The sequence below is a fragment of the Kocuria subflava genome, from assembly GCF_012163155.1.
GTDB lineage: Bacteria > Actinomycetota > Actinomycetes > Actinomycetales > Micrococcaceae > Kocuria > Kocuria subflava.
Window position 1 is genome coordinate 1 of sequence record NZ_JAAVUN010000018.1, and the last position, 57671, is coordinate 57671.

The following is a 57671-nucleotide window of genomic DNA, read 5'->3' on the forward strand; positions in this document are numbered from 1 at the left end:
CGGCACCGCCAGCGAGATCCTCACCGCCACCGGCACCGAATGGCCAACACACTAAATTGGCACGACTCGGGTCCTACCAGGACCTGCCGCGCAAGTCATGCACCTAGTTTTTACCGGCGGAACAGGTCAGCCTTTAGGAAATGGGTGGAGAATTGTAGCCAAGAAAAGGGACTTCTATGTTGAACCATTAGGTGATTCAACTTCATCCCCATTTCATATTTCTGCACACGGACCTCAGGGGAGGCACATTAACCATCGATTCCACATAAGGGTCGACGAAGCCAATTTTCACCAGAGGGGACTGATCTACAATCACAGCATCCCCAAAGGGGGCGCTGAATTTACGGGCAAGAAAATAGCCGACGATGCTTATCACATACTGAGGCTGCGGTGGACCTGGCATTTAGGTCGCCCACGATACGTCCGACACTATTCTCCTGATTATCCGTTGACGCAAACACTGGATGCTGATCAAGCCTACAAAATGGACAAGCCCCTGGAGGTAAACGAGGTGTGGGATGTCGATTTGATCGCGTCGTACCACCGTCCATACATGCCCCACATGGGAGCATTTTGGCCAGATGCTTCAAGAACTGCACCCCCAGCAAGATTCGGACCCATCCTTAACGCAGCGGGGATGTATCTAACTGGCACCTCCTACAGGCGAACAGAAACTCGTTTCAAAACTCCCCGTAGAGTGAACCCGCCCCTACCTCGGAAAGGTCAGACGCCTAACAGGATTCTAGTTGGAGGTAGCGACCACGAAGGGCTGTATTGGCTAAATCAAACGATCACGTCGTTAGACATTATAACCGGGGATAAGGACTACGTATATGCTGAATGGCCAGCCTATTCAACCGCTGAGATCTGATTGCGTCCACACCCGTCACATTGGCATCGTTACCCAAGAATTCTGGACCTTTCGCACTCAGAGCTTGTCACTGAGCCTCAGAGCAACGGCTCCCAAATGAATCCACCGCTGCCGGAGAGAAGTCCATCCCACACCGGACGACTCCGGACAGGCTGAACGATTGGTCTCATGTCAGTACGCACCCCCTAAGCCCGCCCGCTCTCCGACAGGTCCGGGTTCTCCTCCATCGGCACGAACACGCAGAACGGGTGGCCTGACGGGTCCGCGTAGATGTAGATCTGCTCATCAGGGTCATCGGTCTCGGTGGCCAAGACCTCAGCGCCCAAACCAACGGCCTTCCGGTGAAAGGCTTCCAATTCCTCACCGGATGACACCACAAAATCCAGGTGCGCCTGCTGTGGTCGCTTGGGATCAGGCCACTGGGCGCGCTCCAGGTGATCCACGCGCTCGAATGACAACCGAACACCCGCAGCCCCCTGCAGTGTGCACCAATCTGTTGCATCATCACTGGTCAGGTCGGTCAGATACTCCCACCCGAAAAGCTGGTGGTAGAACTCGGCCAGCCCTTTGGCGTCCTCGGTGTCCAACACAATCGCCCGCAACTGGGGTTGAACTGCTCCGCTCATGACTCCTCCTTCGTCGTCGTTCTGATGAGGCCACATACCTGTGAACCCGCCCAGAAGCCTCGCCCCGGACTCCCGAACACACCTACAGTAAGCACCATGACTACTTCTGAGAGCACCCCGTCCGTCACCACCGATCCCGCTGAGGTCAAGAAGGTTCACGACCTCATGGAGAGCGTGGACATCGCCATGCTGACCACCACCGACTCCGAACCCGGCAGCTCCCGCCTTGTCAGCCGCCCCCTGTCCACCCAGGTGGCTGAGGACGGGGACATCCTGTTCCTGGTCCGCTCCTCCAGCTCCGTGGCCGCGGACGTCCGCGCGAACGGCGAGGTCAACGTGGCTTACGCCTCCAACAAGGCCTGGGTTTCGGTTTCCGGCACGGCCACTGTGGTCAACGACCGCGAACTGGTCAAGGAACTCTGGTCCAAGGGCGCGGACGCGTTCATGGAGGGCGGCCCGGAGAACCAGGACAACGTGGTCCTCAAGGTCAACGGGGACACGGCGACCTACTGGGGCGGCGAGTCCCTGATCGGCACCGCGGTCAAGACCATTGGCGCCATCCGCAACAAGAACGACGACGACGCCCAAGGCGGCCCCACCACTGTTGCCCTGCCCTGACTGTGACTGATTCCGGTCCATGACGTTTGAGTGGTCGCTCTACTGGTTCATCAGCGCTGATGGGCCAGTAGATCGGCCACTCAACGGTCTAACGGTCTGACCCCAGCCCGAGACTCCCCGGCAAGACTCGAACCGAATCCCCCACGTTCACCCCGCCCGGGCCAACAACCGCGCATCCATATCCCAGCAACAAGCCCGGGCGGAGCCGGCCCAACAGGGATGCATCCCGATTCCCGGTCCTGGCGTGGTGGTTGATGATCACGCATCGCTCCAGCTCACGCTCCACTTCCAGCACCGCCTCACCCATGACCAGCCGGGTTCCTACGCCCATGGACAGGGGTTGCCCCCGATCATCCAGGACAACATTGGCTCGGTAGCGGGCGACGTCGTGGGGAAGATCCTCCAATTCCGAGCGCAGCAACACGCTGACGGGTGAGGACCACAGGAAGTGACCGGGGCCTTCCGCGCACGCCAAGTACAGGCGCTGCCCCGCGGCTACTGACACACGGTGGGCCAAAGGCCCATCGAATACCCGCGCAGTCACGGGCCGCGAGTAGTAGCGAACGGTCTGCGGTCGGCCGTCAAAGAGGACGTGCTCGGCACCCGGGAGATCAGCTGAACCTGCAGAGAGCCCCACCATGGCGGGATGATCTGTGGCCTTGATGCACGTCAGGTCAGGGGTGACGGGAGACCAGTGGCGGTCCCCCACCACGCCGTCGCGGGTCAGGTGAACGTCAGGAGCCGAGGACCAGGACAGCCCCTTGACCACGGCAAAGCCCAGGGCGTCCACGGTGGTGCTCATGCGGAACATTGAATCACTGACCGTGCAGTGCCGCGTCCACGGAAGTCCTATTCTGGCTGTGATCGACCCCGGATCACGCGGGGGTCCAGTCAGGAGGCAGCACCGTGTTCGGAACACGCCGCACATCAACCACCACACCGCAGGACTACGCCACGTTGCCCCATGTGGTGATTGTTGGCGGCGGTTTTGCAGGGACCAACGCGGCAAGGGCGCTGAAGAACGCGGATGTGCGCATCACGCTGGTGGATCGCAACGTGTTCAAGACCTTCCAGCCCCTGCTGTACCAAGTGGCCACGGGCGGCTTGAACCCGGGGGACGTCACCTTGTTCCTGCGCAGCCTGGTGCGGGAGATCCCGAATCTGCGGGTGCGCCAGGGTGAGGTCCTGGGCGTGGACCCCCGCACCAAGACCATCACCGTTGAACAAGGTGAGGACCGGCCGGCCACGCTGGATTACGACTACCTGATCATTGCCAATGGGCTCACCACCAACTTTTTTGGCACCACCGGCGCGCAGAAGCACACCATGCCCATGTACACGCGGCAGCACGCCACGGCCATAAGGGACCGGATCTTTGCGGAGTTGGAGCGGACCAACCGTTCGGATCACGATGACCACCTGGTGATCTCCGTGGTGGGCGGCGGAGCCACCGGCGTGGAAATCGCAGGTGCCCTGGCGGACTTCCGCCGTGATGACCTCACGGTCATGTACCCGGAGATGTCCGAGGAAGTGCTCCACATCCGGGTGGTCCAGCGCGGGACTGATCTGCTCAAGCACTTGGATCAGGAGATCCGTGACTACGCAGCCTCCGAACTGCGCGAGCGCCAGGTGGAGCTGACCATGGGGCAGGGCGTGCACGAGGTCGGTTACGACTGGGTGACCCTGGCCGATGGAACCCAGCTGGAATCAGACATCACCATCTGGGCTGCCGGCGTGGGCGCAGATGACCAGATCAAGGGCTGGAATCTGCCGTTGACCGAACACGGTTTGGTGGAGGTGGATGAATCGCTACAAGTCAAGGGTTTGACTGGTGTATATGCCGCAGGTGACATAGCTGGTCAGGTCCAGCAAGTCCCTCAACAGGCCCAACCTGCCATCCAGACAGGTGTCCACGCAGCCCGCATGATTCTGGCGGACCTGCAGGGCAAGCCACACACCGCCTTCAGCTACCGGAACCTGGGTGAGGCTGCCACCATCGGGCGGCGCGACGCCGTCGTGTCCCTCCCCAACGGCACCAACATCACAGGTACGGCTGGGTGGTTGGCGTGGATGACCGTCCACGTGGCCAAGCTGATCGGCAAGCGCAACCGGCGGGCCGTGGCCGTCAACCTGTTCTCCCTCTACGCCGCACGCCGCGCCAGCCACAAACCGAACCCGGTCACGGGTGATGTGGATTCCATCAACGCCGCACGCGTGTTTGCTGAGATGGCCGGGACCCGCAGATTCGGCCCAGGCCACCGGGGCTGAGGCATTCAAACAGCGGCGACTAGGCGTTCGCGACTCACTAGAACTGGTCACACGGGACTGGATGGGCAGTGCCCGGTTCGACCGGCCCGAGGACTACTGGCACCGTTCATCCGGCGGGTGCGGGAGCATGAAGAATCCGGCCGCCTCCGCTTTGCCTTCCGCCACCGGGTGGATGGGTTGCTGGTGGTGGCCGGTCGCGTCGTCGGTGTTCAGGGAGCGGTCCTTGAACACCGACGACGGCGCCCCGCGGCACCGCGTCCAGCCGCACCCAGACGGGGCTTTCCAGATCATGGGGCAGGCCGTCGTCGTGACCTCCGGGGGTATCGGCGGGGATCACGATCTGGTGCGGAAGGTCTGGCCGAAGCGGCTGGGCACGCCGCCGGAGACCATGGTGTCCGGGGTGCCTGCCCATGTGGATGGGCGCATGCTGGCCATCAGTCAGGCCCGTGGCGCGCGGGTGATCAATCCGGACCGGCTGTGGGCGTACGTGGAGGGTGTGCGCAACTGGGATCCCATTTGGGCCAATCACGGGATCAGGATTCTTCCCGGGCCGTCCTCCCTGTGGCTGGATGCCTCCGGACAGCGCCTGCCAGCGCCGTTCTACCCTGGGTTCGACACCCTGGGCACGCTGAAACACCTGCGCGAGACGGGGCATGACTACTCACGGTTCGTGCTGACGCAAAAGGTGATCGAGAAGGAATTCGCGCTCTCCGGATCCGAGCAGAATCCCGATCTGACCGGCAAGGACCATCGATTGCTGCTGGCGCGGTTGAAGTCCGGAGCCCCCGGGCCGGTGGAGGCCTTCAAGGAACATGGGCAGGACTTTGTGGTGGCCAACTCCGTGGAGGAGCTGGTGGCAGGGATGAACCGTGTGGGTGAGCCGGGGATGATCTCGGAAGACCACCTGCGCGAGTTGCTGGAGACTCACGACCTGGAGATCGGCAAGAAGTTCAGCAAGGACGCCCAGGTCACAGCGGTGCGCGGGGCTCGGCAGTATCTGGGTGACCGGTTGATCCGAACCGCCAAGCCACACAAATTCCTGGACCCGCGCAACGGTCCGTTGATAGCGGTGCGGCTGAACATCCTGACACGCAAGACTCTGGGCGGGCTGGAAACGGACCTGTCCGCGCGATGCCTGACCGAATCCGGCCAGGTCCTGCCGGGGCTCTACGCCGCCGGTGAGGTCAGCGGGTTCGGCGGTGGAGGGATGATGGGCTACAACGCACTGGAAGGCACCTTCCTGGGAGGGTGCCTCTTCTCTGGTCGCGTAGCGGGACGGGGTGCTGCTGGGGATGTGTGATGGGGTGAGTCCGAGCCGACGCTGACAGACTGAAGCTGCCGGCACTTACCTTGGTCAATCCCGCAAGATTGATGGCAACATACCCAACTCGTCCAAGCGCTGCACCACGTGAATGGTCAGGTCGTTCTGCCACAGACTGATCGCATACTTCTGTGGCTTTCCCACCTTCTGAAGGTAACCGGACTTTACCAATCGGCCCAGTTTTTGGCTCCTTGAGGACAGCGTCCCGGGGGTCACCTCGCTGAGCTCCCCCGCCTTGCTGGTACCGCGCCGAGCAACCTCCTGCAGAACGTCTCCATCGCTCTGCGCAAGCCTCCCTTGCGCAATGGCCTTGTTGAGAGCCTCCGCAAAGACTTGGTCGACCACGTAGGAGCGATCAGCCAGTTGGGTCATACTGGCCAAGTCATCCCGCAACCCGCGAATCACGTAACTACACCAGGCGAGTGCACTGTCATCCGACAACGAATCTGCTTGAGCCAAGTGGTCGTAGTACGCCTGTCGGTCCGCCCCGAACACCGCTGTCGGGTTCAACGGACGGGCAGTACTGAGTGATGTGTAGCCACGTTTGATGAGCATGGCGTACGTCAGCAGTCGGGAAACCCGACCGTTCCCGTTGGCGAACGAGTGGATCCACACGAATCGATGGTGGACCAGTGCAACTTGAAGTAGCTGGTATTGGGGCCGGACCTCCCGGTTGGCGAACTCCAAAAGTTGATTCATATCCGGCTGGACACTGTTGGGGCCCGGCGGCAAGTGGCGGGCCCCCGCAATCGCCACACCCGCCTCTCGGTAGCTCCCGGGGTGAGGGTCGCCTTCGCGCTCCAGACCGTTCACCGACATTCTGTGAAGGTCTCTGACCAACACGTGCGACAGCTCAAGCATGCCTTGAGCCGCAAGGCGTTCGATGTACTCGGTCGCCTCCTCCAATTGAAGAATCTCGCGCACAGCGTCCGCGGCTTGGTCGCCGGTGATTTTGGCTCGCCGAGCCTCAGCGACGACGTTGGAGACCGTGGTGCGATTCCCTTCAATGCGGGCAGACATCATGCTGGTGAGGACCTGAAACAACCTGCGGAGCTCCAGGATGAACGGGTCGTCCAGGCCCCCGTCCTGAAGTCCAGGCGAACCCGCTCTAGTTCGATCAGGTCAGAGACCAGCTGGCTGGAGAAGTCAACTTGAGGGAAACCGATGGCTTGCACCTCACAAAGTTTACGTCAAGGTGCCACAAAACTTTAGACGCCTGGCATCTGTTGTGGTCTTGACAAGGCGAGATAACCGCTGGATCTGAGAGAAAAGTTGCGTTCAACTCCATGCGAAAGTTGATGTCCACGCTCGGCACCGCAATCGCAAGCGCGTGCACGTCATGAGTGTCCATCCGCGCCTGACCACCACCCCTCATAGGACGGAAACCAGCACCCTCCGGTCGCTGGATCCGCCATCGCGAGTAATCACGGTGTACTGTCCGCAACGCCTCCGCACAACCCGGGGCATCCTTACCCGTCAGCTCGATCCGATAGCATCGGCTCGTGCTTGCCGTTCAGTTCTTTCGTGACATGGTCCCGCTCAGGGCGGCCCTCCTACTCGCAGTCGGCGGTTTGACCGTGACAATGACGACCCACGCTGCGATTCTCGCGGGCCGGATCCCATGCACCGATGTCAGTGGGGGCCGAGTGACGGATCCAGCCCGCGGGCGTCGGGTTGCCGTTACAAGCATCTGCAGTCTTGTGCCGGTGGCAGTTCTCGCGGCGCGTGGCCTCGGAGCCGCCGAGGAAGTGTCCCAGGCTGAACGGGCCCTCCTCGGAGTCCTGGCCGTGGCAGCACTGGCCAGTGTTCCGGTCCAAGCACTGGGCACCAGGTTCGAACGCCGTTACATGGCCCCCACCGCCGCGGCCTTGGCAATCGGTCTGGGACGTCTGGCGATCGAACGCTGAACCACCTGAGGACTACGGGGTGACGAACCCCCAAAGCCTGCCTTGCCGGATTTGGTATATGTCTCTGCTCAGTCAATTCCCCGCGGTTTTCTTCGTTGTCACTCATCGTCACTGTGCTCGGGTGCCCGCCCATCGCCACGTTCACCCCGAAGTCGACCGGTACGTTCCAGTTGATGGAGTTGTTGTTGGTCACGGAAAATCCCCCAGCCAGCCGGCGCTCAAACGAGGGTTTCTGGTAGACGGCAATGAGCTCCAGACCCACGGAGGTGGGAGTCGATTTCTAGGTCGCGTTCGGGGAGGTGTGCCACGAGCGAGCCATGAGGGTGAGCCGATGGGCAACCAGGTGTCCTGAGGGATTTCGCGACGCGCATGAGCGAACTGTTGCGACTTCGGTGATGTGGAGGCACACTCTCATCGTCCGGGACACCCTGGCCGTTCGCACGGTCGTCTTGCCGTTGCACGATGCGCTCATGGAGGACCTACTCGACACCGTCGTGGCGCGCGCTGACGGCTCTGCCGAGCCCTCGGGGCACGCGGCGCGCCAGTCCCTGAGCACTGCGCAAAAAGCCCAGCGCGCAGTCGCTGTCCGCCGGAACCAACGACCCCTGACCGCCCACCACTAAGCCCACCAGCACTTGCGAAACCTTATGGTTCGGTGCCGTTCTGGCGCATAGTTGTTGTAAACCATGTCGCAGACGCAATTGGCTCGGCCGCGACGCGCGCGGCCCGCCTCAGAATCCTTCGTGCGCCATGTTTGCGAACCTCGAGTAGTGACCCTGAAAGGCCACCACGATGGTTTTGGTGGGACCATTACGGTGCTTGGCAACAATCACATCAGCTTCACCGGCTCGTGGTGATTCCTTGTCATAAACATCATCACGGTGCAAAAGGATCACCATATCCGCATCCTGTTCAATCGAGTTGTGAACACTAATACCGTTGGCCACAAAGTTGTGGGTCCCAACCACCGTGGCGTCAAAGACTTCCTCTTCACCGTCGTACTGGATGCTCTTGATCTGGTCCCAGAAGACGTCATTGGTCGCCTCGACCTCGAGCTCTTCCGAGTCAAGCACTTCCGCAATGCGAGCCAGCCGCTGCCGGGACGGAGCCGACTTGTACAGTGCCGATCCGCAGTACTGAGTTCCCAAGGCCGCCTGAAACTGCCTGACAGTCATCCCTGATTCAGCCAGGATCCCTCGGACCTTGTCCCAGACCTGAACGGGAACAGTGTCCACGTTGGTGTTCGCGCGTTTGGCTTCCAAAATCTGCAGCAATCGCTGTGCGTTTGTTGCACGCTCGCCATGCACTCCGATGCCCTGGAGAAAGCGTTTCTGATCATCGACTCCGTTGATGTCCAAGGTGTAACCCCGGCGATAGCTGGCTTTCAGTGTTGCGTACTTGATGCGGCTCATGATTCCAAACCGAAGCAGGAGCTGTGACACTCCGTTCAACAGGGGCAAGGAGGTTGATCCGTAGTAAATACGGCCGCCTTGTTGGCTCTTGTGGACTGTGACAGAACCATCCGTGGCCCACAAGTGACTGAGGAACAACGCAATTTGACGCTTGGGCAGCGCAAAGACTTCTTCCGGGACAAACTTCTCCCAGCTGCGCTTGTCGAAGAGGCCAAGCTCATCCATCCAACGCGCAATGGGGTTCCTCTTGCCATGAGTCAACCGGAAGGGTGCAGGGAAACGTACGGTGGTGCACCTGGCCACCGCATAGTCATCCCGCACTGCAGTCACCCCAAAGTGCCGTGCAGCGGTGGTCACGGCCGCAATGTTGAGTTCATCGCGTGTGGCGTAACGAATGGGCTGACGCTTGATGCACGAACCGTCTCCGATCATGTGTGCCAGCATGATGACTTCCTGGTCATCCCAGTGAACACGTCCCGACGGCCCATCCACATGCCGAGGAACCGCAAGCCGGGAGCCCTCAGTCATCTCGGACAAGGGCATCCATCCCTCGTACGTGAAGAACTTGTGATTGGCCGTCGCTCGAATCTCCCGACCGGAGGTCATTGTGAGTTTGTACACGGGCTTCACCCCGGTCGAGAACACGTGAGTCAGCGGACGCTCCACATAACGCATGTTGCCGTCCAAGGTCCACACCGGGACATCGCGCGCACCAGAGGCGTAGAGCTCACCCATGGTGGTTTCGGCACCCGTGTCCGCACGCAGGATGCGGGTATCTGCGGTCAGGCACCCCGATTCTCTCAAGTCAGAAACCATCGGCCGCTTGTCCGTTCGTTGCTCAGAACCACGGTTCAACTGGGACAGCGCGATAACCGGAACTTCCAATTCCTTGGCCATCAACTTCAAAGCACGAGAGAATTCAGAGACTTCCTGCTGACGGGACTCAACCCGTTTACCGGAGCTCATCAGCTGCAGGTAGTCCAGGACCACCAGTTTGAGGTCGTGCTTCTGCTTGAGCCGCCTGCACTTGGCACGAATCTCCATGAGGGACATATTCGGAGAGTCGTCAATGAACAGCGGCGCAGAGTCCAATTTTCCCATGGTGGAGGCGATCTTCTGCCACTGCTCGTCCCGCAGTCCACCCTTGCGGAGGTCCTGCAGGTTGATGGTCGCTTCAGCCGAAAGAATCTTCAGAGCAATCTCATTGCGCGCCATTTCCAGGGAGAAGATGGCGGTGGTCATGTTGTGCTTGATGGCAGCCGATCTGGCAATGTCGATGGCGAATGTGGATTTCCCCATCGCCGGCCTGGCTGCCACCACAATCATTTGGCCGCCTTGCAGACCGTGGGTCAGTTCGTCGAATTCCACGAATCCACTGGGCACACCCTGCATGCCGGATTTCCCGGCGGCCTGTTCGATTTCGTCAACGGTGGCTTCCACAACCTCTTTCAAGGCCACGTAGTCCTCGGAGTTGCGGCGCTCGGCCACGCTCATGATTTCGGCCTGGGCCTCGTTGACCAGGGTTTCCACTTCACCGTCCTGGGCATAGCCCAGTTGCACAATCTTGGTGCCGGCGCCCACCAGGCGCCGCAGCACCGCGCGCTCCTGAACAATTTCCGCGTAGAACCCGGCGTTGGCTGCCGTGGGAACGGAGGAAATCAGCGAGTGCAAGTAGGCGGCACCTCCCACGTGGTCCAGGTCCCCGCGCTTGGTGAGCTCATCAGCCACCGTGATGGCGTCCGCGGGCTCACCCTTGCCGTACAGGCTGACGATCGCCTCATAGATCGACTCGTGCGCCGGCTTGTAGAAGTCGGCCCCCACAACCACTTCCACCACGTCCGCAATGGCGTCCTTGGACAGCATCATGCCGCCCAGCACGGACTGCTCGGCAACGTTGTCGTGCGGGGGTGTGCGCACCAGATCTTCGGACACGCTCGGCCTTTCAGGGGGTTGGTGGATCAACGACGACGAACGCCGCTGAAAGTCTCTCCATTGTGTCCCATGCTTCGGACGTCACAAGCTCCGGCAGAGTGCGCTGGAGACCGTGCCACCCCACAACGTGGACCCACCCCCCACAGCTTGTGGATAACTTGTGGAATGCGTGTGGGGATCGCAGGGGGAATTGTGCGTTGAGCGTGCACAACTTGTGGATGCCTGTGGACAACTGAATTGCTCAACCCAGGGTTGAGAGATCTATCACGCCTAGTCAGATTGGCTCATAGAGCGCAAACACGCTGCCCACACTGTTTTCCACAGCAGTTGTCCACATGCCACCCACAGGGTGTTCTAGATCTGGGGAAAAGATCCACACAATCAGATGGTCAGGACGGTCTGCAGCAGAATCAACAGGGTGGCCGGGGAGACCATCACGGTGCCGATCAGCACCACCACGTTCCACGGGCGGTGTCGCCGGTACGTCACGGCGCTGGCCAGCGCAGTCAGGAACGCACCCACGTCGGCCAAAGTGGCCAGCAACAACCCGCCGATGAAGCTGATGGACATCATGGCCGCCGTCCCGGTGTTCCCCAGCACGAATGCCAGCACCAGACTGAGCAGGGAGAGCACCCACAGCCCCACAGCAATGGGCAACAGCCTCTTTTCAGCGGAACCACGACGGCGGGGGGCGGCGTCGTGGGTGTGTGCAGTTGCTGACTTGGATTGGGAGGAACTCACGCCCAGCATCCTGGCACACCCTGCGGCGAGCGCGGCCACCAAGCCCTGCAACTCTGGCAGTTCAGACCATGAATCCACCGAGCGCTCAACAGTTCGTCCAGACTTGAGTGACATGTCACCTGTTTACTAGGATTGAGGGCATGTCCGCAGCAGAATCTCCCGCAGCAGCCCCCCAGACCCCATGGTTGACCGATGACCAGCAGCGCATCTGGCGCAGCTGGCTCTCCGCCAGCTCGCGGGTTCCGGCGCGGCTGGGGCATCAGCTGCAACAGGACTCTGGGCTGTCCCTGCAGGACTACGAGGTCCTGGTCACCCTCAACGAGGCCCCGGGTGGCTCCTGCCGAATCACCGAGCTGGCCACCATGCTGGAGTGGGAGCGTTCGCGCATGTCACACCACTTGAACCGGATGGACAAGCGCGGGCTGATCCGCCGTTACGCCTGCCCGGATGACGGCCGCGCTCAACTGGTTGAACTTACGGACAACGGCCACGTCGCCCTGGAGAAGGCCGCACCGGGGCACGTCAACGCCGTCCGCTCGGTGCTCTTCGATGCCCTCAGTGACCGGGATGCAGCGGAGTTGGGGCGCATCACGGCACTGATTGCAGCTCACCTGGACAACCAGAGCTGCACCCTGTCGGGCAAGGGCTAACCAAGCCCAGATCCATCACGGACGCAACTAGTTGACATGTCACCCAATAGTGCCCATACTTATACGTGATACGTCACGTAACTGACGAAGACCAGACAGACCCCGGACGTGACGCATCTCCACGGGATCTGAGCAAGGAGTGAACACCATGCAGTTCGGTATCTTCAGCGTCGGCGATGTCACCACTGACCCGACCAACGGCACCACCCCCACGGAGGGTCGGCGCATCCAGGCGATGACCAAGTACGCCCTCAAGGCGGAGGAAGTGGGCCTGGACGTCTTTGCCACCGGCGAGCACCACAACCCGCCGTTCGTCCCGTCCTCCCCCACCACGCACCTGGGTTACCTGGCGGCGCAGACCACCAACCTCAAGTTCTCCACGGCCACCACGCTGATCACCACCAACGATCCCGTCAAGATCGCCGAGGACTACGCCTTCCTGCAGCACATCTCCGGCGGGCGCGTTGACCTGACCATGGGCCGCGGCAACACCGGCCCGGTTTACCCGTGGTTCGGCAAGGACATCCGCGACGGCATTCCCCTGGCCATCGAGAACTACCACCTGCTGCGCAAGCTGTGGCGCGAACCCGTGGTCAACTGGTCCGGCAAGTTCCGCACCCCGCTGCAGAACTACACCTCCACCCCAGCGCCCCTGGACGGAGTTCCCCCGTTCGTGTGGCACGGTTCCATCCGCTCCACGGAGATCGCCGAGCAGGCCGCCTATTACGGGGACGGCTTCTTCCACAACAACATCTTCTGGAACATCGAGCACACCGCTCAGATGGTGAACCTGTACCGCCAGCGCTTTGAGCACTACGGCCACGGATCTGCCGACCAGGCGATTGTGGGCCTGGGGGGTCAGGTGTTCGCCGCGAGCACGGAGGCCGAGGCCAAGCGGATTTTCCGCCCGTACTTTGACAACGCCCCGGTCTACGGCCACGGCCCCTCCATGGAGGACTTCACCCGCGCCACCCCGCTGACCGTGGGCACCGTGGACCAGATCATCGAGCGCTACCTGGGTTACGCCGATCAGGTGGGTGACTTCCAGCGCCTGCTGTTCCTGACCGATCACGCGGGCCTGCCGGAGGAGATGGTGCTGGAACAGATCGAAATCCTGGGCAAGGAGATCGTGCCGGTGCTGCGGACGGAGTTCGAGCGTCGTCGTCCGGCGCACGTCCCCTCCGATCCCCCCACCCACGCCTCCCTGGTGGCCCAGGGCCCGGATTCCCCGCACCTCAAGGTCACCAACGCCGTGGTCCCGGATTCCACCAACGACGACGCCGCTCACACTCAAGGAGTCGCACGATGACCCGCCATCTGGTGGTGATTGCCGCCGGTCTGTCCAACCCGTCCACCACGTCCCTGCTGGGCGAGCGCATTGCTGATGCCGTGACGGCCCAGGTGGGCGGTCGCGGGGAGAGCGTGTCCGTGGAGTACATCGAGCTGCGGGACCTGGCCGTGAACCTGGCCCACGCCATGACCACCGGCGGCCTGCCGGATCCGGTGTTGGACCAGGTCAAGCGGACAGTCTCTGCTGCTGATGGTCTGATTGCGGTCACACCGGTGTTCAAGGCCTCCTACACGGGATTATTCAAGAGCTTCTTTGACGTTCTGGACCAGGACGCCCTGGTGGACATGCCGGTGCTGATCGGCGCCACCGCCGGGACACCTCGGCACAGCTTGGTGCTGGACTACGCCTTACGGCCGCTGTTCACGTACATGCACGCCACGGTGCTGCCCACAGGAGTCTTTGCGGCCACGGAGGATTTCGGTGCGGACGGCTCCGAGTTGGAGCGCAGGATCAATCGCGCCGCCGGGGAACTGGCCACGGCCATGGTCTCCACGCAAACCGGTGTTGCCGGGTTCATGCAGGAGGGCCTGGGTGCAGGGCCCGTGCCGGCGGACCAGGGCGGGGCGTCGTCGTCCGTGGGAGGTGCACGCCGTCAGTCGGGCACGGAGCTGAAGCCGGCGGTCACGGACTTCACCACCTTGCTCCGGGGCCACGACGGTTCCTGAGCCCCCACTCCTGAGCCCACCCTCCGGGGAGGCCCCATCCCCCGAGCAGTGAGTTGTTCCGGCCATGGAGGCTCCCCACCCACCGAGCACTGCCTTGTGCCGTCCATCAGCTCTGATGGGCGGCACAGCTCACTGCTCAGCGAAAGGTAGTGGGAGATGACCGGAAATACTCACCTCACGTTCGGACCGTGGGTGTCCGGGTGGGTGGTGCCTCTGTGTGGATCCTGGATTGGGTCGGCCAGCGCCTCGGGGTGACCATGATCTGCCACCACACGCAATGCGCGCTCCAGAACTTGCAGGTTCTCCAAAGTTTCTACATCGGTGACCTTGCCCCACCGCAACGTCAAGAGCTGGAGCACCACGTTGCGGTACTGGGACCCGTCGGGCAGATCGCCACTGACCCTGGTGTTGACAGCCACCCTTGTCTGCCACGGCCCACCGGTGATCAATACCTCGCGGACATCAAAGCAAGCACCGGGGAGAAGCCGTCCGACTCGTTCCCACCACGCCTCCATAGACGCTCGGGTACTTCGAGTCCCACCTAGAGCATGCTCCCCGTGGAAGTGGTATGTGAAGTCGTCAGCCAATCCGTCCAACATGAAGTGATAATCACCCGCATTAATGGCATCAAATGTCTGTCTGATCTTCTTGGCGACCATCCGTTTGTAGATCATCCGTCCTCCATTGGGTGTGGTGCTCAGTTTCAGCGGCTGCCGAACAGTGAGTAGTACCGGCCATGGAGGCCCCCATTCCCTGAGCAGCGGGAGGTGGCCGAAATAAGCCACCAGCTACAGGCATTCCCCCAGGTTACTGAGGCCGTGCTCGCCCAGAATGTCCTCACCCAGCAGCGGGACTTCCACGCAAGGATGATGCGGCAATGCCTGGTGCAGAGTCTGCAGGTGCACCTCCTCATGACGCCGCCGCGCCGCCAACAAGTCCCCCGCAGCCTCCGGCGAGCGCTTGTTGACCACCAGGGCTGCAACCGCCATGCCGGATCGGCTCAGCTGCTGTTCCAGTTCAATGGTCTCCAACACAGGGAGCCGTTCAGCCGCCAACACTGCAATGAATGCCGTCTGTACCGGATCCTGCAAAACCTCACGCAACATCCGGAAGCGGGCTTGTCGGTGGTCCAGGATCTGGCGGATCTCAACGTCCCGGCGGGATCGTCGGTCCCCACCGGATCGCCACAACCTGCTGGGGCCACGCCCGTCACGGCCAGAACCCTCACGGGATGAACCGATGATGTCGGCGGCGGCGCCGTCATCGTCGCGTTCCAGGCCGCGCAGTGCGGCGCTGAACTTGGCGGACCGGTCCTGGCGGCGCAGCAGACCCTCCGTCCAGGCCTGCATGAGCTCAGGCAGGGCGATCAGGCGGGTGGTGTGCCCGGAGGGGGCGGTGTCAAAGATGACCAGCTCGCCCGGTTTCCGGTTCTCCACCACTTGCGCCACACGTTCCAGCACCGCAGCCTCATGGGTGCCAGGAGCATCGCGGGCAAGCTCCAGGTGCTTGGTCACCTCACCCTGCAAGTGTTCTGGCATGAGGCGCTGCATGGTGGTACGCACCGCTGACAAATGGGCATCCGTGGTCCGTTGCGGATCAATCTCCAGACCCCGCAGCCGGGGTGCCAACTCCACCGGGGAGTCTCCCACGGAGCATTGCCACAGATGCCCCAGGTTGTGCGCGGGGTCAGTGGAGACCACCAGCACACAGCGCCCCGCCCGGGCCGCTTTCAAGCCCAGAGCGGAGGCCACTGCGGTCTTTCCCACACCACCTTTGCCGCCCACAAACACGACGTCGCGGTTGGCCACCAGGTCCTTGAGAACGCTCATGTGGGATCTCCTAACAGCATGAGATGTGCTCCAAGGGGCTGCGTTCCAGGCCCATCCGACGGTGCCAGTCATGGAACTGGTCATACACGGAGGGCAAAAGTTCGATCGTGTAGTAACTGGCGGGGTTGGGCACGCCCAGAGCTTCGGACATCACGATCACCATGAACAGGTCGTCTTCATCCTGCCGAGCCCTTGCAAAAGTCCGCCGGTAAGGCCCGCTGTAGAAATCCTGCAGTCCCGCCCACACCCGTGACAGGCGTGAACGGGACTGCCGGGAGGCGGAGCCGGTCACCGTCGGCCGACTCGCTCTGCCTCTTGTTGGGCGATCTCCGCCAGTTCGGCGTCGTCATCACCGGAGTAATTGCGGGCGCCCTTCATGGCGATCACCGCTTCCACAATCACCCACAGGGCTGCCACCAGGATGATCACGTCCAGCACCAGCAACAACCAGTTCTGGTCCGCGTAGAACGTGCCCAGCTGGATGAACAGCGCGTAGACGGTCATGGCGGCCACGAACACCAGCGGAATCAAAGCAGGCAACGGGGTGATTCCGCGGCGCATGAGCATGATGGCCACGATCGACAACGTCAAGGCCGCCATCAGCTGGTTGGTGGTGCCGAACAGCGGCCAGATCAGCATGCCGCCGGAACCATCCGCCCCGGCACCAAAGGTCAGGGCCAGTGCCACACCCACAGCGATCAGGGTGGCCAGGAACTTGCCCAGTCGAACCCCGGCCAGTTCGCCAATCTCCTGCACCACAAAACGCTGCAGGCGGACACCGGTGTCCATGGTGGTGGCGGCGAACAGGATGGCGGTGGTGGCCATGACCGTGGCAGCCAGGGACTGCGGCAGCCTGATCCCGTTCTCCACAATGGTGCCGCCGCCCTCCACAAAAGCGGCCACACCGCCGTCGTTGAACGCCTGGTACACGGCTTCCCACTGCTGCAGCGTGGCGTAACCGGCGGTGGTGGCGATGATGGCACCCAAGGCCAGCAGGCCTTCACCCACGGCACCGAAGTACCCCACAAATCGGGCGTCGGTTTCCTTGGCCAACTGCTTGGAAGAGGTTCCGGAACTCACCATGCCGTGGAAGCCGGAAATGGCACCACAGGCAATGGTCACAAACAGCAGCGGCACCAACGACGGCGTCCCGTCCGGCACGTTGGTGTTGTAGACGGGGGCAACGATCTCCGGACGGGCAATCAGAACCGACCCGTAGAGAATGCCCAGAGCAATGAACAACTGCAGACCGTTGATGTAGTCACGCGGCTGCAACAGCATCCAGACCGGCAGCATGGAGGCGATGCCGGCGTAGAGGAAGAGCAGGATGATCCACACAGCACGGTCCGGCAGTCCGAACACGGTCTCCGGCAGAGCCAGCGGGACGTTGCCGCCGATCCAGATCAGCGTGTAGAGCGCCACCACGCCCACCACGGAGACGATCGGCAGGTTCCACTTGAGGCGGTAGATCGCCTGACCCACCAGCAGGGCCACCAACAACGCACCCCACGTGGGGATCACGGCGGTGGGGGTGGAGATCAGCAAGTTGGTGATCACCACGGCAAAAGCCGCGTTGACCATCAGCAACAACAGGAAGATGACCACCAGGAACAGGTTGCGGCCGCGAGCACCGATGTAACGCCCGGAGAGCGCACCGATGGACTGCCCGCGGTTGCGGATGGATGCCCACAGCGCACCCAGATCGTGCATTCCGGCAAAGAAGATGGTGCCGATGGTGACCCACAGAAACGCCGGTCCCCAGCCCCAGATCACGGCGACGGCGGGGCCAACAATCGGTGCCGCTCCCGCCACGGAGGTGAAGTGGTGACCCCACAGAACGTACTTGTTGGTGGGGACGTAGTCCACGCCGTCCTCCAGTTGGACGGCGGGGGTCTTGCGTGAGTCATCCAGGTTGTAGATGTGCTGTGCCAGGAAGCGTGAGTAGAGGAAGTAGCCGCCCAAGATCATGAGAATGCCGATCAGGGCGAGAACCAAGGAGTTCATGAGGGGGACCTCCGGTCGGTGGGCTTGTTGAAGGCTCGCAGTCCGGGCAACACATCTGCGCAGCAGGTGGTGCATGCCCCGTGGATCGAACGGATATGTTGAAAGTCACAGAAGTCTAGTGGGTGGCCTCCAAAATTTCCGGCAACCCACCCACCAAGGCCGGCAGATGAAAATCAGATGGCTGCTGAACAGTGAGTTGTTCCGTCCATGCGAGCCCTCTCTCCACCGAGCATCGACTTGTGCCGCCCATCAGCTCTGATGGGCGGCACAGCTCACTGCTCAGCGGAAGGTAGTGGGAGATGACCGGAAATACTCACCTCTCGGCCGGCGAGTAGCGGGAGGTGGGTGGCAGTTGAGGAAACAGAAACGCCCCCGACCATCATGTGGTCAGGGGCGTTTCCAGTTGCTCACCTGAACATCAGGCGGGGACAACCTCGAACTGGACGGTCGCGTTGACGTCCTCGTGCAGGCGGACGTTGGCGGAATAAGTGCCAACGGTCTTGACCTGCTCGCGGATCTCCACGCGGCGCTTGTCGATCGAGCCCAGGCCGGCAGCCTCAACTGCGTCAGCAACCTGCTCGGCCTTGATGGAGCCGAACAAGCGGCCCTCTGCACCGGTCTTGGCGGCAACCTGAACGGTGGTGCCATTCAGCTTGGTGGCCAGTTCCTGAGCGTCTTCCAGGGAAGCCAGCTCGCGGGCGGCACGGGCAGCCTTGATCGATTCGATCTGCTTCTCCGCACCCTTGGACCACGGGGTTGCAAACCCGCGGGGGAACAGGAAGTTACGGGCGTAGCCGTTCTTGACCTCAACAACATCACCGGCAGAGCCGAGGCCTGAGACCTCGTGAGTCAGGATGATCTTTGCCATGAGTTCTGGTTCCTTTCCGATCAGCGGCCGGAGCCGGCGTAGGGAAGCAGAGCGACCTCACGGGCGTTCTTGATCGCCTGGGCGATCTTGCGCTGCTCCTGGACGGACACGCCGGTTACCCGGCGGGCGCGGATCTTTCCGCGATCGGAAATGAACTTGCGCAGCAACGCAACGTCCTTGTAGTCGATCTCGGTCACGCCTGCAGCCTTGAGGGGATTGGCCTTCGGCTTCGGCTTGCGAATTTCGTTCTTCGCCATCGTGGTGCTCCTTCTGAAGCGTGGAGCCCGCAGGTGCCCTGCGGGATGGAATGGATTGTTGGGACCTTCGAATGAAGTCCCGTGAAACGCGGTCTGCACGCACCGAGCCGGTACGTGTCACGGCGTGGGATCAAGGCCTGAACTCAGGCCACCGATCAGAACGGCGGTTCGTCGTCCTGGCCGGTTCCCCAGTCGTAGTTGCCACCGGAGGACTGGCCCCAAGGGTCGTTCTGCTGACCGGCCTGCTGGCGCCCACGGCCGCCCTGGTTCCCACCAAAGCCACCCTGATTGCCACCGGACTGGTTGTAGCCACCCTGCTGGTTGCCGCCACCGCCACGGTTGCCACCGAAGCCGCCGTCGTCGTAGTTGCTGCCCTGGCCGCCACCAAAGTTTCCGCCGCCGCCCCCTCCACGGGAGTTGCGGTTGATCTTGGCGGAGGCAAAGCGCAGCGACGGGCCGACTTCCTCGACCTCAAGCTCCATGACCGTGCGGCGTTCGCCTTCCTTGGTGTCAAAGGAACGCGAGCGCAGGCGGCCCTGGCAGATCACGCGGGTGCCCTTGGTCAGGGTTTCTGCCACGTTCTCTGCGGCTTCACGCCAGACCGAGCAGCGCAGGAACAGGGTTTCCCCGTCCTTCCACTCATTGGACTGGCGGTCGAACTGGCGCGGGGTTGATGCGATCGTGAAGTTCGCAACGGCCGCACCAGAAGGTGTGAAGCGCAGTTCAGGGTCTGCGGTCAGGTTGCCGATAACGGTGATGACTGTGTCGCCAGCCATTGTGGGTCCTCCGGATCGAGTCGCGTATCTGGTGCGGGGAAGGCTCTGAGTCAGAGACCATCATCACACCGGGGTCCGACACCACATGGGCGTCAGGGTCAAACCTCAGGCCTCGGCGGGAACGGGCTCGCCGTTGACGTCGTGGTGAGGGTGGATGCGCTGCTCCTCAGGGCGGATGATCTTGGTGCGCATGATGGCCTCGTTGAGGTTCAGCACACGGTCGAGTTCCTGAGCGGTAGCGGGCTCGGAGTGGAAGCGCACAACGGCGTAAATGCCTTCGGACTTCTTCTGGATTTCGTAGGCCAGACGACGACGGCCCCAGATGTCGACGTTGTCGACGGTGCCGTTCTCGCGGGTGACGACCTCGAGGAACTTCTTCAGGGTCGGCTCGACCGCGCGGTCGTCAACCTCGGGGTTGATGATGACCATCAGCTCGTACTCACGCATGTAAGAACCCACCTCCTTCGGGCTAAGCGGCTGTGGCATTTCCACAGCAGGAGGTTCAATGCGTGTCCGTGTCCGCGGCTCCCAGGCCGGGAACGCACAAAACACAGACCTGCCAACGCTACTACACGGCCACAGCTCAGTCGAGGTTGACGGTGATCTCAGCGCTGGATCCGTCGGAGGTCACATTCACGTGGACGGGGAAGTTGATGGTTTCCTCCACCCGGCGTCCGTCTTCCAGGTAGGTCAGGCGGGCTTGGGCGGCGGAGTGCTCAGAGGCCTTCCAGTCGAGTTGGCTGCCGGTGTCCTCATCCGGCACCAGCCACAGGGACGGCCGGGAGACCAGTTCCCATTCCACGTTCTCAATGGAGGATCCCAGGGCAGGGGCCTCCAGCGGTGTGGGGGAGGCCGTGGTGGTGGGGGTTGCCATGGGGCTCTCCGGAGCCTGCGCGTTGGGGACGTTGCCATCCGCCCAACGCTGGGAGCTGGGGCAGTCGGAGGGTGCCACGGAGTTCTGGGACATGCAGTCGTCAATCTTCTCCGCTATGGCCTGATCCACCTCTTCCCACAGGTTGGGTGAGGGTTCCAGCTCAATGGTCACCTCATGGGATGAGGGGTCATCCAATTGCACAGTGACCGGGTCAAGGGGGGTTTTCAGGATGTAGTCGCCGTTCTGGGGCAGGTCCACCACAAACTGGCCGGGCATGGCCTCCCAGGTCCAGAGTCCACCACTGCCATCGGCGGCAGCACGGTCCCGGGCGCTGAGCCGCTGGTTCACACCATTGATGGTGATCGCAGAAGTTCCTGGGCTGATCACGCTGAGGGTTGCGGATTCGTGGTCCTGCAGCACCCAGGAGTCGTTGAAGGGCCCTGTGCGGTGCTCCTTGAGCACACTCCAGGTATGCTCCTCACCCTGGCTGTGGCCCTCCGGAACTTCACCGTCGGCCCACCACACCTTCGCGCTGACCGCACCACTGTCCCCGTTGGTCTGAACGTCCGTGATTTCCCACCGGTCAATCCGACCTTCGGCCGCCCGGTAGGCGCGGTTGGGCAGTGCGGAGGCCCCGGAGTAGCCGAATCCGGTGGAGAAAGTGGCCAGTCCTTGCCGGGAGCTGCCATCCACCATGGACTGCAGCCAGCTCTCCACGGGATCCTGGGGTTTGCGTTCCACCAGCATCCAGTTCACGCTCAGACCGATCACGGACACAGCGATCACCACCACCACCAGCCAGGTCCACAGGGATCGGCGCACCTTCTGGGTCCGGTCCCGGTCCCCCAGGGCCACCAGTTTGGGCAGAACATCCCACTTGTGCCGACGTCCGACGTCGGGCTCATGCGGTTCAGGCTGAACAGGCTGGGAATCGGTGGTGTTGCGGTGGCTACTCATGCGCGGATCACATGTTCTTGGCGTGGATGCCGATCAACAGGGCCCGCTTGCCACGCTGGATGTCGATGATCACCACCACCAGGAACCACAGCAGGGCAACAAAGCGGGCCACGGCAAAAATCTCCTGCGGAGTCCAGGAGCCTTGGGCGAACAACGGTTGGGTCTCCCATCCGCCGGCCGGGGCGTTGAGCGTGGCCCAGTACCCGATCTCCACGGCCTGCCAGATGAAGAACTCGATCCAGGAACGCCGTGCCAGCACCACCAGCGGCACCATCCACACGGACTGCAACAGGGACCATTCCCGCCCGAACAGGATGGCCACGATCAGCAGCAACAGCAGCACCTGGACAATGCTGGGATCCTTGCCTGCCATCAGGGTCACCAGAAGCACGGCGACGACGGCGAGCAACACCACCACCAGGGACAGGGTCTGCAAGGACTCCGGGTTGATGGACAGGCCCGTGGGACCCGCGATCACGGGGTTCCAGACATCCCACACGGTGCTGTTCTGCACGGGTGCGTTCAACGAATCCAGGAACTGCTGACGCCAGCGGTCGAACTCCGTGACCATGAACGGCCCGTTGACCGCGGCAAAAAAAATCACGGAGGACAGCAGCGCAATGAAGAAGTCACCGATGTAGCGGTAGCGCGCAGCCATGAAGAGGATGGCCACCAGCACCAGGGCCGGCAGAAGGTTGACCGTTGATCCCAGACCGATCCACAGACCGGCGATCCCCGGCGAACCGCGGATGTAGGAGGCCACGGCCAGCATCATGAACATCACGGCCCACAGGTCCCAGGCGGTGAAGCCCACCAGCAGGACGGTGGGTGCAAAGGCCATGACCACGGGATCAGAGGGCTGTTTGCCGGAGAGCCCGGCCACGGTGGCAATGATGATCACCCAGACCATGGCGGTGAGCACCACGGTCAGATCCAGCACCGTGTTGGCGTTGAGTTCAATGTTGAAGGCCTGCGCCAGGCCTGTGGTCATCCACCCCAGGACGGAGGTGAACATGCCCACTACAATGGGCTGATCCCCCGTGGGTCCGCCGGTGAAGAAGCCTTGCAACATGGTTCCGGGGGTCACGCTGAGATCCCCGGGATTCAGTTCCGTGGCGCACAGACCAGGGAAGCGGTTGGCAACGTCCCACTCCGGAACTCGGCAGGGCACGCGCAGCAGGAAGGAGAACAGGACGGCCAGAATGCCGATCACAAAAACCACAAAGCCGTTGGCTCCACGCCTGCCCTTTTTGGCTTCAGCCATGGGTGACTCCCTCCTTCCTGACACTGCTGCCGGCACCCTGGGGCGCCGTTTCGGCCGGGTTCACTGTAGCGCTGAGTGGCACCAAATCCCGCGGGGCCCGGCCGCGCATGACGTCCGTGACGGTGGCCGCACAGATGGCGACGACGGCGATCACGTGCAGGATCACAGCCACCGCGTAGACGGCAGTCCAGAACTGCGCCAGGCCTGATTCCGGTGTGGCATGGTGCAGCCAGTTGAAGATGGCGATCCAGTGAAAGACCTCAATCACCTGCCACGCCAGGAACTGTGCCATTTTGGGCCGGGCCAGAATCACCAGAGGAACCAGCCACAGCACAAACTGTGGTGAGTAGACCTTGTTGGTCAGCACAAAGGCGGCCACGATCAACAGGCTCAGCTGTTCGATGGTGGGTGTTTTGGGCGCCAACAACCCGATTCCCAGAACCGCCAGGCAGCACAGGGCGAATCCGCCGTAGGCCAGTACGTTGATGGTCTCCGCGCTCAGGGTTGGTGCACCGATCTGTGGCGCGAGCGCCACGTTCCACACGTGGTACACGGAGGAGAATCCCGCTCCGCGGTCTGAGGAGAAGGACCAGAAGAAGCTCCACTGCTGGGGATCCAGCAGATAGAACGGGAGATTGACGGCCACCCATGTACCGGCCGCGGCCAACCCGGCAGCAATCATGGGACGGAACGTGCGCGTACGGATCCCCACCACAATCAAGGCACCGAGCAACAGGAAGGGCCACAGCTTCAAGGCCGTGCCCAGCCCCAGCATGACGCCGCCCAGCACCCAGCTCTCACGCCGGAAGAACCAGATGGCTGCCACCACCGTGAGCACCGGGAACAGGTCCCAGTTGATGGCGGCAGTGGCGGCAACCGCCGGGGCCAAGGCCACCACCACGGCAAAGCGTGGGTGGACCACCAGGCGGGCCAAAATCAGGACCGTGACGATCCACACCGCCAGAAGCACTGCCACATTGACGTCAAAATATATGCTCTGAGCGGTATGTACGGATCGGTCGCCACCGATCCAGTAGGTGAACATGCCTGTCAAAGAGGCAATCACCGTTTGCAGGACCGGATACTCCAGCAGCGCATCCGGTGACACATACGGGAAGTTTCCTTCCGCCATGCCGCGCGCACTGTACAAGAACGGGAGGTCCGAGTAGCAGGCACCGGCCATGGGCAGATCACCACGCCAGGTGACCTGGTGACAGGCCAGTCGGATCAACCAGGATGCCGCCACCGCCCACGTGGCAAAGCCCACCAGGGCCCAGGTCCAGAAGCGGGCAGTGGTGCCCAGCGGCACCCAACGGGTTTCACTCACCAGTCTGTGATCCTTGCTGCTGATCTTCCCACCAGCTCAACAACCGCGCGGTGGCTTCTTCCTGACCCAATGATCCTTCATCAAGTCGCAGCTCCAACAGGAAGTTGTAGGCCTGTCCCACGGTGCGGGACGGTCCGATGCCCAGGACTTCCATGATCTGCTGACCGTCCAGATCCGGGCGGACGGCCGCCAGTTCCTCCTGCTCGGCCAACTCCGCGATCCTGCGTTCCAGATCGTCGTAGGCATGGGCCAGGCGCTGGGACTTCCGTTTGTTGCGTGTGGTCACATCCGAGCGGGTGAGCAGGTGCAGGCGCTCCACCTGGTCCCCGGCATCACGCACGTAGCGCCGCACGGCCGAGTCCGTCCAGCCGGCCTCCCCGTATCCGTAGAACCGCATGTGCAGTTCCACCAGTCGGGTCACGGTCTTGATGGTGTCGTTGTCAAAACGCAGGGCCTTCATCCGCTTGCGCGTGATCTTGGCACCCACAACGTCGTGATGGCGGAAGGTCACCCCGCCGTCGTCGTTGAATCTCCGGGTGGCAGGCTTGCCGACGTCGTGCATCAGGGCGGCAAACCGCAGCGGGAAATCCGGTCCCGGCACGGGGCCGTCCGCAGATTCATGACCGGCTGCCTGTTCCATGACCGTCAAGGAGTGCTGGTAGACGTCCTTGTGGTGATGCGCCGAGTCCGTCTCCAACTTCAGCGCCGGAACCTCCGGAAGCACAATCTGTGCCAAGCCGGTGTCCACCATGATCTCCACCCCGCGGCGGGGATCGATCCCGTTGATCAACTTGACCAGCTCGTCCCGGACACGCTCCGCGGAGACGATCTCCAACCGGGCCGCCATCTCCGTCATGGCCGTGAGGACCTCCGGGGCCACGTCCATGCCCAATTGGGAGGCGAACCGGGCGGCACGCATCATGCGCAAGGGGTCGTCGTCGAAAGAGGATTCAGGGGTCCCGGGGGTGCGCAGAATCTTCGCGTGAAGATCCCGCACGCCGCCGTGCAGATCCACCAGTTCCAAGGAGGGCAGACGCAAGGCCATGGCGTTGACCGTGAAATCCCGGCGCACCAGGTCCTCCGCCAGCTCCGTGCCGAAAGCCACCGTGGGTTTGCGTGAGGTGGGATCGTAGGCCTCGGCACGGTACGTGGTGATCTCCAGCTGCATGTCACCGCGGCGCATGCCGATGGTGCCGAAATCCCTGCCGATCTCCCAGACCGCATCCGCCCACCCCTTGACCACGGCCAGTGTCTGATCTGGTGTGGCATCTGTGGTGAAGTCCAGATCCGTGGCCAACCGCCCCAGAAAAAGGTCCCGGACGGGCCCGCCCACCAGGGACAGATCATGACCGGCTGCCTCAAAAAGGCGCCCGGCTTCCAGGACCACATCGGGCACGGCGGAGGTATCGATCAGCTGCGTCATCGCAGCCCATCATTCCAGACCGGGCAGCCGGTCACCTTGAGGAGCCCTGCGGCAAGTACGGCTAGGCTGGTTCGCATGACTTTCCCCGTTCCCAGCGCACCCAAGAAGCGGCCGGCAGCACCGGCCGCAGCGCTGCCCACGGTGGAAGAGGTCTCTGCCGGAGGGGTCGTCGTCGATCTTGAAACCCCAGGTCACCCCGTGGCCATCATCGCCCGGATCAACCGGGGCGGACGCCTGGAATGGTGTCTGCCCAAGGGTCATCCCGAGGGGCGGGAAACGGATGCGCAGGCCGCCGTCCGTGAGATCGAGGAGGAAACCGGAATCGCCGGGGAGATCCTGTCACCGTTGGGCAGCATCGACTACTGGTTCTCCGTCTCCGGTCACCGGGTTCACAAGACCGTGCACCACTTCCTGCTGGAAGCCACGGGCGGTCACCTGACCACGGAGAATGATCCTGATCACGAGGCCGTTGATGTGGCCTGGGTCAACATGGATGACCTGGGGCGCAAGTTGTCTTTCCCCAATGAGCGGCGCATCGCCGAGATAGCGCGCGAATACATCATCCATCAGCTCTAGGCTGGTCCCCGAACTCAATGGGACTCATCGGTACGCACATCGTGGCCGAGCCGCCCCCGCCACCCTCAACGGCAACACGAAGGAGCGCACATGGCCCGCTCAGGTGCGGTTTCCAGCGCCATCATGGCTTCCGGCACGCTGGTCTCCCGCGTCCTGGGATTCATCAAGGCCATCCTTCTGGCCGTCGCCATCGGCAGCTTGTCCAACATTGCCAACATCTTTGACGTGGCCATCAACCTGCCCAACCTGATCTACGTGCTGGTGGCGGCGGGTGTGTTCAACTCGGTCCTGGTGCCACAGGTGATCAAGGCCTCCAAGAACTCCACCGACGACGGCGCCGATTACATCTCACGCTTGATGACCCTGGCCGTGATCGGTATGGCCGTGATCACGTTGGTGGTGGTGCTGCTGACCGTCCCCATCATCACCATCATGACTCCGGGGTGGGAGGCGGGCCATCGGTCCCTGGCCATCACTTTCGCCTTGTTCACGCTGCCTCAGATCTTTTTCTACGGCGTCTACACGGTCATGGGCCAGGTGCTCAATGCCAAGGGTGCCTTCGGCTGGTTCATGTGGACACCGGCCCTGAACAACGTGATCGCCATTGCAGGTCTGCTGGTGTTCATTCAGCAGTTCGGCAGTTACGCCTCCGTCCAGCACGACCTTGACACCTGGACCAATGCGCAGACGTTCTGGTTGGTGGTGATCTCCACGGTGGGCGTTGCCTCCCAGGCCTTGATCCTGCTGTGGCCCCTGAGCCGCCTGGGCCTGGATCTGCGCCCCAAGTTCGGATGGCGCGGTATCGGGCTCTCCACGGCAGCCAAACTCTCCGGTTGGACCCTGGCCACCGGCGTGATCGCCAACCTGGCCTTCCTGGCACTGAGCCGAACCGCCAACATTCCGCAGGCCTACGTGAGTTCTTACCTGGAGGCGGATCCGCCCCAGGTCATTGCTGGTAACTACGCCTTGAACCAGGCCACCATGCTCTACTCGCTGCCGCACGGTGTGATTGGGCTCTCCATTGCCACGGTGCTGTTCAACACCATGGCGGCCGCGGCGGCGGAGAGAAACACCCAAGGAATCAACGCGGCCCTGTCCAAGGCCTTGCGCTATTCCGGGATCGCCAACGTGTTCTTCACAGCCTGCTTGATCGCCTACGCCGGTCCCCTGGGCATGCTGTTCTCCGGCGGGATTCAAGCATCTGGTGCAGTGGTGGGTCAGGTCGTCGTCGTGATTGCAATCGGTGCGCCGTTTTTGACCACGGCCTTCCTGTTCGGGCGCGTGTTCTACGCGCAGGAGGATGCCCGCACCCCGTTCCTGGTGCAGACCCTGATTTCGGCGCTGACCGTGGGGGCGGCCTTTGCCATCCAGCACTGGGTGGAACCCAACCGGATGGTCATGGCCATTGCCGCTTGCTACGCCGCCCAGAACATCCTTTCCACGCTGATCTACCATTTCTGGGCGGTCAAGAAGATCGGTGACTACGGTCTGGGGCAGGTGCTGGAAACGCACGTCCGCTCTTTGGGGGCGGCCATGGTGGCAGCAGGTCTGGGAACCGGTGTGCTCTATCTACTGGGTGGGTGGAGCACGGACGGATGGGCGTGGACCAGTCTGGTCACCGCACTGATCACACTTGCCGCCTGCGGCGTCGTCACGGGTGTTCTGTACCTGGTTCTTCTCAAGGTCTTTGGCCTCAAGGAACTACCGGAACTCACCCGCCCGCTCACGGCACGTCTGGCCACCCGGCTCAAGCGCTGAGTTCACCGGCCAGATCCCCCGGTGAATACCAGGCCGCCGGGTACACTGCCAACGTCCCCCAACACAGTCTGACCCCCCGCTGAGACCCCACACCGGGGCTGGCGAGGACACTCAACACTTCAGGAGAGCAAGTGCCCCAGCCGATCAGCCTCGGGACCGTTCTGGGCGGTCGCTACAAGGTGTTGGACGAGGTCCTCACAACTGATGAGCAGGATCACATCCTGGGTGGCCAGGACCAGATTCTGGGCCGCGAGGTCACCATCCTGGTGCCTTCCGAGCGGCACACCTCCCGCGTGGTGGAGAACGCGCGTGCCATGGCGATCGGCGCTGTGGATGCGGACCTGCACATCCTGGACCTGGGCCAGTCCGGCTCAACCACCTACCTGGTGACCTCCTTTGCCGCGCCGTCCGTGATCACGGAGGAGCTGCTCTCCGAGCCCGGCACCCTGGATGACGACACCCTCTCCGATGACATCTTTGGCCGCCCCCGTTCGGCAGGCACTGCTGGAACCTACGTGGTGGACGACGGTGAACCCGACTCCGTGGGTGAGGAAACCTCGGAGGAGTTCTTTGACCAGTGGGATGACGATGACATCGACTCCGCACCGGCTGCCCCGGAAATGGAGAAGCACCTGGGCCGCATCAAGCGCGCACCCGAGTCCTCCACGCGGGCCACGCTGTTCGACCGCGCCGCTGCCGGTCGCGGAAGCACCCCCCACAAGGCCCCCGTACGGGACACCCACCGCATTGACCCCACGTACGACGGCGACAACCGCTACGACTCCTATGAGTACGAGTACAACTCGGGGGCCAAGGCCCGCGGTACCGGCGGGGGCGCCACGGAGGCCCTGAACCGCCAGGCTGTGCGCTCCCGCAGTGAACAGTCAGGCACCGGCTCCACCGCGGCACGTGCCACCGAACGCAAGTCCAACAAGGCGGGTGGCCTCCTGGCCCTGCTGCTGGTGCTTTTGGGTGTGCTGGCTCTGGGTGCCGTGCTGGTGTTCGGCGGCCTGGGCAATTTGTTCACCGGTGGCGAGGGCTCGGAGGACTCCACGGCGGCAGCCACCGATCAAGCCACTGAGCAGACTGTGACGGCCACCCCGGTCTCTGCGCTGCGCCTGGTTCCGGACAACCCCACCTTGATGGCAGACCAGGACGGCACCCTGGAACAGGTCATTGACCAGGATCCGGCCACCACATGGGTCAGCTACGGGTTCAGCAGCCCTGACTTCAGCCAACTGGTGAGCTCGGTCAGTTTGGCGGTGCGCTTTGAGGAGCCCACTGTGATGAACCAGGTTTCCATCACCCAGGAATCCGGGACCGGTGGCTCCTTCACGGTGTACGTGGCGGATGAACCCTCTTTGGACAACGCCACGGAGGTGGGCCAGGGAACTTTCCAGGGTCAGCAGTCCACCGTGGAGCTGGGGGATGCCGCCCGGGACAGCGAACACCAGTACCTGATCGTGGAGTGGACCGAGCTGCCCACCTTGACCCAGCCCATCGCGGGATACAACTACGGTCTGCGCATCGGGGACATCAACGTCACCTGACATGGGCCTGTGACGCCGCATGACCCCCTGTGGGCGTGCCGGCAGCTTGGTGGAATACCTGGCAACCCCTGGGGGTTGAGCACCCATGGAAGCTCAATTTCGGACAACCACGGAAGAAGGCCACGCAACGTGAGCACGGATTTCACCCCGGCCCTGAAACTCGACCTGGGAGCAACACCCCCCGGTCAGACCCAGTCAGCCGCCTCTGCTGAGGCAGCGGGAGAGTCAGAAATTCACGACGTCGTGATCGTGGGCTCAGGTCCTGCCGGTTACACCGCTGCGATCTACACGGCCCGAGCCCACCTGAACCCGGTTGTCCTGGCAGGCTCCGTCACGGCTGGCGGGGATCTGATGAACACCACCGAGGTGGAGAACTACCCCGGGTTCACGGACGGCATCATGGGTCCGGAGCTGATGAGCACCATGGAGGCCCAGGCCGAGCGCTTTGGTGCAGACATCCGTTACGAGGACGCCATCAAGCTGGACCTGGCCGGTGAGATCAAGGAGATCACGGTGGAGGGTGGCCAGGTGCTGCGCGCCAAGGCCGTCATCCTGGCCACTGGCTCGGCCTACCGTGAGTTGGGCCTGGAGGACGAGAAGCGCTTGTCCGGCCACGGTGTTTCCTGGTGCGCCACCTGTGACGGGTTCTTCTTCAAGGGCCAGAACATTGCCGTGGTGGGCGGCGGGGACTCCGCCATCGAGGAGGCCACGTTCTTGACCAAGTTCGCGGACAAGGTGACCTTGATCCACCGTCGGGATGAATTCCGTGCATCCGAGATCATGCAGAAGCGTGCCTTTGACGATCCCAAGATCGAGATCCTGTGGAACAAGCAGGTCATCGGCATCTCCGGTGAAGCCAAGGTGGAGGAACTGAGCCTTGAGGACACCGTGACCGGTGAAGTCAGCCCCTTGGCCGTGACGGGATTGTTCGTGGCCATCGGCTCGGACCCACGGACGGCCTTGTTCAAGGACCAGGTGGAGATCACCCCGGACGGCACGGTGGCCGTGCAGGGGCGCTCGTCCAAGACCTCCCTGCCGGGCGTTTTTGCCGCCGGTGACGTTCTGGATCCCACCTACCGCCAGGCCATCACAGCAGCCGGTTCCGGCTGTGTGGCTGCCATCGACGTCGAGCACTATCTGGCCGGCCACGGCGCCTGAGCGCCTGCCACCCATCCACTGACCAAGCCATCCCGTATTGAAAGGAGCTCTCATGAGCACCATTGACGTCACCACCAGTGAGTTCGAGGCCGAAGTCCTGAATTCGGACAAGCCCGTGATCGTGGACTTCTGGGCTGAGTGGTGCGGTCCCTGCCGCATGGTGGGCCCGGTCCTGGAAGCCATCTCCGATGAACACGCTGATTCCGTCAAGGTGGTCAAGGTCAACGTGGATGACAACCAGGAGATCGCTGCCAAGTACGGCATCACCTCCATCCCGGCCGTCTACCTGTTCAATGACGGCAAGGTGCAGAAGCAGAGCATCGGCGCCAAGCCCAAGGCCGCACTGGAGAAAGAATTCGCTGATTACCTGGGCAGTGAGTGACCCCATTCACCGAGTGCCCGCAGGAGCACAACAGTTGCATTGCGATTACTTGTGAGTAAAGCAATGTGAGCACCCGGAACCCCGGCCCCGTGTACCTTTACGGGTCGGGGTTCCCCCGTTGAAGGAACCCAACTCTCACAAACAGCACCCTTAGTGTTTGGCGAGAGTACAGTTCCACTATCGGTCTCACATCCGTGAGAACACCGTCTGACCACTGATCGCATCACGAGGCACCACACAACATGTCCGAAGACATCACCCAGCCGTTGTTGCACGGCATGAATGACCGCCGCGTTGTTGGACTGCGCGAAAGACTCGTTCGCACGGGCGCAGCAGGCGCCCACCTGGATCCCCGTGATGTCACCACCCCCGCAGCTTTTGACGACGACGTCGACACCGCCGTGCGTGCCTTCCAGCAGACCCACGGCCTGGTGATCGACGGCGTGGTGGGCCCGGAAACGGAACGTCGGCTCAATGAGGCCCAGTACTCCCTGGGTGATCGAAACCTGCAGTGGGATCAGCAAGAACCCATGCGCGGGGACGACGTCGAACGTCTTCAAGAGAACCTTTCCCTGTTGGGTCTCTACTACGGGCACCTGACCGGGACCTTTGACCAGAAAACACATCACGCGGTGGTGGAACTTCAGCAGAGCCTGGGGCTGGAAAGCAACGGTGTGGTGAATCATCAGACCATTGCCGCTCTGGCAAGGGTGAACAAGAAGATTTCCGATTCCAAGGCGTTCTCTTTACGGGATTATCACCGGCTTGAGCGATCCTCAGATGCGATCCGTTCTCAAAAGATCATTTTGGTTCCGGCCATGCACACGGAAGCTCCGGTGATCCCCAGTGGCGCTCCCGATGGTTACCGTGAAACTGCCAAGCGCATCACCACGGATGTTGCAGTACGCACCCACGAGTTGCTGCGGGAAGTCGGCGCCACACCGGTCTTGGTGTCCAAGGAACCTATTGCGGACCGGCACGGTACACAGATCGAGGTTCAGCCCAACATCAGGGAAGCCTTGGACTCCACACGAGACGCTGTGGTTGTTGTGCTGGACTGCGACTGGAATGCCTCTCCGGCTGCCCACGGGGCTTCCGTGTTCTATTGGGGCAATGCAGACCGTGGAGGTGCCACCTTGTCACCGATCGGGCAGCGTGGAGCCACGCTGACACTGCGGGAGATCGTGGCTCGTACCGGAGCACTTGACTTGGGTGCCCACGGACGTCAGTGGGGATTGCTGCGCCTCAACACGGCGCCCACGTTCTCCGTGGATTTGGGCTACATCTCCAATCAGGCTGAACTGAGTCGCCTGGAGAATGCTGAGTACCGCAGCCATCTGGCCAACGCCGTGGTGATCGGCCTCCAGCGGATGTATCTCCAAGCTGCTGATGACTTGCCCACCGGCACCATGAGTGCCGTTGACTTGGCTCGCGAGCTTGCTCGTCGACCCCAGCAGTAAACCTAGTCAGGTTTCACGTGAAACGGCCCGGAACACATGGTGTTCCGGGCCGTTTTGCTTGCTGGTGCGCCAGCGGGATCAGTCCTGGTTCTCCGGCAATCCTTGCGGATCCAAGACTGAGATGATGCGGTTCAGGTCCGCCACAGAGGCGAACTCAATCATCATGCGACCCTTCCTGGCCCCAAGGTTGATTTTCACACTTGTGTCCAACTTGTCTGAGAAGGCATCGGCAATGTAGTCCAAACGCTCCCGATGCCGTTCTTGAGTAGCGGCACTGCGGCGAACCGCAGGCTTTCGGCTTTTGTTCAACGTGACAGCTTCTTCCGTGGCGCGAACTGAAAGTCCCTCCGCCACAATTCGCTGCGCCAGACGCTCCATCTCCGCAGGATCCTCAAGGGACAAGAGAGCACGTGCGTGCCCAGCAGAGAGCACACCGGCAGCCACTCGGCGTTGAACCAACGCCGGCAGACGCAGCAGGCGCAAGGTGTTGCTGATCTGCGGACGAGAACGCCCAATTCTGCGGGACAGCTCTTCCTGAGAGGCGCCGAATTCTTCCAAGAGCTGCTGGTATGCGGCTGCCTCCTCCAGCGGATTCAACTGAGAACGATGCAGATTCTCCAACAGTGCGTCACGGAGCAGGTCATCGTCGCTGGTTTCACGAACAATGGCTGGGATGGTCTCTAGCCCTGCACGCTGAGTGGCCCTCCAACGCCGCTCACCCATGACCAGCTCGTACTTGGGGCCCTCCGTTTCACGTGAAACACGGACCACTACAGGCTGCAGCACGCCCAGTTCACCGATGGAATAAGCCAGCTCGGCCAGTTCGTCTTCGTCAAAGACTTGTCTAGGCTGTTTGCGGTTCGGGTGGATGTCCTTGACGTTCAATTCCGCAAAACTGGCCCCGGGCACGAGCTGCAGCTCAGCAGCAGTGTCGGGTTCAACCCCAACGGCGCCGGTGTCCGCACCCGACGCACCATCAGGCGCTGCAATGACGTCACTCGGGTCAGGGACCGACTCAGAGGACATTGGGGCGGTCGCCGTTTCACGTGAAACGCCACGCGAATCCACAGTCTCAGGCGGTGTCTCAACCGACCAGTCAGAGACAACATTCTTAGGCGACTCTGTCACGGCCTGTTCGCCAGCGTTTGTTCCGCTCGGCCCTGGCGTGAAGAACATGTCGGATGGTCGCTGTGTGGCAGAGTTCCTGGCTGCGACCCCCATGTCCATGCGCGCCTTCATGGCCTTTTGCCGTGCCTCAGCGCTGACGGTCCGCTTCCTGGACTTGGGTGTTTCACGTGAAACCGTGTCCTCAGTTTCGGCAGGAGAAACCTTGGCTGCGGTCTCGGCACTCGACTTTGACGCTTTAGCACTGGATGAAGCCTTCTTCTTGCCCTTCTTGGGGCCAGTGGTCGGCTGTTTCCGACTGCTTTGGGGGCCGGGTGTACTGTTGGACGCCTCATTGGCCACGGCATCTACAGCAGGGGTGGACCGTTCCATACTGCGTGGCTCAGCGTTGACTGTCTGACGTGAGTTCACCGGCGAGCCACTGGACGCATCGATTGCAACGGACGCTTCACGTAAAACGGGCGTCCCGGACCGTTCCGACGCCTCGGAACCATGATCTTGAGCTTCTGTACTGACCTCCCGGGGAGTCTCCGTCGGTGCACTGGGAATGAGTGCCCCCAGTCCTCGTCCCAAACCTCTGCGTCGCTCTGCCATCTTGTGCTCCCGTCCAGTAGACAATCTGCATCATTCTACGTTGGAGGGCTCACTCGAATGGTGCGTTTCACGTGAAACATCCGACCCAACAACCTGCTCACTTCGGACACAAAGCAATGGCCCCGTTTCACGTGAAACGGGGCCATGATGGGCGCTCAAGTACTCAGATCATCACGGATCCTGTCACGACGACGCGCCCCGTTCAGCAATCTCAGCAGCAGCCTCCAAATAGGCCAAGGCACCCGTGGACTGGGGATCGTAGGTGATCACGGACTGCTGGTAGCTGGGAGCTTCAGAGATCCTGACGGAACGCGGAATCATGGTCTGCAAGACCTTTTCAGGGAAGTGGCTGCGCACTTCCTCGGCCACCTGGGAGGCCAGATTGGTGCGGCCGTCGTACATAGTCATCATGATGGTGGAAACCTCAAGCTCCGGGTTGAGGTGCTTCTGGATCATGGTGATGTTGTTCAACAGCTGGCTCAATCCTTCCAGTGCGTAGTACTCACACTGAATGGGAATCAGGACCTCGGTGGCTGCCACAAAAGCGTTGATGGTCAGCAGCCCCAAGCTGGGCGGGCAGTCGATGAACACGTAGTCCAAGCGCTCCAGGCCGGCAGCTTCACGGTCCTTCTGGTATTGCGCAATGGCCCGAGACAACCGTTGTTCGCGGGCCACCATGGAGACCAGTTCAATCTCCGCACCTGCCAAGTCAATGGTGGCCGGTGCAACAAACAGACGGTCAGTCTCTGGGGAGGCCACCACCACGTCGTTTAAGGGCATCTCGTCCACCAACACGTCATAGGTGCTGTCCACCTCCGTGGTGTGGGGGACGCCCAGTGCGGTGGAGGCATTGCCCTGTGGATCGTTGTCGATCACCAGTACGTTCTGACCATGCTTGGCCAGTGCCACCGCAAGGTTCACGGACGTACTGGTCTTGCCCACCCCGCCCTTCTGGTTGCTGATGGTGAAGATCCGGGTGCGCTCCGGGGACTTCACGTTCAGATTCTGCAACCGTTCCCGGCGCTGATTCTCTTCCATGAGCTTCCTCCCGAGCGGGCTGTCTCCCGCGGTGTGCTGCAATGATACTGTGGTGGGTTTGGGTTCGCGCACCGTGGTTCTGGCACGGTCGGGAACCATGGGCTCAGCTGAACCAGCGGGATCAGGTGGCATTCCAACGTCTGCAGCCCCGCGCTGCTGGTGCCTTGACATCAATGAGCCTCCATTGGTTCATATGTGACGTAGATCACTTTTGATCTGAATCTTCAGACCAGCCGGCTCCACCCTACCCGTTGGGTTTTGGTGGATGTCCCCGGCACGTGCGGTCACAGGCTGAGACGCACAACGGTGGTGGGTTCCGTCAACAGTTCCGCCCCCACTGTCAGGATCTCCGTGTCCTGGACCTTCCACCGCTTCAGAGATTTGCGGGCCTTGTCGATCTCTTCGGCAGCGCTGCGTCCCTTCAGAGCCAGCAACTGCCCGTGACCGTTGAGCAGGGGGAGGGTGATGTCCACAAGCCCGGAGAGTGCGGAGACCGCCCGTGCCGTGACCACGTCGATCTCATCCACCTGTTCCTTGGCCTGCTCCCCACGCGCACGCAAGATCCTCACATTGCTCAGCTGCAGGTCATCCACCACTTCCTGCAGCCACACCACTCGCCGTTCCAAGGGTTCGATCAGCGTGAAGTGAGCGTCGGGACGCGCCAGGGCAAGACACAACCCTGGCAGTCCCGCACCGGATCCGACGTCGGCAATGCGCGCGGTATCCGGAATCAGTTCCTGCACCACGGCGCAGTTGAGAACGTGGCGCTCCCACAGCCGCGGTACCTCCCGCGGTCCGATCAGACCGCGGACAATTCCCGACGACGCCAGGTGCGCCACGTAACGCTTGGCCAAGGGCAGTCCGTCGACAAAGAGCTCCTCGGCTGCCGCCAGTGCATCTCCCTCAAGAACCGGTGGCTGTTGAGGCTCGGGGGCGCGGCGCTGTGAATCGGAGATGGTGTCCATGATCTGTTCAGCTCTCTGTGTGCGTTCCTGTTGGGGGAAACCTCAGTTCTGAACAGTCACCACAATGTGGCGGTTGGCCCCTTCACCTTCGGACTCGGAATGCAGCCCGGCCTCGGCAACGACGTCGTGAACAATCTTGCGCTCGTACGGTGACAGCGGGTCCAGGTGGATGCCCTCTCCGGTGGAGCGGGCCTCCTCCACAGCCTTCATGGCCATGTCCCTCAGCTTCTCCGCCCGCTGTGCCCGGTGCCCGGCAATGTCCAGCACCAGGCGGCTGCGGTGCTCCGTGGTGGCCAGCACTGCAAGTCGAACCAGTTCCTGCAGAGAGTCCAGGACTTCACCGTTGGAGCCCACCAGGATGTTGAGGTCCTCGGAAGATTCGTCCTCGGTCAGTACGGAAAGGTAGGTCCGGCCGTTGCGGACCTCGATGTCGATGTCCCCGTCCAGATCCGCCAGGTCCAGCAACTCTTCCAGGTAGTCCGCTGCCACCTCGCCCTCCTCCACCAGAGGGTCCAGGGCGTCGTCGTCGGTGGCGTCTGTGGCAGCAGGGACCGACTGGTCCTGGGCGGAGGACTCTGCCGGAACCTCCACGTCAGCGGCCACGGCCGCCGCATCCACGTGCTGCCCTGGCTGTACGTCACTCACGTCAGTGGTTTCGGCGGCAACTTCTGAGGCGTTCTCACTCATGGGGACTCCTTGTGAACTGTGCGTGGCCCGTGGCCCAGGCCAACGGGGATGTGGTCAAGGGCGGGAGCCTTGCTCCGCGCGACCACCTACTTCTTCTTGAGGGCGGAGGAGCCGGATCCACCGCGCTTGCGCGGTTTGTTGGCCGGATTGCCAGAGGTGTTCTGCGGGGTCTCCACCACCTGCTGGTCCTGGCCCGTGACGTCCTCGGCCGTGCCATCCACAACCTCACCGGCAGCAGGCTGGTTCTGCTGACCCTGGCCCTTCTTGGCCTGGGCCTTCTGGCGCTTCTTGCTCATGGGCTGCTGACGCTGACCGGCAGCCGCCTTGGCACGAGCTTCCTCGACCTCGGCCTCGTGCTCTTCCTTGGTCTTGCCCATGGGCGGCAGGCCCTTGGCGGCGCGACGTTCGTTGAGCTCACGCTCGGCCTGAGAACCCGGAGTGGGGTTGCGGCGGATCATCCAGTACTGCTGACCCATGGACCACAGGTTGGACACGGTCCAGTAGATCAGCACACCGATCGGGAAGTTGATGCCCGTGATGGCAAAGATGATCGGGAAGATGTAGATGATCATCTGCTGCTGGCGGTACATGGGCGACTGCTTGGTCGCCTCGGACACGTTCTTGCCCGCCAACTGCTTCTGGGAGATGAACATGGTCACGGTCATGGCGATCACCAGAACCACGGCAATGATCACCGTGGAGGTGTGGTTGCCATCGCCCGGGGCGCGCAGCGTGGAGAACAGCGGGGCGCCGAACAGGGTGCCGTCGTTGAACTGATGGATCATCTGGGCGTTGAGCACCAGGATACCCTCGTCGCGCTCGGCGGCACCGCGCACGCCGTTGAGCACCTGGAACAGACCAAAGAAGATCGGCATCTGAGCCAGGATCGGCAGACAGGAGGCCAACGGGTTGACGTTGTGCTTCTTGTAGAGGGCCATCTGCTCCTGGGCCATGGCCTGGCGGGAGACCTGGTCAGTCTTGCCTTTGTACTTGGCCTGCAACTTGGCCATCTCAGGCTGGATGACCTGCATGCCGCGCATGGAACGGATCTGCTTCATGAACAGCGGGATGGTCAGGGTTCGCATGACCAAGGTCAGGCCCACAATGGACAGCACCCAGGTCCAACCGCTGGCCGGGTCCATGCCAATGGCGGTGAAGGCCGAGTGGAAGACCCACAGCACGGCAGACACGGCCCATTTGAAGGGCCAAAGAATCAGATTGAAAAAGTTCATGGTTCATCTCCTTGGGCCACATCCGGCAGCCCGTCAAGAAACTTGAGGCTCTGCCGGGGAACTCTGCCGCGTCGTGTGATCAGCGGGGCTCGAGGATGCAGCCGGGGCGAATGAGGCCAGCAGTCGTGCTCGGTCCTCGGGGGTGGGGTGGTTCAACAACACGATCTTGGGCAGCTGCTCCACGGAGGTGAACGGCCGCCCGCCGTCGGGAACTCTGTCGATTCCGCCGGCCGCCCACGGGTGGCAACGCAGCAGTCTGCGCACTGTCAGTCCCAGTCCACGCAGTGCTCCGTGCCGGGTCAGGGACTCCAGGCCGTAGGCCGAGCAGGTGGGGAAGTGTTTGCACACGTCCCCGTACAGCGGTGAGACCAGCGCGCGGTACATCTTCAGACCGGCGATCAACAGGTTCTGCGGCAGCAACCACAGGATCTGGAAGGCGTTGTTGGGGTGAACGAATTCCGAGGGTGCGGCGTCGAACAAGTCTTGGGAGGATTCGTGCTGCCGGCCGGCAACCCCGTGGTGGTGGCGCGGCTCAGTCATGGCTGCCACCTGCAAATGCTTTGGTGTGTGCTTTGGCCCATGCCGAGTTCCAGTCACCGGAGAGTTGGCTGAAAGTGGCATGTGCAGATGGCGGCAGGGCACGGACCACGACGTCGTAACCGGCGGGGTGGGTCTGCAAGCTCTGTTCCACCAGGGAACGCAGACGGCGCTTGACCTTGTTGCGGGTCACGGCGTTGCCCACGGCCTTGGAGACCACGAACCCGGCACGAACTGGTTGTTGTGACGCGGTGGGGTGTACGTAGACGACAACGTTCCGGCGACCCTGGCGGGCCCCGGAACGTGTGGTCGCTGCAAAGAGCGTGGACGTGCGCATCCTGTGCTGTGAAGGAAGCACGCGCTCACCCCTTGTGGATTGTGGTCGAACACCTCACCCCAGTATCGCCGGACTCCCTGGGAACCGGCGAACCCTCAGGTGAGGGACGAACGATCTCAGGCAGAGAGGGAGGCGCGGCCCTTGGAACGGCGGGCAGCCAGGATGGCGCGGCCGGCGCGGGTGCGCATGCGGGCACGGAAGCCGTGCTTCTTGGCACGACGACGGTTGTTCGGCTGGAAAGTGCGCTTGCTCATGGTGTTACTCCCGAAAAAGGAAGGGTGAACGGTTCAACGCGGTGATTGGGGCACACAGCCGAAGATCCAAGGAACTGGCGCGCAGCCACCCGCTCATCCGCTGAGCCGGTCCACCTTTGCGGTGGTCAAGTGGGATGTGTCCCCGGCGACCGCGGATCAATGTACGGGCGCAATGCAGACACAAGACTGCCCAAGTCTAGGGAGCACAAGGGGTCCGGTCAACTGCGCGTGAGCCAAATCGCCTTGCAGTCGCCAGATGTTCTCCGGGCTGCCCACAGCTGTGCACGGTTGCGAAAAATTCTTGTGGATAACCCCAGCCGCCCGCATCCCAACGACGGCGCGGGAGCAAGCGTGTAACTACAAAAGTGTAGTTCCATTCTGCCCTGTTTTTTCACTAGGAGCACCCTCGGCTGGTGCTCTAGGCTGACGTTCGCGTCCCGCCCCCCAACGCGATATCCACCGCTGTGAACAACTCTGTGGAAATCGGGGCACATGCCACCGACCGGAGAGATCCGGCACGCCGACTAGAGAGTCTCGGAGCCCACCGCAGTGAGTCTTCAGCAAAACCCCGTGCTCGACACTCAGTGGGCGCAATGCATGGAGGCCCTGACCTCAGATCCTGACGTCAGCGCACGTCACCGCGGATTCTTGGGTCTTGCTCAGCCACGTGGGCTGATGGGCACCACCTTGTTGGTGGCTGTGCCCAACGAACTCACCCGTGAAGTTTTCCAATCCACCATTGCCGTGGCCGTCAACCGCGCGGTGACCCGGGTGTTCGGAGCGGACACCCTGATGGCCGTGGTGGTGGACACGGAGTTGGGGGAAACCCCCACCAGCGCGCCGACGCGAACCGAGTCTTCCGCACCGTCCCTGCCTCCTTTGGAGGAACTGGAGGCGGAGCGCGGTCTCTCCAGCGCCCAGTCCCTCAGAACTGCCGAACCTGTGGCTGCTCAACCGCAGACCCCCGTTGCACAGCACGCACCGGAACACGGTGGACCTGAGGCCGAGTCCAGCGAGCCTGCTTCACCGGCCGCCACGACTCCGGCCGCGCCTGTGGCCTCGGCCAGTCCGGTGGCCTCGGCCGACTCCGTGACCCTGGCTGCTCCATCGAGCCAGGCCACCCCGCGCACTGATGCCGAGGATCACGGAACGGCCACCGCGGAAACCGCGAAATGGAACTCCTCGGCCCGACTGAACCCCAAGTACATCTTTGAGACCTTTGTGATCGGTCAGTCCAACCGGTTCGCCCACGCCGCAGCCTTTGCCGTGGCGGAGACCCCGGCCAAGGCCTACAACCCACTGTTCATCTACGGGGATTCCGGCTTGGGCAAGACCCACCTGCTGCACGCGATCGGGCACTACGGCAAGCGGCTCTATCCGGAGATGCGGGTGCGCTATGTGAACTCGGAGGAGTTCACCAATGACTTCATCAACTCGATCCGCGATGACGAGGGGTCTTCCTTCAAGGAGATCTACCGCAACGTGGACATGTTGTTGATTGACGACATCCAGTTCCTGGCCGGCAAGGAGCACACCCAGGAGGAGTTCTTCCACACCTTCAACTCCTTGCACAATCACGAGAAGCAGATCGTGATCACCTCTGACATGCCGCCCAAGCAGCTCACGGGTTTTGCCGACCGCATGCGCTCACGCTTCGAGTGGGGTCTGATCACGGACGTCCAGCCCCCGGAGCTGGAGACCCGTATTGCGATTCTGCGCAAGAAGGCTGATGCCGACGGTATGAAGGCTTCCCCGGAGGTCCTGGAGTACATCGCGTCCCACATCTCCACCAACATCCGCGAGTTGGAGGGCGCGTTGATCCGCGTGACCGCCTTTGCCTCCTTGAACAAGCAGGAGGTGGATCTTCCGCTGGCGGAGCTGGTCCTGAAGGACCTGATCACTGACGACGACGGTGGCGAGATCACGGCTGCCACCATCCTGGGGCAGACCGCCGCGTATTTTGACATCTCCTTGGACGAGCTGAAGTCCAAGTCCCGGACCAGGACCCTGGTGACGGCTCGTCAGATCGCCATGTATCTGCTGCGTGAGCTCACGGACATGTCCCTGCCCAAGATCGGCCAGGAGTTGGGCGGACGCGACCACACCACGGTCATGCACGCTGACCGCAAGATTCGCACTCTGATGGCTGAGCGGCGCCAGATCTTCAACCAAGTGACCGAGTTGACCAACCGGATCAAGCAGCAGCAGCGCACCGGATGATGCGCGGGTGACCGGATCCAGCCCCGGGAGTGACTCACACGAGGCCGCTCCCGGGGCTTTTCCACACCCTGATCTTCACGACGACGTGCAGTGGAAGTTTTGTAATCACAAGAAGTTGGGGCGCTGTGGACCGCCTGTGCACGGAGCACAATCACCAACTGTGGACAACTCTGTGGAGAACTCCCAAGCTTCCGTGGACAACACGTCATCAGCGGTGGAGTGGATGTGGAGACTGCCGTAATGACAAGGATGTTCTTCCACTGCAACCGTGGCGATCGGTGGATGCAGAACCACAAGAAACCCACAAGCAGATCAGCCCCAGGACGGACTCAAAGGCGGTTTTCCACATCTTCCACAGGGGTTATTAACACTCCTACCTACTTTTTCTTCACGCCGAACAACGTTTGGACTCCTGCCTGCGTGGCTCTGTAATTACACGAATCCGCCGCGCCCTGTTGCCGTGAACGCATCAGGGCAACATCCACAGCCAATGCACTCCGGATGGCTCAAACACACCAGCGCCGATAGCATGCTGTAGTTGTGCGTGCGGTCGTAGAACGCATGACAGGTGCGAACGAAAGGCTGCCACCCCGTGAAGTTCTCTGTGGAACGTGACGTCCTGGCCGAGGCCGTGACCTGGACTGCCCGGTCCCTGTCTCCCCGTCCCCCGGTTCCTGTGCTCTCCGGGCTGTTGTTGAAGGCTGAAGCAGGTCAGGTGTCCCTGGCCGGTTTTGACTACGAGATCTCTTCCCGGGTCTCGATCGATGCCCAGATCGAAGAAGAGGGAACCACCTTGGTCTCCGGCCGCCTGCTAGCAGACATTTGCCGTTCCTTGCCGTCAGCTCCCGTGGATGTGGTGGCTGAGGAGGGCAAGCTGACCTTGACCTGCCGTTCCTCCCGGTTCAACCTGGCAGCCATGCCGGTGGAGGAGTACCCGGAACTGCCCGGTCTGCCGGACGTTTCCGGTGTGGTGGACGGTGGTGAGTTCGCCCAGGCCGTGGCGCAGGTCAACATTGCAGCCTCCAAGGACGACACCTTGCCGATCCTCACCGGTGTGCGGGTGGAGATCGACGGCGAACGCATGACGCTGTTGGCCACGGACCGTTACCGCCTGGCCATGCGTGAGCTCACCTGGCGCCCGGGGTCTTCCTCCATGCAGACCTCCGCCCTGGTCAAGGCCAAGACCCTCAATGACATTGCCAAGACCTTGGGTCCTGCCGGTGATCTGAACATCGCGCTGTCCGATTCCGCCGAACTGGTGGGCTTTGAATCTGGTGGGCGGCGTACGACGTCGTTGTTGATTGACGGCGAGTACCCCAAGATCAGGTCCCTGTTCCCGGAATCCACCCCCATCACCGCCTCGGTCAAGACCACCGAACTGGTGGAAGCCGTGCGGCGTGTGTCCCTGGTGGCTGAGCGCAACACCCCGGTACGTCTGACGTTCACGGAAGGTCAGGTGGCCTTGGACGCCGGCACCGGTGAGGATGCTCAGGCATCCGAAATCATCGAGGCCAACCTGCAGGGCGAGGACATCACGGTGGCCTTCAACCCCACCTACCTCTCCGAGGGTCTGCACGCCTTTGGTTCGGACTATGTGCGGTTCTCCTTCACCGCCCCGCCCAAGCCGGCCGTGCTTTCCGCGCAGGCCGAGGCAGACGGTGAGGACCGGGATGACTACCGGTACCTGTTGATGCCGGTGCGCCTGCCCAACTCGTGATTGCCCAGCGTGCATCTTGAGTCGCTGGCTCTGCAGGACTTCCGCACCTACGAGTCCCTGAACCTGGAGCTGACCCCCGGCATCACGGTGTTCCTGGGTTCCAACGGCGTGGGCAAGACCAACATTGTGGAGGCCGTGGACTACGCCGCCACGTTGGGTTCTCACAGGGTTTCCACCACGGCTCCCATGATCCGCATGGGAGCTCAACGGGCCGTGATCCGTGCTGGGGTCCGGCGGGCCACACACCGCACCACCTTGGAATTCGCCCTGGAATCGGGCAAGGCCAACACGGTGGCCATCAACCATGGAGCCCCCACTCGTGCACGTGATGCCCTGGGGACGGTGCACACCGTGCTGTTCTCCCCGGAGGACCTGTCCCTGATCAAGGGGGATCCCTCCCACCGGAGGAACTTCCTGGATGACCTGGCCACTTCCATGCGCCCGTTTCTGGCGGGAGTCCGCGCTGACTACGACAAATCCGTCAAGCAGCGCAATGCGTTGCTGAAATCCGCCCGCGCTGCCGGACGGATCACGGAGGCGCATCTGGCCACCCTGGCTGCCTGGAACGATCAACTGGCAACCACAGGCGCACAGATCCTCTATGCCCGGATCCAACTGATCAAGGCATTGGAACCGGAGGTGCACCGTGCCTACGCCCAGTTGGCTGAGGGGCCACGTCTGCCAACACTGCAGTACCGATCGCAGGTGGTGCCGGCGGAGGCGGAGGGCCGGGTGGAAAACCTGGAGCATCTGAGTGTGGCGCAGCTGCGCGGGTTGATGCTCACGGCCTGTGATCAGATGCGGGACCGGGAGATCGAGCGGGCATCTTCCCTGGTGGGGCCCCACAGGGATGAACTCGAACTGACCCTTGGTCAACTGCCGGCCCGTGGCTATGCCTCCCACGGGGAGATGTGGTCCTACGCCTTGGCCCTGCGTCTGGGCTCCTGGTACGTGCACCTGGATGACGACCGCACGGAGGGTGCCTCCCCCATCCTGATCCTGGATGACGTGTTTGCGGAACTGGACGCCCGGCGTCGTGATCGGCTGGCCCAGGCCGTTGCCGGAGCCGAGCAGGTTCTGGTGACCGCAGCCGTTGATGCGGACGTCCCGCAGGCACTGCGGGAGGACCAGCGTCCAGTGACCGTTGTTCGGGTGACCCCGGGTCAGGCCGTGTTGACCGGTCCCGGCCACGACGCCGCCGTTGACCGTGCACCTGATGTGGAAACTGATCCGGGGCTGGGGGACTGAGATGACCACCCACCCGGATCCTTTTGAACCATCCGAGGTGATGGACCACATCCAGGCCGCTGAATCGGATGAGGCCGAGCTGAACGTGGTGCACATTGCGGATGAGGTGGATGCGGCTGCTGCCGCGTTGACCCGGATGCGCCACGCTGCAGAGGCCCGCGGCCAGGGCAGGCTCTACGGAGCTGCAGCCAAGGCGAACCTGCGGCAGTTCGGGGCAGCCATGGATGCGCGTACCGCCACACCCGTACGCCGGGGGGAGGAACAGACCGATCCGCGCCAGCTGGGTGGCTACTCCGGTTCGGGTACCTCCCGGCGTGACCCGCAGGGCGTGGGATCGGTGATGAGCAAGTTCGTGGCCGGACGCGGATGGCGCACCCCCATCAACGTGTGGTCCGTGATGGAGAAGTGGCCGCAGATCGTGGGCTCCTACGTGGCGCAGAACTGCACTCCGGAGACTTTTGAGGACACCGTGCTCACCGTCAGGTGCTCATCCACGGCACAGGCCACCAACCTACGGATGATGCAGTCCCAGATCCTGAAGAAAATCGAATCGGAGTTGGGCAGTGGAATCGTGACCCGTCTTGAGGTCCACGGCCCCGTGGCACCCAGTTGGAAGCACGGTCGGCGCACCGTCCGTGGACGCGGTCCCCGCGACACCTACGGGTGAGCCGTCCGGGACCGGAAGCACCACCATTCGTTCCGATTCGCTGAAGCCGTGCGTGGCTGACAGACCGCCTGGGAACCTTGGGAACGGCTGGGGACACAGGTGGCCGGTGGCAAATCGCTCCAATGCCCGATTTTTGCCCGCTAAGGGCCATTCCATGCTCGATCTGACGCTCTGATCCGTGTGAATCCGGTAAGATGAACCCAGACCAGAAACCCGCATGAAGCGCACGTGGCACAGGTCCTCAACCAGAGGGGCATCCCGTGCGATTTTTGTGCCTCCCGGTCATCACTGAAACCGTGGGCCGGCACGCGATTCGTCGTCGTGCCTGTCCCGGGTGAGCCGGGTGCAACTCCAGGAGGAACCAAAAGCTCGTGGCAGAAGAGCAGAGCTCGAACAGCGGTTACGGCGCCAGTGACATCACTGTCCTAGAAGGCCTGGAAGCGGTTCGCAAGCGCCCTGGCATGTACATCGGATCCACAGGCCCCCGTGGTCTGCACCACCTGGTGTATGAGGTCATCGACAACTCCGTGGATGAGGCCCTGGCCGGGTACTGCGACCACATCGAGGTGGCGCTGCAAGCCGACGGCGGCGTTCGCGTCACGGACAACGGCCGTGGCATCCCGGTGGACATGCACCCCACGGAAGGCAAACCCACCGTTGAGGTGGTCATGACCATCCTGCACGCCGGCGGCAAGTTCGGCGGCGGTGGATACGCGGTTTCCGGCGGTCTGCACGGTGTGGGCATCTCCGTGGTCAACGCCCTGTCCAAGCGCGTGGAGACCGAAGTCCGGCGCCAGGGCAACGCGTGGCGGATGACCTTTGCCAACGGCGGTGTCCCCCAGGGGGAAATCGTCAAGGGCGAGGAGACCGAGGCCACCGGAACCACCCAGACGTTCTGGGCCGATCCGGAGATCTTTGAAACCGTCGAGTACGACTTTGAAACCCTGCGGGCCCGGTTTCAGCAGATGGCCTTCCTGAACAAGGGCCTACGGATCACCCTCACCGACCAGCGTGCGTTGGATGACTCCGGGGACGAGGTTGCCGGTGAGAAGCGCGTGGAGATCACCGCTGAAGCGGTTGCCGATGAAATCGCGGCAGCTGACGGGCAGAGCTCGGACGGTTCCGGTGAAACCGCAGAGGCCGAGGTGCTCAACAAGGTGGGGGTCACCGCTGAGGGACACCGCAAGGTGGTCTACCAGTACGACGACGGCCTGCTGGACTACGTCACCTTCATCAACGACGGTAAGAAGGCCGAGCGCGTTCACGAGGACGTCATTGCCTTTGAGACCGAAGACGACGAGCGCAAGCTCTCCTTGGAAATCGCCATGCAGTGGACCACCGCCTACAGCGAGTCCGTGCACACCTATGCCAACACCATCAACACTCACGAGGGCGGCACCCACGAAGAAGGCTTCCGTGCGGCGCTGACCACGCTGATCAACCGCAAGGCCCGCGAGTTCAAACTGCTGCGGGACAAGGATGACAACCTCACCGGCGACGACGTCCGCGAGGGTCTGACCGCGGTGATCTCCGTGAAGCTCGGGGAACCGCAGTTCGAGGGTCAGACCAAGACCAAGCTGGGCAACTCTGAAGCCAAGCCGTTTGTGCAGCGTGTGGTCACGGACGAATTCGGTGACTGGCTGGAACGCAACCCGGCGGCCGGCAAGGACATCATCCGCAAGGCCATCAGTGCTTCCCAGGCGCGTCTTGCTGCGCGCAAGGCCCGTGAAACCACCCGCCGCAAGGGGCTGCTGGAATCCGGTGGAATGCCCGGCAAGCTCAAGGACTGCTCCTCCAAGGATCCGTCCCGCTCAGAGATCTATCTGGTGGAGGGTGACTCCGCAGGTGGCTCCGCCGTGCAGGGCCGCGATCCCGCACACCAGGCCATCCTGCCGCTGCGCGGCAAGATCCTGAACGTGGAGCGGGCCCGCCTGGACCGTGCGCTGTCCAATGCTGAGGTGCAGTCCATGATCACGGCTTTTGGCTCCGGGATCGGTGATGACTTCGACATCGAGAAGGCCCGGTACCACAAGATCGTGCTCATGGCGGATGCCGATGTGGACGGCCAGCACATCACCACGCTGCTGCTGACCTTGCTCTTCCGCTTCATGCGTCCGCTGATCGATCACGGCTACGTGTACCTGGCCCAGCCTCCGCTGTACCGCTTGAAGTGGTCCAACGCCCCGCACGACTACGTGTTCTCCGATGCTGAACGGGATGAGGCCCTGAAGGCCGGGTACGCCAAGAACCAACGTCTGCCCAAGGACAACGGGATCCAGCGGTACAAGGGTCTTGGTGAGATGTCCTACACGGAGCTGTGGGAAACCACCATGGACCCGGAGACCCGAACCCTGCTGCAGGTGACCATGGAGGATGCTGCAGCCGCCGAGCAGGTGTTCTCCGTGTTGATGGGTGAGGACGTCGAGTCCCGCAAGGAATTCATCCAGCAGAACGCCAAGGACATTCGCTTCCTGGACATCTGATCCTTCATGCCGCAAGCGACATATCACCAGATGAGAGTCGTATTGCTGAGCAGATCAGAGCCGGTGAAGCACAAGAGTTGAGACAAGGACGGACCAGGCACCAATGAGTGACGAAACTCAGGGAACGCCCGCAGAGCCCACCCCCGGGACGGATGCTGCAGCCCAAGTGGAGGCCACCACCCTGGATGGCGCCATCATCACCGAGCGCGTGGAGCAGGTGGACCTGCAGACGGAAATGCAGCGCTCCTACCTGGACTACGCCATGGCGGTCATCGTGGGCCGCGCGTTGCCGGATGTGCGCGACGGCTTGAAGCCCGTGCACCGCCGGGTGATCTACACCATGTACGACGGCGGTTTCCGCCCGGACCGCTCCTTCAACAAGTGCGCCCGCGTGGTGGGTGACGTCATGGGTCACTACCACCCCCACGGTGACTCCGCGATCTACGACGCCCTGGTCCGTCTGATCCAGCAGTGGGTCATGCGCTACCCGCTGGCCTTGGGTCAGGGCAACTTTGGTTCCCCGGGCAACGACGGCGCGGCCGCCCCGCGTTACACCGAGACCAAGATGGCGCCGTTGGCCATGGAGATGGTCCGGGACATCCACGAGGAAACCGTGGACTTCCAGGACAACTACGACGGCAAGAACCAGGAGCCCGTGGTTCTTCCCGCGCGTTTCCCCAACTTGTTGGCCAACGGTTCCTCCGGCATCGCCGTCGGAATGGCAACCAACATCCCCCCGCACAATCTGCGGGAACTGGCCGACGGTGTGCAGTGGGCGCTGCAGAACCCGGAAGCTTCCCGTGAAGAGTTGTTGGAGGCGCTGCTCAAGCGCATCAAGGGTCCTGACTTCCCCACGGGCGCCCAGATCCTGGGGCACAAGGGCATTGAGGACGCCTACCGCACCGGGCGCGGCTCCATCAAGATGCGGGCCGTGGTCAACGTGGAGGAGATCCAGGGGCGCACCTGCCTGGTGGTCACCGAGCTGCCCTACATGGTCAACCCGGACAACCTGGCCGTGAAAATTGCCGATCTGGTCAAGGACGGCAAGATCCCGGGCATCGCTGACATGCGCGATGAAACCTCCGGGCGAACCGGTCAGCGTCTGGTGATCGTGCTCAAACGGGATGCCATCCCCAAGGTGGTGCTCAACAACCTCTACAAGCACACCCCGCTGCAGGAGAACTTCTCCGCCAACATGCTGGCCCTGGTGGACGGTGTGCCGCGCACTCTGTCCCTGGATGCCTTCATCCGGCACTGGGCCAAGCACCAGATTGAAGTCATTGTCCGCCGTACCCAGTACCGTCTGCGCCAGGCCCAGGAGGAAGCCCACATCCTGCGCGGCCTGCTGAAGGCCCTGGACGCGTTGGACGAGGTCATTGCCCTGATCCGGCGTTCGCCCACCCCGGATGAGGCCCGTACCGGCTTGATGCAGCTTCTGGAGATCGATGAGGAACAGGCCCAGGCCATCCTCAACATGCAGTTGCGCCGCCTGGCAGCCTTGGAGCGTCAGAAGATCCAGGACCGTTTTGCGGAGCTGGAAGAGATGATTCGTAATTACGAATCCATCCTGGCTTCCGAGCAGCGTCAGCGGGAGATCATCTCCGAGGAACTGCAGGAGATCGTCCAGCGCTATGGGGACGACCGCCGCACGGAGATCCTCATGGGCTACGACGGCGACATGTCCGTGGAGGACCTGATCCCGGAAGAAGACGTGGTGGTCACCATCACCCGCGGCGGTTACGTCAAGCGCACTCGCTCGGACGAGTACCGTGCCCAGCGCCGTGGCGGCAAGGGTGTTCGCGGTGCCACCTTGCGCGGGGACGATGTGGTGGAGCACTTCTTCACCACCACCACGCACCGCTGGATCCTGTTCTTCACCAACTACGGCAGGGTCTACCGGACCAAGGCCTATGAGCTGCAGGAAGCCGGGCGCGACGCCAAGGGTCAGCACGTGGCCAACATCATGGCCTTCCAACCGGATGAACACATTGCCCAGGTCATGGAACTGGAGAGCTACCAGGACGCCCCGTACCTGGTGTTGGCCACCCGCCGCGGTCTGGTCAAGAAGACCCGTCTGGAGGATTACGACACCAACCGCGCTGCCGGGGTGATCGCCATCAACCTGCGTGAAGGTGATGAATTGGTCTCCGCCAAGTTGGTCTCCACCGAGGACGACATGCTCTTGGTCTCCCGCAACGGCCAGTCCTTGCGCTTCAGCGCCACGGATGACGCCCTGCGCCCCATGGGCCGGGCCACCTCCGGTGTGACCGGCATGAAGTTCCGCGCGGATGACGAACTCCTGGCCGCACAAGTGGTCCGGGACGGCACGGAGTCCTTTGTGTTCGTGGTGACGGAGGGTGGTTACGCCAAGCGCACCATCGTGGACCAGTACCGCGTCCAGGGCCGCGGCGGCTTGGGCATCAAGGTGGCCAAGCTCGACGACGACCGAGGCCGTCTGGCCGGTGCCCTGATTGTTGGCGAGAACGACGAAGTGATGGTGGTGATGTCCTCCGGCAAGGTGGTGCGCTCCGCCGTCGCCGAAGTTCCCGCCAAGGGACGCGACACCATGGGTGTGATCTTTGCCAAACCCGCCACCAACGATTCGATTGTGGGCGTGGCCTGGAATGCAGATCGCCACATTGAAGAAGACGTGGTGAATGACGCTGATGAGAACTCAGTGCCGGAAACCACGACTGCAACAGACGGTGAAGAGGATACGCCTGTGACATCATCAGCTGATCCCAATGACGTAACGTTGGATCCAGAAATCAACGGAGGTGACGCATGAGCCCGGAGGCACGTTCGAGCACGAGCGGTCGAACAACATCCAAGTCGGCTGCGGGTGCCAAGGGTCAGAAGACCTCAGGTTCTTCACCCTCCGGCGGCAATGCCGCGGGCTCGGCCGCATCCGGTTCCAACGCACCGGCCAAGGCAACCGAAAAGTCCACCAGGACCAACAACCGGCCCTCCACCAAGGGCCTGGTTCGCCCGGCACCGCGCGCCAAGGTGCGTCGCGCCCGCCTGGTGGTCTCCAAGGTGGACCCGTGGTCAGTGCTCAAGCTGGCGTTCCTGTTCTCCGTGGCATTGGGCATCATCACCCTGGTGGCTGCCGTTCTGCTGTGGATCCTCATGGACATCACGGGCCTGTTCGACGGCATCAACGAGCTCATGGGAATGCTTGCCGGTCCGGAAGGCTCCACGGACATCCGTGATGTGGTCTCCCTGGGACAAGTGGCCGTGATCGCCACCGTGTTCTCCGTGATCAACGTGATCTTGTTGACCCTGCTCTCCGTCCTGGCTTCCGTGCTCTACAACTTGGCAGCCGGCCTGATCGGCGGCATCGGTCTGACCCTGACCGACGACTGATCCGTGATCCTGCCGGTGCCCGCCGGTTTGTAGAGCTGGCGCAGCATCGTGTAAGGTCTTCTCTCGGTCCCAGCCGCATGGCAAGGACCCACGGGCGTATAGCTCAGACGGTTAGAGCGCTTCGCTGATAACGAAGAGGTCCCAGGTTCAATTCCTGGTACGCCCACGGAATCGATGTCCACAGCAAGGATTTGCGTCGTGAAGAAAGTTCTTCTCACCACAGCAGTCATTGTTTCGGGCGCGATTGCGGCAGGATTTGCCAACCAGCGGATCCAGTCACAGGAAGCGGATCGCCAAGCATGGAGTGAAGCAACCGACCCGGTTGAGTAGACTGCTCAACACCGTGCTGGTTCTTCTGAACCAGCAGTCACGGGGGCATGGCGCAATTGGTAGCGCATCTGCTTTGCAAGCAGAGGGTTAGGGGTTCGAGTCCCCTTGCCTCCACAACTGAATCAATCACAAGGCCCCGGGGTTAACGCTCCGGGGCCTTGTGCATGCACCGCAGGCTGTCCCTCTCCCCGTGAGATCACCGCCCGATGATGAGATCACCGGCAACGGGGTGTCATCTCACCAGTTGCCGGTGATCTCACGGGCGGGGCCACCAAACGCAAACGTACCCACAAAGACCCACAGGAAACCTGGAGCAACTGGAGCTGTGTCAGGTGGTGGAACGCTTACTGTTCAACTGCGCCTCAATCTGCTCCAGGCAGGGATCCACGGGGAGTCATTCACCACGGGCCCAAGGGTGTAAGGTCACGGTCGGTCACGTAGCTGATTGTGTTGTGCCACACGCGGAACAATGAGCGCTACCGTACAACTGCGCCCTGTGGCGCCCGCCCCTGATCAACGGAGAGAAGAGGGACGCAATGAGTGAGCCAACTGCGGCCACCGGGATCGATTTCATCGCTCCCCTGACTGGTGTTTTGGTACCGATCGAACAGGTGCCGGACCCGGTTTTCGCCCAGAAGATGATGGGTGAAGGTTTCTCGATCGACCCCTTGGCCGGTCAGCTGGTTTCGCCTCTCGCCGGTGAGGTGGTGGACCTTCAGCAGTCGGGCCACGCCGTGACCATTCGCTCCACGGAGGGTCTTGAGGTGCTCATGCACATCGGCCTGGACACCGTGGGTCTGCAGGGCCAGGGCTTCACCCCCTTGGTGGAACACGGTGCGCAGGTCACCGCGGGCCAGCCCTTGATCGACTTCGAGTTGGATTTCCTGGCTACGCGCGCCAAGAGCCTGCTCACCCAGATCGTGATCGTCAACTCCGATCTGCTCTCCTCCCTGACCCCCGAATCCGGTCTGGTGACTGCTGGTCAGGACGTGGCCGCCCGCGCTGAGCTCAAGTCCTCCACCCACCACGACGCCGCCGCCGGTTCCACCGCCGCTGGGGTTGCGGCCGGTGCAGGAGCTGGTGCAGCTGCAGGCGCTGCTGCCGGTACCCCCTGGGGTGAAGGAGCCGACTCCCAGGACGCAGCTCAGGGTGGCGCCACCACCGCCACTGCCGAGGTGCTGATCCCTAACCCCACCGGCATGCACGCCCGGCCCGCCGCCAACCTGGTCAATGTGGCCAAGGAGTTCGATTCCGAAATCCAGTTGGACAAGGAAGACGAATCCGGCAGTGCCAAGTCGATCGTCTCCATCCTGGCCATGGCCCTGGCCTACGGGGACAAGATGACCATCACCGCCACGGGCTCCGACGCCCAGGAGGCAGTCGATGCCCTGGTCCAAGCCATCAAGGACGGTCTAGGCGAAGAAGTTGGCACCATGCCTTCTGGCACCGCTGACACCGTGGCCACCCCGGCGGTTGCAGAAACCGCCGGCCTGAAGGCTCCGGAGGAAGAGGTCTCCCACGAACCCAAGTCCGGTGACCCCAACATCCTGCTGGGTGTCACGGCCTCCCCGGGTCTGGGAATCGGGCACGTGGTGCAGATGCGCCAGGCAGAGATCGAGGTCCAAGAGACCGCTGCGGATCCCACCCAGGAACGTGCCGCTCTGGACTCCGCCATCCAGTCCTCCATCGGTGAGCTGGGTGAGTTGGAGCAGCGCCTGACCAACGAGGGTTCAGCGGACAAGGCAGAGATCTTCCGCGCCCACCAGGAGATCCTGCGGGATCCCGAACTGGTCAACAACGCGCAGAAGAGCATTGACTCCGGCAAGAGCGCGGCATTCGCATGGCGTGAGTCCTACACGGGCTTTGCTTCCCAGCTGGAGGGCCTGGACAACGAGGTGCTGGCAGGGCGTGCCGCAGACATGCGCGACGTCGGTCAGCGCGTGCTGGCCACCCTGACCGGTCAGCACCAGGAGAAGGCCGAGCTTTCTGAAGGCACCATCCTGATCGCTGAGGACCTCACCCCCTCGGACACCGCCCAGCTGGATCGCTCCAAGGTGGTCGGCTTTGCCACCACGCAGGGTGGGGCCTCCTCCCACGTGGCCATCATCGCCCGGTCCATGGACATCCCCGCCGTCGCCGGCATTGAGAACCGTGCCCTTCAGATCTCGGAAGGGTCCCGTGTGGTGCTGGATGGCACTGCCGGAAAGCTGCAACTGAACCTCTCTGACGATGAGATCTCCGGGATCCAGGACCGTCAGCGCCGGATCGCAGAGCGCAAGGCCGTTGAGGACGCAGCCAAGGATGAACCGGCTGTGACCACGGATGGCCACCAGGTCGCCGTCGTTGCCAACATCGGCAGTGCAGCCGATGCCCGTGAAGCCGTGGCCCACGGTGCCGAAGGTGTGGGCCTGCTGCGTTCCGAGTTCGTGTTCATGGAGCGGCCCACGGCCCCCACTGAGCAGGAACAGGCCGATGTGTACGCGGAGTGCTCCCGTGCGTTGAAGCCCGGGCAGCCGCTGGTGCTGCGCGCCCTGGACGTGGGTGGGGACAAGCCGCTGAGCTACCTGCCCATCCCCAAGGAGGAGAACCCGTTCCTGGGCATCCGCGGTGTGCGTGTGGGTCTGGAACAGCCGGATGTGCTGCGCACCCAGCTGCGCGCCATCTTTGCGGCAGCTGACGCCGGAGCGGAACTGCACGTCATGTTCCCCATGATCGCCACCATCCAGGACTGGCGTGCCGCCAAGGCGATCTTTGACGAGGAGAAGGCTGCCTCCGGGATCACCACCACGGTTTCCTGCGGCATCATGATGGAGGTTCCCTCCGTTGCCGTGATGGCCCAGCAGTTCGCCGCTGAGGAAGGCTGTGACTTCTTCAGCGTGGGCACCAATGACCTCACCAGCTACACCCTGGCGATGGACCGCGGCCACCCCAAGCTGGCCGCACAGGTAGACCCGTGCAACCCCGCCGTGCTGACCCTGATCGGTCAGGCCGCTGCGGCGCTGCACGCCCAAGGAAAGTGGCTCGGGGTGTGCGGTGGCGTGGCCTCCGACCCCCAGGCCGTTCCGATCCTGGTTGGACTCGGCGTTGACGAGCTCAGCTGTTCCATCCCGGCAGTCGCCTCTGTTAAGGCAGCCGTCCGGGCCAATTCCCTGGAGCACTGCAAGGACCTGGCCGCCAAGGCTGTGACCTGCTCCACCCCTGAAGAGGTTCGCTCACTGGTCCCCGTGGACGAGTACTGATTCCTCAGCTTGAGCGAAAACTGACAAGGATCCCCTCCATGAGCAATTCAGCACAGCAGATTGTCGACGCCGTTGGTGGCCCCGACAACATTGCAAGCCTCACCCACTGCGCCACCCGCCTGCGTTTCCAGCTCAATGACGCAAGCGTTGTGGATGCCAAGAAGGTTGACTCGATCGACGGCGTGATGGGCTCCGTCCCACAGGCCGGTGAGCGTTACCAGGTGATCATCGGCGGCGCGGTTCAGTCCGTGTACAACGAGATCAACGCCCTGCCCGCCATGGCCAATGCCGGTGCCAATTCCGGTGGCGCCAAGGGTGGCCAGTCTGCGGAGGACATCAAGGCTGCCGCCCGTGCCCAGGGCCCGCGCGGCAAGTTCTCCTGGTTGGACAACTTCTTCGAGTTCCTCTCGGACTCATTCCGTCCCATCCTGGGTGCCCTGCTGGGTGCCTCCCTGTTCATCACCTTCATGGCGCTCATGGGCACCCTGGGCGTGATCGGCAACTGGGCTGACCCGCGTACGGACCTGCCGGCCTCCTGGCAGTTCGTGAACTTCATGTGGCAGTCCGTGTTCGTGTTCCTGCCGCTGATGGTGGCTTACAACGCCACCAAGAAGCTGGGAGCGGACCCGTGGGTGGGCTTTGCCGTGATGGCTCTGGTCATGCTGCCGGGGTTCTCCGCCATGGCCGAGCACCCGGACGCCTATCAGGCCAGCATTGCGGGCACTGATGTGACCCTGGTGGACATCTTCGGCATTCCGCTGACCATCTTTGGTTACGGCTCCCAGGTGTTCCCGCCGTTGCTGATGGCAGCCGTGTTGGGCCCCCTTTACAAGGGCCTGAAGAAGATCATCCCCGCCAACCTGCAGCTGATCTTTGTGCCGTTCCTGTCCATGTTGATCATGCTGCCGCTCACGGCCTTCCTGATCGGCCCCATCGGTGTGTTCGCCGGTGCCGGTCTGGCCAACGTGCTGCAGTCCGTGAACGACTTCTCCCCGTTCATCTTTGCCATCATCATCCCGCTGGCTTACCCGTTCATGGTTCCGTTGGGTCTGCACTGGCCGATCAACGCCATCATGCTGCTCAACATCCAGACCTTGGGCTTCGACTACATCCAGGGCCCCATGGGTGCGTGGAACTTCGCCTGCTTCGGTGCCACCGCCGGCGTGCTCTTCCTGGCCGTGAAGGACAAGGAAGTGCAAATGCGGCAGACGGCAACGGGTGCTCTGGCAGCCGGTCTGCTGGGTGGTATCTCCGAGCCCTCCCTGTACGGTATCCACCTGCGCTTCAAGCGGATCTACCCGCTGATGCTGGTTGGCTGTCTGGTGGGTGGCCTGGTCCAGGGCTTCGGCGGCGGCCAGGTGCACACCAACGCATTCGTGTTCACCTCCCTGCTGACCATCCCGGCCTTTGACCGCATCGGCCTCTACGCACTGTCCATCGGTGGCGCCTTCCTGGTGGCCATGCTGTTGGTCATCATCTTTGACTACCGCACCCCGGAGCAGCGCGCCGAGGCCAAGGCCGCCAAGGCTGCTGCTGACGGTCAGGACGTTGCAGGCGATGCCTCCATGCCCGGTGGCGTGGCTGGCGCTGCTCCCGCCGGTGTTGCTGCTGCGGACACCGCTGGTACCGGTTCCACTCGTGCCGCTGGCGCTGCCGGTTCTGCCAATGCCGCGGATCCCAAGGACGCCGTGAACGACGACGAACAGGCAAAAGCCAGCCAATGGTTGGCCGCCTTGGGCGGGCCGGAGAACGTGACTCAGACTGATGCTGTTGCGGAAACGCGACTGCGTGTTGAGGTCAAGGACTCGGCCAAGGTGGATCAGGAAGCCCTGAAGTCGGCCGGTTTGCCGGGTGCGGTTCAGGTCTCCTCCAACCTGTGGCACCTGGTGGCTGGTTCTGATGCCAACCAGTACGCAGCTGCCATGGCTGCCAAGGTGGGTGGCCAGCCGGTCGGCTGATCCTCAACTGCCTCCAGCCGAGTGGTCAAAAAACTCGCCCCTGAGCGCTCAGGGGCGAGTTTTTTGACCACTCGGATGGAGGTGGTGGTCTCAGCGTGAGTGACCGGAACGTGTGGATGCGGGCTTATTGTCCTCCAGGCGGAAGGCGAACAGGAGGATGGCAGCACCCAGCAGGGCCATGGCAGCTCCCACCAACGACGGCGTGCGGTAACCCAACCCGGCGGTGATCACCAGACCACCGGTCCAGGCGCCCAGGGCGTTGGCTAGATGTTGTGGGTCATGACGTTGTAGTCACGGAGCGAGGATGAACGAACGGGTCCCTGACCGGCACGATGGGTGGTGTCTAGACATCCGTCGCTTCGGGAGGAACCCGTTCCATGACCCACCGTAATTCGCCGCTGACCCCTGCCGGAAGACTCCGCCTTGTCCAACGTGTCGAAGATGATGGTCGACCCATCTCCCACGTCGCCGCCGAAGCAGGCATCGCCCGCGCCACCCTGACGAAGTGGGTCCACCGCTACCGCGACGACGGCTCTGGAGCATTGGAAGACCGCAGCAGCGCCCCAGCACGACGACCATCGCGACCACCGCTCGAGGCTCTCGAACTCATCGACACGTGGCGGCGAGAGCACAAATGGTCGGCCCGCCGTATCACGCTCGAGCTCGCCGGACGCGGCCACCACTACTGCGTTCGCACGATCGGCCGCTGGCTGAAGCGCCTCGGGATCTCTCGCCGCCGTGACCTCGATGCGACCGGGGAGAACAACCGCCAGACCGGGAAGATCATCGCCCGTTTCCCGGGCCACATGCTCCACCTGGACGTGAAGAAGGTCGGCCAGATCCCCGACG

Annotated in this window: 51 protein-coding genes, 2 tRNA genes and 1 pseudogene (1 of these 54 running past the window's edge); 28 read left to right on the forward strand and 26 right to left on the reverse strand. The window is 62.5% G+C overall.

The features are described 5' to 3' along the window. Nucleotides 1-1056: 1056 nt before the first annotated feature. Nucleotides 1057-1497 carry a VOC family protein gene (locus GTW58_RS09525; protein WP_119933228.1) on the reverse strand — a complete coding sequence of 147 codons (441 nt, stop codon included), beginning with the start codon at nt 1495-1497 and terminating at the stop codon, nt 1057-1059. Nucleotides 1498-1593: 96 nt separating this feature from the next. Between GTW58_RS09525 and GTW58_RS09530 the strand changes: the two genes are divergently transcribed. Next, complete coding sequence (locus tag GTW58_RS09530; protein ID WP_157980511.1) at nt 1594-2115, forward strand: pyridoxamine 5'-phosphate oxidase family protein; 522 nt, start codon at nt 1594-1596, stop codon at nt 2113-2115. Nucleotides 2116-2203: 88 nt separating this feature from the next. Here GTW58_RS09530 and GTW58_RS09535 read toward each other — a convergent pair whose 3' ends face one another. Continuing rightward, nucleotides 2204-2917 carry an MOSC domain-containing protein gene (locus GTW58_RS09535; protein WP_157980512.1) on the reverse strand — a complete coding sequence of 238 codons (714 nt, stop codon included), beginning with the start codon at nt 2915-2917 and terminating at the stop codon, nt 2204-2206. 104 nt (nt 2918-3021) lie between these two features. Here GTW58_RS09535 and GTW58_RS09540 point away from each other — a divergent pair, with 104 nt between their 5' ends. After that, on the forward strand, nt 3022-4383 hold the full coding sequence (locus GTW58_RS09540; protein ID WP_119933231.1) for an NAD(P)/FAD-dependent oxidoreductase: 1362 nt from the start codon (nt 3022-3024) through the stop codon (nt 4381-4383). 7 nt (nt 4384-4390) lie between these two features. After that, nucleotides 4391-5683: pseudogene (locus tag GTW58_RS09545) on the forward strand (FAD-binding dehydrogenase); the annotation flags it as partial. Between the two features lie 54 nt (nt 5684-5737). On the opposite strand, the gene GTW58_RS09550 reads toward GTW58_RS09545, so the two are convergent. Next, nucleotides 5738-6628, reverse strand: a complete 891-nt coding sequence (locus GTW58_RS09550) for a Fic family protein (protein ID WP_168023503.1) — start codon at nt 6626-6628, stop codon at nt 5738-5740. A gap of 782 nt (nt 6629-7410) precedes the next feature. Between GTW58_RS09550 and GTW58_RS09555 the strand changes: the two genes are divergently transcribed. Next, nucleotides 7411-7611: a hypothetical protein gene (locus GTW58_RS09555; RefSeq protein ID WP_157980514.1), complete on the forward strand. Its 201-nt coding sequence runs from the start codon at nt 7411-7413 to the stop codon at nt 7609-7611. Nucleotides 7612-8006: 395 nt separating this feature from the next. Continuing rightward, complete coding sequence (locus GTW58_RS14335) at nt 8007-8234, forward strand: hypothetical protein (RefSeq protein ID WP_119933234.1); 228 nt, start codon at nt 8007-8009, stop codon at nt 8232-8234. A 108-nt stretch (nt 8235-8342) separates the two neighbouring features. On the opposite strand, the gene GTW58_RS09560 is transcribed toward GTW58_RS14335, so the two are convergent. Continuing rightward, entirely contained in the window at nt 8343-10955 is a 2613-nt protein-coding gene (locus tag GTW58_RS09560; protein ID WP_119933235.1) for a replicative DNA helicase, read from the reverse strand. Nucleotides 10956-11336: 381 nt separating this feature from the next. After that, nucleotides 11337-11696: a hypothetical protein gene (locus GTW58_RS09565; RefSeq protein WP_157980515.1), complete on the reverse strand. Its 360-nt coding sequence runs from the start codon at nt 11694-11696 to the stop codon at nt 11337-11339. A gap of 140 nt (nt 11697-11836) precedes the next feature. Here GTW58_RS09565 and GTW58_RS09570 point away from each other — a divergent pair, with 140 nt between their 5' ends. From GTW58_RS09570 to GTW58_RS09580, 3 genes are all read left to right on the forward strand, one after another. Then, nucleotides 11837-12346 (forward strand): MarR family winged helix-turn-helix transcriptional regulator, encoded by a 510-nt coding sequence (locus tag GTW58_RS09570; protein WP_119933237.1) that lies wholly within the window; start codon nt 11837-11839, stop codon nt 12344-12346. A 148-nt stretch (nt 12347-12494) separates the two neighbouring features. Then, the gene (locus tag GTW58_RS09575; protein WP_047688610.1) at nt 12495-13655 is read left to right on the forward strand and encodes an LLM class flavin-dependent oxidoreductase; all 1161 of its coding nucleotides are present in this window, start codon (nt 12495-12497) and stop codon (nt 13653-13655) included. Continuing rightward, entirely contained in the window at nt 13652-14362 is a 711-nt protein-coding gene (locus tag GTW58_RS09580) for an FMN reductase (RefSeq protein ID WP_119933238.1), read from the forward strand. The genes GTW58_RS09575 and GTW58_RS09580 overlap by 4 nt, the downstream gene beginning before the upstream one ends. A 170-nt stretch (nt 14363-14532) precedes the next feature. Here the strand turns inward: GTW58_RS09580 and GTW58_RS09585 are convergent, their stop codons facing one another. The 12 genes from GTW58_RS09585 to GTW58_RS09640 form a co-directional block, all read right to left on the reverse strand. Continuing rightward, nucleotides 14533-15036 carry a nuclear transport factor 2 family protein gene (locus tag GTW58_RS09585; protein WP_209436490.1) on the reverse strand — a complete coding sequence of 168 codons (504 nt, stop codon included), beginning with the start codon at nt 15034-15036 and terminating at the stop codon, nt 14533-14535. A 114-nt stretch (nt 15037-15150) separates the two neighbouring features. Further along, nucleotides 15151-16191, reverse strand: a complete 1041-nt coding sequence (locus tag GTW58_RS09590) for an ArsA family ATPase (RefSeq protein ID WP_047688606.1) — start codon at nt 16189-16191, stop codon at nt 15151-15153. Between the two features lie 10 nt (nt 16192-16201). Next, a complete protein-coding gene (locus GTW58_RS09595; RefSeq protein ID WP_198673435.1) occupies nt 16202-16483 on the reverse strand; it encodes a cory-CC-star protein in 282 nt (93 codons plus the stop codon). After that, nucleotides 16480-18195 carry a carbon starvation CstA family protein gene (locus GTW58_RS09600; protein ID WP_047688602.1) on the reverse strand — a complete coding sequence of 572 codons (1716 nt, stop codon included), beginning with the start codon at nt 18193-18195 and terminating at the stop codon, nt 16480-16482. Before GTW58_RS09600 ends, GTW58_RS09595 begins: the two co-directional genes overlap by 4 nt. A 418-nt stretch (nt 18196-18613) precedes the next feature. Beyond that, nucleotides 18614-19063, reverse strand: coding sequence for a 50S ribosomal protein L9 (gene rplI, locus GTW58_RS09605; protein WP_119933239.1), 450 nt, complete (start codon nt 19061-19063; stop codon nt 18614-18616). A gap of 20 nt (nt 19064-19083) precedes the next feature. After that, nucleotides 19084-19320, reverse strand: coding sequence for a 30S ribosomal protein S18 (rpsR, locus tag GTW58_RS09610; RefSeq protein ID WP_047688597.1), 237 nt, complete (start codon nt 19318-19320; stop codon nt 19084-19086). Between the two features lie 155 nt (nt 19321-19475). Continuing rightward, entirely contained in the window at nt 19476-20096 is a 621-nt protein-coding gene (locus GTW58_RS09615; RefSeq protein ID WP_119933240.1) for a single-stranded DNA-binding protein, read from the reverse strand. Between the two features lie 105 nt (nt 20097-20201). Next, nucleotides 20202-20543: a 30S ribosomal protein S6 gene (gene rpsF, locus GTW58_RS09620; protein WP_119933241.1), complete on the reverse strand. Its 342-nt coding sequence runs from the start codon at nt 20541-20543 to the stop codon at nt 20202-20204. A 136-nt stretch (nt 20544-20679) separates the two neighbouring features. Then, nucleotides 20680-21927, reverse strand: coding sequence for a hypothetical protein (locus tag GTW58_RS09625; protein WP_119933242.1), 1248 nt, complete (start codon nt 21925-21927; stop codon nt 20680-20682). A gap of 7 nt (nt 21928-21934) precedes the next feature. Further along, nucleotides 21935-23191, reverse strand: coding sequence for a glycosyltransferase 87 family protein (locus GTW58_RS09630; protein ID WP_209436491.1), 1257 nt, complete (start codon nt 23189-23191; stop codon nt 21935-21937). Continuing rightward, nucleotides 23184-24518, reverse strand: a complete 1335-nt coding sequence (locus GTW58_RS09635) for a glycosyltransferase family 87 protein (protein ID WP_119933243.1) — start codon at nt 24516-24518, stop codon at nt 23184-23186. The genes GTW58_RS09630 and GTW58_RS09635 overlap by 8 nt, the downstream gene beginning before the upstream one ends. Continuing rightward, complete coding sequence (locus GTW58_RS09640) at nt 24511-25941, reverse strand: CCA tRNA nucleotidyltransferase (protein ID WP_119933244.1); 1431 nt, start codon at nt 25939-25941, stop codon at nt 24511-24513. Before GTW58_RS09640 ends, GTW58_RS09635 begins: the two co-directional genes overlap by 8 nt. A gap of 75 nt (nt 25942-26016) precedes the next feature. On the opposite strand from GTW58_RS09640, the gene GTW58_RS09645 reads away from it, so the two are divergent. The 6 genes from GTW58_RS09645 (at nt 26017) to GTW58_RS09670 (ending at nt 32825) form a co-directional block, all read left to right on the forward strand. After that, nucleotides 26017-26517: an NUDIX hydrolase gene (locus tag GTW58_RS09645; RefSeq protein ID WP_047688590.1), complete on the forward strand. Its 501-nt coding sequence runs from the start codon at nt 26017-26019 to the stop codon at nt 26515-26517. Between the two features lie 90 nt (nt 26518-26607). Next, a complete protein-coding gene (murJ, locus tag GTW58_RS09650; protein WP_119933245.1) occupies nt 26608-28275 on the forward strand; it encodes a murein biosynthesis integral membrane protein MurJ in 1668 nt (555 codons plus the stop codon). Between the two features lie 131 nt (nt 28276-28406). Then, complete coding sequence (locus GTW58_RS09655; protein WP_119933246.1) at nt 28407-29825, forward strand: hypothetical protein; 1419 nt, start codon at nt 28407-28409, stop codon at nt 29823-29825. A gap of 129 nt (nt 29826-29954) precedes the next feature. Then, on the forward strand, nt 29955-30983 hold the full coding sequence (gene trxB, locus GTW58_RS09660) for a thioredoxin-disulfide reductase (protein WP_119933247.1): 1029 nt from the start codon (nt 29955-29957) through the stop codon (nt 30981-30983). A gap of 52 nt (nt 30984-31035) precedes the next feature. Beyond that, the gene (trxA, locus tag GTW58_RS09665; RefSeq protein WP_047688584.1) at nt 31036-31365 is read left to right on the forward strand and encodes a thioredoxin; all 330 of its coding nucleotides are present in this window, start codon (nt 31036-31038) and stop codon (nt 31363-31365) included. Between the two features lie 242 nt (nt 31366-31607). Then, nucleotides 31608-32825 (forward strand): peptidoglycan-binding protein, encoded by a 1218-nt coding sequence (locus tag GTW58_RS09670; protein ID WP_119933248.1) that lies wholly within the window; start codon nt 31608-31610, stop codon nt 32823-32825. Nucleotides 32826-32903: 78 nt separating this feature from the next. Here the strand turns inward: GTW58_RS09670 and GTW58_RS09675 are convergent, their stop codons facing one another. Next, a complete protein-coding gene (locus GTW58_RS09675; protein WP_232818072.1) occupies nt 32904-34001 on the reverse strand; it encodes a ParB/RepB/Spo0J family partition protein in 1098 nt (365 codons plus the stop codon). Here GTW58_RS09675 and GTW58_RS09680 point away from each other — a divergent pair. After that, nucleotides 33991-34350, forward strand: coding sequence for a hypothetical protein (locus GTW58_RS09680; protein ID WP_157980516.1), 360 nt, complete (start codon nt 33991-33993; stop codon nt 34348-34350). The genes GTW58_RS09675 and GTW58_RS09680 overlap by 11 nt on opposite strands. 377 nt (nt 34351-34727) lie before the next feature. Here the strand turns inward: GTW58_RS09680 and GTW58_RS09685 are convergent, their stop codons facing one another. The 7 genes from GTW58_RS09685 to rpmH all read right to left on the reverse strand — a co-directional run bounded on the left by GTW58_RS09685 (nt 34728) and on the right by rpmH (nt 39594). After that, complete coding sequence (locus GTW58_RS09685; RefSeq protein WP_119933249.1) at nt 34728-35582, reverse strand: ParA family protein; 855 nt, start codon at nt 35580-35582, stop codon at nt 34728-34730. Between the two features lie 284 nt (nt 35583-35866). Then, a complete protein-coding gene (rsmG, locus tag GTW58_RS09690) occupies nt 35867-36547 on the reverse strand; it encodes a 16S rRNA (guanine(527)-N(7))-methyltransferase RsmG (RefSeq protein WP_119933250.1) in 681 nt (226 codons plus the stop codon). A 42-nt stretch (nt 36548-36589) separates the two neighbouring features. After that, nucleotides 36590-37234 carry a Jag family protein gene (locus GTW58_RS09695; RefSeq protein ID WP_081993598.1) on the reverse strand — a complete coding sequence of 215 codons (645 nt, stop codon included), beginning with the start codon at nt 37232-37234 and terminating at the stop codon, nt 36590-36592. 86 nt (nt 37235-37320) lie between these two features. Next, on the reverse strand, nt 37321-38466 hold the full coding sequence (gene yidC, locus GTW58_RS09700; RefSeq protein ID WP_119933251.1) for a membrane protein insertase YidC: 1146 nt from the start codon (nt 38464-38466) through the stop codon (nt 37321-37323). Nucleotides 38467-38499: 33 nt separating this feature from the next. Next, a complete protein-coding gene (yidD, locus tag GTW58_RS09705) occupies nt 38500-39006 on the reverse strand; it encodes a membrane protein insertion efficiency factor YidD (protein WP_119933252.1) in 507 nt (168 codons plus the stop codon). Then, entirely contained in the window at nt 38999-39361 is a 363-nt protein-coding gene (gene rnpA / locus GTW58_RS09710; protein ID WP_047688576.1) for a ribonuclease P protein component, read from the reverse strand. Before rnpA ends, yidD begins: the two co-directional genes overlap by 8 nt. A gap of 95 nt (nt 39362-39456) precedes the next feature. Further along, on the reverse strand, nt 39457-39594 hold the full coding sequence (gene rpmH, locus GTW58_RS09715) for a 50S ribosomal protein L34 (protein WP_047688574.1): 138 nt from the start codon (nt 39592-39594) through the stop codon (nt 39457-39459). 597 nt (nt 39595-40191) lie between these two features. On the opposite strand from rpmH, the gene dnaA reads away from it, so the two are divergent. The 12 genes from dnaA to GTW58_RS09770 all read left to right on the forward strand — a co-directional run bounded on the left by dnaA (nt 40192) and on the right by GTW58_RS09770 (nt 56822). Beyond that, the gene (gene dnaA, locus GTW58_RS09720; RefSeq protein WP_209436496.1) at nt 40192-41814 is read left to right on the forward strand and encodes a chromosomal replication initiator protein DnaA; all 1623 of its coding nucleotides are present in this window, start codon (nt 40192-40194) and stop codon (nt 41812-41814) included. A gap of 592 nt (nt 41815-42406) precedes the next feature. Then, nucleotides 42407-43531, forward strand: coding sequence for a DNA polymerase III subunit beta (gene dnaN, locus GTW58_RS09725; protein ID WP_047688568.1), 1125 nt, complete (start codon nt 42407-42409; stop codon nt 43529-43531). A 9-nt stretch (nt 43532-43540) separates the two neighbouring features. Beyond that, on the forward strand, nt 43541-44779 hold the full coding sequence (gene recF / locus GTW58_RS09730; protein ID WP_119933254.1) for a DNA replication/repair protein RecF: 1239 nt from the start codon (nt 43541-43543) through the stop codon (nt 44777-44779). 1 nt (nt 44780) lies between these two features. After that, the gene (locus tag GTW58_RS09735) at nt 44781-45446 is read left to right on the forward strand and encodes a DciA family protein (protein WP_342453305.1); all 666 of its coding nucleotides are present in this window, start codon (nt 44781-44783) and stop codon (nt 45444-45446) included. 371 nt (nt 45447-45817) lie between these two features. Beyond that, nucleotides 45818-47929 (forward strand): DNA topoisomerase (ATP-hydrolyzing) subunit B, encoded by a 2112-nt coding sequence (gene gyrB / locus GTW58_RS09740; protein WP_119933255.1) that lies wholly within the window; start codon nt 45818-45820, stop codon nt 47927-47929. 103 nt (nt 47930-48032) lie between these two features. Further along, nucleotides 48033-50717 (forward strand): DNA gyrase subunit A, encoded by a 2685-nt coding sequence (gene gyrA / locus GTW58_RS09745; protein ID WP_119933256.1) that lies wholly within the window; start codon nt 48033-48035, stop codon nt 50715-50717. Beyond that, nucleotides 50714-51295 carry a DUF3566 domain-containing protein gene (locus tag GTW58_RS09750; protein WP_047688561.1) on the forward strand — a complete coding sequence of 194 codons (582 nt, stop codon included), beginning with the start codon at nt 50714-50716 and terminating at the stop codon, nt 51293-51295. Before gyrA ends, GTW58_RS09750 begins: the two co-directional genes overlap by 4 nt. Nucleotides 51296-51387: 92 nt before the next feature. Beyond that, nucleotides 51388-51461: transfer RNA gene (locus GTW58_RS09755), tRNA-Ile, on the forward strand. Between the two features lie 32 nt (nt 51462-51493). Further along, nucleotides 51494-51625: a DLW-39 family protein gene (locus GTW58_RS14340; protein WP_209436494.1), complete on the forward strand. Its 132-nt coding sequence runs from the start codon at nt 51494-51496 to the stop codon at nt 51623-51625. Nucleotides 51626-51666: 41 nt separating this feature from the next. Then, a tRNA-Ala gene (locus GTW58_RS09760) sits at nt 51667-51739 on the forward strand. A gap of 422 nt (nt 51740-52161) precedes the next feature. Next, entirely contained in the window at nt 52162-54864 is a 2703-nt protein-coding gene (gene ptsP / locus GTW58_RS09765; RefSeq protein WP_119933257.1) for a phosphoenolpyruvate--protein phosphotransferase, read from the forward strand. A gap of 38 nt (nt 54865-54902) precedes the next feature. Further along, nucleotides 54903-56822: a PTS transporter subunit EIIB gene (locus GTW58_RS09770; protein ID WP_119933258.1), complete on the forward strand. Its 1920-nt coding sequence runs from the start codon at nt 54903-54905 to the stop codon at nt 56820-56822. Between the two features lie 90 nt (nt 56823-56912). On the opposite strand, the gene GTW58_RS09775 is transcribed toward GTW58_RS09770, so the two are convergent. Then, on the reverse strand, nt 56913-57053 hold the full coding sequence (locus tag GTW58_RS09775; RefSeq protein ID WP_157980517.1) for a hypothetical protein: 141 nt from the start codon (nt 57051-57053) through the stop codon (nt 56913-56915). A 146-nt stretch (nt 57054-57199) separates the two neighbouring features. Here GTW58_RS09775 and GTW58_RS09780 point away from each other — a divergent pair, with 146 nt between their 5' ends. After that, on the forward strand, nt 57200-57671 hold the beginning of the coding sequence (locus tag GTW58_RS09780; protein WP_119933259.1) for an IS481 family transposase. It continues 518 nt past the right edge of the window; the window shows 472 of its 990 coding nt (coding positions 1-472); the start codon lies at nt 57200-57202; its stop codon lies off the right edge, out of view.

Excerpts from the sequence above, each read along its gene's own strand:
- GTW58_RS09525 (WP_119933228.1), bottom strand. The coding sequence starts at position 1,497 with ATGAGCGGAGCAGTTCAACCCCAGTTGCGGGCGATTGTGTTGGACACC.
- GTW58_RS09530 (WP_157980511.1), top strand. The coding sequence starts at position 1,594 with ATGACTACTTCTGAGAGCACCCCGTCCGTCACCACCGATCCCGCTGAG.
- GTW58_RS09535 (WP_157980512.1), bottom strand. The coding sequence starts at position 2,917 with ATGAGCACCACCGTGGACGCCCTGGGCTTTGCCGTGGTCAAGGGGCTG.
- GTW58_RS14335 (WP_119933234.1), top strand. The coding sequence starts at position 8,007 with ATGTGGAGGCACACTCTCATCGTCCGGGACACCCTGGCCGTTCGCACG.
- GTW58_RS09570 (WP_119933237.1), top strand. The coding sequence starts at position 11,837 with ATGTCCGCAGCAGAATCTCCCGCAGCAGCCCCCCAGACCCCATGGTTG.
- GTW58_RS09575 (WP_047688610.1), top strand. The coding sequence starts at position 12,495 with ATGCAGTTCGGTATCTTCAGCGTCGGCGATGTCACCACTGACCCGACC.
- GTW58_RS09580 (WP_119933238.1), top strand. The coding sequence starts at position 13,652 with ATGACCCGCCATCTGGTGGTGATTGCCGCCGGTCTGTCCAACCCGTCC.
- GTW58_RS09585 (WP_209436490.1), bottom strand. The coding sequence starts at position 15,036 with ATGATCTACAAACGGATGGTCGCCAAGAAGATCAGACAGACATTTGAT.
- GTW58_RS09590 (WP_047688606.1), bottom strand. The coding sequence starts at position 16,191 with ATGAGCGTTCTCAAGGACCTGGTGGCCAACCGCGACGTCGTGTTTGTG.
- GTW58_RS09600 (WP_047688602.1), bottom strand. The coding sequence starts at position 18,195 with ATGAACTCCTTGGTTCTCGCCCTGATCGGCATTCTCATGATCTTGGGC.
- rplI (WP_119933239.1), bottom strand. The coding sequence starts at position 19,063 with ATGGCAAAGATCATCCTGACTCACGAGGTCTCAGGCCTCGGCTCTGCC.
- rpsR (WP_047688597.1), bottom strand. The coding sequence starts at position 19,320 with ATGGCGAAGAACGAAATTCGCAAGCCGAAGCCGAAGGCCAATCCCCTC.
- GTW58_RS09615 (WP_119933240.1), bottom strand. The coding sequence starts at position 20,096 with ATGGCTGGCGACACAGTCATCACCGTTATCGGCAACCTGACCGCAGAC.
- rpsF (WP_119933241.1), bottom strand. The coding sequence starts at position 20,543 with ATGCGTGAGTACGAGCTGATGGTCATCATCAACCCCGAGGTTGACGAC.
- GTW58_RS09625 (WP_119933242.1), bottom strand. The coding sequence starts at position 21,927 with ATGAGTAGCCACCGCAACACCACCGATTCCCAGCCTGTTCAGCCTGAA.
- GTW58_RS09630 (WP_209436491.1), bottom strand. The coding sequence starts at position 23,191 with ATGGCTGAAGCCAAAAAGGGCAGGCGTGGAGCCAACGGCTTTGTGGTT.
- GTW58_RS09640 (WP_119933244.1), bottom strand. The coding sequence starts at position 25,941 with ATGACGCAGCTGATCGATACCTCCGCCGTGCCCGATGTGGTCCTGGAA.
- GTW58_RS09645 (WP_047688590.1), top strand. The coding sequence starts at position 26,017 with ATGACTTTCCCCGTTCCCAGCGCACCCAAGAAGCGGCCGGCAGCACCG.
- murJ (WP_119933245.1), top strand. The coding sequence starts at position 26,608 with ATGGCCCGCTCAGGTGCGGTTTCCAGCGCCATCATGGCTTCCGGCACG.
- trxA (WP_047688584.1), top strand. The coding sequence starts at position 31,036 with ATGAGCACCATTGACGTCACCACCAGTGAGTTCGAGGCCGAAGTCCTG.
- GTW58_RS09670 (WP_119933248.1), top strand. The coding sequence starts at position 31,608 with ATGTCCGAAGACATCACCCAGCCGTTGTTGCACGGCATGAATGACCGC.
- GTW58_RS09675 (WP_232818072.1), bottom strand. The coding sequence starts at position 34,001 with ATGTTCTTCACGCCAGGGCCGAGCGGAACAAACGCTGGCGAACAGGCC.
- GTW58_RS09685 (WP_119933249.1), bottom strand. The coding sequence starts at position 35,582 with ATGGAAGAGAATCAGCGCCGGGAACGGTTGCAGAATCTGAACGTGAAG.
- rsmG (WP_119933250.1), bottom strand. The coding sequence starts at position 36,547 with ATGGACACCATCTCCGATTCACAGCGCCGCGCCCCCGAGCCTCAACAG.
- GTW58_RS09695 (WP_081993598.1), bottom strand. The coding sequence starts at position 37,234 with ATGAGTGAGAACGCCTCAGAAGTTGCCGCCGAAACCACTGACGTGAGT.
- yidC (WP_119933251.1), bottom strand. The coding sequence starts at position 38,466 with ATGAACTTTTTCAATCTGATTCTTTGGCCCTTCAAATGGGCCGTGTCT.
- yidD (WP_119933252.1), bottom strand. The coding sequence starts at position 39,006 with ATGACTGAGCCGCGCCACCACCACGGGGTTGCCGGCCGGCAGCACGAA.
- rpmH (WP_047688574.1), bottom strand. The coding sequence starts at position 39,594 with ATGAGCAAGCGCACTTTCCAGCCGAACAACCGTCGTCGTGCCAAGAAG.
- dnaA (WP_209436496.1), top strand. The coding sequence starts at position 40,192 with ATGGAGGCCCTGACCTCAGATCCTGACGTCAGCGCACGTCACCGCGGA.
- GTW58_RS09735 (WP_342453305.1), top strand. The coding sequence starts at position 44,781 with ATGACCACCCACCCGGATCCTTTTGAACCATCCGAGGTGATGGACCAC.
- gyrA (WP_119933256.1), top strand. The coding sequence starts at position 48,033 with ATGAGTGACGAAACTCAGGGAACGCCCGCAGAGCCCACCCCCGGGACG.
- GTW58_RS09750 (WP_047688561.1), top strand. The coding sequence starts at position 50,714 with ATGAGCCCGGAGGCACGTTCGAGCACGAGCGGTCGAACAACATCCAAG.
- ptsP (WP_119933257.1), top strand. The coding sequence starts at position 52,162 with ATGAGTGAGCCAACTGCGGCCACCGGGATCGATTTCATCGCTCCCCTG.
- GTW58_RS09770 (WP_119933258.1), top strand. The coding sequence starts at position 54,903 with ATGAGCAATTCAGCACAGCAGATTGTCGACGCCGTTGGTGGCCCCGAC.